At 68.3% G+C, this 57671-nt stretch carries 52 protein-coding genes and 1 pseudogene (1 of these 53 running past the window's edge); 30 read left to right on the top strand and 23 right to left on the bottom strand.

Going from position 1 to position 57671, the window contains the following annotated elements; genetic code table 11:
• Both ACFVJ3_RS39165 and ACFVJ3_RS39160 read right to left on the bottom strand, forming a co-directional pair.
• Positions 1-1150, bottom strand: partial view of an MMPL family transporter gene (locus ACFVJ3_RS39165; RefSeq protein WP_378457174.1) — the 5' portion only. The gene continues 1073 nt to the left of window position 1, outside the view; the window shows 1150 of its 2223 coding nt (coding positions 1-1150); its start codon is at positions 1148-1150; its stop codon lies off the left edge, out of view.
• Positions 1151-1234: 84 nt separating this feature from the next.
• The gene (locus ACFVJ3_RS39160; protein WP_378457177.1) at positions 1235-2770 is read right to left on the bottom strand and encodes a bifunctional 3'-5' exonuclease/DNA polymerase; all 1536 of its coding nucleotides are present in this window, start codon (positions 2768-2770) and stop codon (positions 1235-1237) included.
• 122 nt (positions 2771-2892) lie between these two features.
• Between ACFVJ3_RS39160 and ACFVJ3_RS39155 the strand changes: the two genes are divergently transcribed.
• Positions 2893-3102, top strand: coding sequence for a hypothetical protein (locus ACFVJ3_RS39155; RefSeq protein ID WP_011595096.1), 210 nt, complete (start codon positions 2893-2895; stop codon positions 3100-3102).
• A gap of 1 nt (position 3103) precedes the next feature.
• Here ACFVJ3_RS39155 and ACFVJ3_RS39150 read toward each other — a convergent pair whose 3' ends face one another.
• Entirely contained in the window at positions 3104-4447 is a 1344-nt protein-coding gene (locus tag ACFVJ3_RS39150; protein WP_378457173.1) for a YhgE/Pip domain-containing protein, read from the bottom strand.
• A gap of 80 nt (positions 4448-4527) precedes the next feature.
• Positions 4528-4776 carry a phosphopantetheine-binding protein gene (locus ACFVJ3_RS39145; RefSeq protein ID WP_037205604.1) on the bottom strand — a complete coding sequence of 83 codons (249 nt, stop codon included), beginning with the start codon at positions 4774-4776 and terminating at the stop codon, positions 4528-4530.
• Positions 4777-4922: 146 nt separating this feature from the next.
• Between ACFVJ3_RS39145 and entS the strand changes: the two genes are divergently transcribed.
• On the top strand, positions 4923-6188 hold the full coding sequence (gene entS, locus ACFVJ3_RS39140) for an enterobactin transporter EntS (protein WP_378457172.1): 1266 nt from the start codon (positions 4923-4925) through the stop codon (positions 6186-6188).
• Between the two features lie 16 nt (positions 6189-6204).
• Here the strand turns inward: entS and ACFVJ3_RS39135 are convergent, their stop codons facing one another.
• The 3 genes from ACFVJ3_RS39135 to ACFVJ3_RS39125 all read right to left on the bottom strand — a co-directional run bounded on the left by ACFVJ3_RS39135 (position 6205) and on the right by ACFVJ3_RS39125 (position 15117).
• Complete coding sequence (locus tag ACFVJ3_RS39135) at positions 6205-7269, bottom strand: iron-siderophore ABC transporter substrate-binding protein (RefSeq protein ID WP_378457171.1); 1065 nt, start codon at positions 7267-7269, stop codon at positions 6205-6207.
• A complete protein-coding gene (locus tag ACFVJ3_RS39130) occupies positions 7266-14372 on the bottom strand; it encodes an amino acid adenylation domain-containing protein (RefSeq protein ID WP_378457170.1) in 7107 nt (2368 codons plus the stop codon). Before ACFVJ3_RS39130 ends, ACFVJ3_RS39135 begins: the two co-directional genes overlap by 4 nt.
• 97 nt (positions 14373-14469) lie before the next feature.
• Positions 14470-15117 (bottom strand): isochorismatase family protein, encoded by a 648-nt coding sequence (locus ACFVJ3_RS39125; protein ID WP_378457169.1) that lies wholly within the window; start codon positions 15115-15117, stop codon positions 14470-14472.
• Positions 15118-15344: 227 nt separating this feature from the next.
• Here ACFVJ3_RS39125 and ACFVJ3_RS39120 point away from each other — a divergent pair, with 227 nt between their 5' ends.
• From ACFVJ3_RS39120 to ACFVJ3_RS39060, 13 genes are all read left to right on the top strand, one after another.
• Complete coding sequence (locus tag ACFVJ3_RS39120) at positions 15345-15938, top strand: DUF4178 domain-containing protein (protein ID WP_378457168.1); 594 nt, start codon at positions 15345-15347, stop codon at positions 15936-15938.
• Positions 15935-16441, top strand: coding sequence for a DUF2617 family protein (locus ACFVJ3_RS39115; RefSeq protein WP_378457167.1), 507 nt, complete (start codon positions 15935-15937; stop codon positions 16439-16441). Before ACFVJ3_RS39120 ends, ACFVJ3_RS39115 begins: the two co-directional genes overlap by 4 nt.
• Positions 16429-16851, top strand: coding sequence for a DUF4247 domain-containing protein (locus tag ACFVJ3_RS39110; RefSeq protein ID WP_378457166.1), 423 nt, complete (start codon positions 16429-16431; stop codon positions 16849-16851). Before ACFVJ3_RS39115 ends, ACFVJ3_RS39110 begins: the two co-directional genes overlap by 13 nt.
• 28 nt (positions 16852-16879) lie before the next feature.
• A complete protein-coding gene (locus ACFVJ3_RS39105; RefSeq protein WP_378457165.1) occupies positions 16880-17350 on the top strand; it encodes a DUF350 domain-containing protein in 471 nt (156 codons plus the stop codon).
• Positions 17351-17354: 4 nt separating this feature from the next.
• Entirely contained in the window at positions 17355-18926 is a 1572-nt protein-coding gene (locus ACFVJ3_RS39100) for a polyamine aminopropyltransferase (protein ID WP_378457164.1), read from the top strand.
• A gap of 94 nt (positions 18927-19020) precedes the next feature.
• The gene (locus ACFVJ3_RS39095; protein WP_378457176.1) at positions 19021-19605 is read left to right on the top strand and encodes an MFS transporter; all 585 of its coding nucleotides are present in this window, start codon (positions 19021-19023) and stop codon (positions 19603-19605) included.
• A gap of 62 nt (positions 19606-19667) precedes the next feature.
• Entirely contained in the window at positions 19668-20222 is a 555-nt protein-coding gene (locus ACFVJ3_RS39090) for a MarR family winged helix-turn-helix transcriptional regulator (protein WP_378457163.1), read from the top strand.
• Between the two features lie 98 nt (positions 20223-20320).
• Complete coding sequence (locus tag ACFVJ3_RS39085) at positions 20321-21520, top strand: homogentisate 1,2-dioxygenase (RefSeq protein ID WP_378457162.1); 1200 nt, start codon at positions 20321-20323, stop codon at positions 21518-21520.
• On the top strand, positions 21517-22374 hold the full coding sequence (locus ACFVJ3_RS39080) for a hypothetical protein (protein ID WP_378457175.1): 858 nt from the start codon (positions 21517-21519) through the stop codon (positions 22372-22374). The genes ACFVJ3_RS39085 and ACFVJ3_RS39080 overlap by 4 nt, the downstream gene beginning before the upstream one ends.
• Positions 22371-23552: a fumarylacetoacetase gene (gene fahA / locus ACFVJ3_RS39075; protein ID WP_378457161.1), complete on the top strand. Its 1182-nt coding sequence runs from the start codon at positions 22371-22373 to the stop codon at positions 23550-23552. Before ACFVJ3_RS39080 ends, fahA begins: the two co-directional genes overlap by 4 nt.
• A 43-nt stretch (positions 23553-23595) precedes the next feature.
• Positions 23596-24402: an enoyl-CoA hydratase gene (locus ACFVJ3_RS39070; protein WP_378457160.1), complete on the top strand. Its 807-nt coding sequence runs from the start codon at positions 23596-23598 to the stop codon at positions 24400-24402.
• Between the two features lie 162 nt (positions 24403-24564).
• The gene (locus tag ACFVJ3_RS39065) at positions 24565-25173 is read left to right on the top strand and encodes a hypothetical protein (protein ID WP_378457159.1); all 609 of its coding nucleotides are present in this window, start codon (positions 24565-24567) and stop codon (positions 25171-25173) included.
• A gap of 46 nt (positions 25174-25219) precedes the next feature.
• Positions 25220-26743, top strand: a complete 1524-nt coding sequence (locus ACFVJ3_RS39060) for an acyl-CoA synthetase (RefSeq protein ID WP_378457158.1) — start codon at positions 25220-25222, stop codon at positions 26741-26743.
• On the opposite strand, the gene ACFVJ3_RS39055 is transcribed toward ACFVJ3_RS39060, so the two are convergent.
• A complete protein-coding gene (locus ACFVJ3_RS39055; protein WP_378457157.1) occupies positions 26744-27778 on the bottom strand; it encodes a LacI family DNA-binding transcriptional regulator in 1035 nt (344 codons plus the stop codon).
• Between the two features lie 147 nt (positions 27779-27925).
• On the opposite strand from ACFVJ3_RS39055, the gene ACFVJ3_RS39050 reads away from it, so the two are divergent.
• The 6 genes from ACFVJ3_RS39050 to ACFVJ3_RS39025 all read left to right on the top strand — a co-directional run bounded on the left by ACFVJ3_RS39050 (position 27926) and on the right by ACFVJ3_RS39025 (position 34770).
• Positions 27926-29098, top strand: a complete 1173-nt coding sequence (locus ACFVJ3_RS39050; RefSeq protein ID WP_378457156.1) for an acyl-CoA dehydrogenase family protein — start codon at positions 27926-27928, stop codon at positions 29096-29098.
• On the top strand, positions 29095-30228 hold the full coding sequence (locus tag ACFVJ3_RS39045; RefSeq protein ID WP_378457155.1) for a CaiB/BaiF CoA transferase family protein: 1134 nt from the start codon (positions 29095-29097) through the stop codon (positions 30226-30228). The genes ACFVJ3_RS39050 and ACFVJ3_RS39045 overlap by 4 nt, the downstream gene beginning before the upstream one ends.
• Before the next feature lie 138 nt (positions 30229-30366).
• Positions 30367-31734 carry an MFS transporter gene (locus ACFVJ3_RS39040; protein WP_378457154.1) on the top strand — a complete coding sequence of 456 codons (1368 nt, stop codon included), beginning with the start codon at positions 30367-30369 and terminating at the stop codon, positions 31732-31734.
• Between the two features lie 15 nt (positions 31735-31749).
• On the top strand, positions 31750-32409 hold the full coding sequence (locus ACFVJ3_RS39035) for a response regulator transcription factor (RefSeq protein ID WP_378457153.1): 660 nt from the start codon (positions 31750-31752) through the stop codon (positions 32407-32409).
• Between the two features lies 1 nt (position 32410).
• Positions 32411-33832 carry a sensor histidine kinase gene (locus ACFVJ3_RS39030; RefSeq protein WP_378457152.1) on the top strand — a complete coding sequence of 474 codons (1422 nt, stop codon included), beginning with the start codon at positions 32411-32413 and terminating at the stop codon, positions 33830-33832.
• Positions 33829-34770 (top strand): TAXI family TRAP transporter solute-binding subunit, encoded by a 942-nt coding sequence (locus tag ACFVJ3_RS39025; protein WP_378457151.1) that lies wholly within the window; start codon positions 33829-33831, stop codon positions 34768-34770. The genes ACFVJ3_RS39030 and ACFVJ3_RS39025 overlap by 4 nt, the downstream gene beginning before the upstream one ends.
• A gap of 43 nt (positions 34771-34813) precedes the next feature.
• Here ACFVJ3_RS39025 and ACFVJ3_RS39020 read toward each other — a convergent pair whose 3' ends face one another.
• The 3 genes from ACFVJ3_RS39020 to ACFVJ3_RS39010 are packed head-to-tail and all read right to left on the bottom strand — an operon-like array spanning position 34814 to position 37996.
• The gene (locus tag ACFVJ3_RS39020; protein WP_378457150.1) at positions 34814-35578 is read right to left on the bottom strand and encodes a trans-aconitate 2-methyltransferase; all 765 of its coding nucleotides are present in this window, start codon (positions 35576-35578) and stop codon (positions 34814-34816) included.
• A gap of 49 nt (positions 35579-35627) precedes the next feature.
• Positions 35628-36785, bottom strand: a complete 1158-nt coding sequence (locus tag ACFVJ3_RS39015) for an acyl-CoA dehydrogenase family protein (RefSeq protein WP_378457149.1) — start codon at positions 36783-36785, stop codon at positions 35628-35630.
• 17 nt (positions 36786-36802) lie between these two features.
• A complete protein-coding gene (locus ACFVJ3_RS39010; protein WP_378457148.1) occupies positions 36803-37996 on the bottom strand; it encodes an acyl-CoA dehydrogenase family protein in 1194 nt (397 codons plus the stop codon).
• A 218-nt stretch (positions 37997-38214) separates the two neighbouring features.
• Here ACFVJ3_RS39010 and ACFVJ3_RS39005 point away from each other — a divergent pair, with 218 nt between their 5' ends.
• The 6 genes from ACFVJ3_RS39005 to ACFVJ3_RS38980 all read left to right on the top strand — a co-directional run bounded on the left by ACFVJ3_RS39005 (position 38215) and on the right by ACFVJ3_RS38980 (position 44319).
• A complete protein-coding gene (locus ACFVJ3_RS39005; RefSeq protein WP_378457147.1) occupies positions 38215-39543 on the top strand; it encodes an MFS transporter in 1329 nt (442 codons plus the stop codon).
• Between the two features lie 84 nt (positions 39544-39627).
• Positions 39628-40761 carry a thiolase family protein gene (locus ACFVJ3_RS39000; protein WP_378457146.1) on the top strand — a complete coding sequence of 378 codons (1134 nt, stop codon included), beginning with the start codon at positions 39628-39630 and terminating at the stop codon, positions 40759-40761.
• A 34-nt stretch (positions 40762-40795) separates the two neighbouring features.
• Positions 40796-41560, top strand: a complete 765-nt coding sequence (locus ACFVJ3_RS38995; protein WP_378457145.1) for an SDR family NAD(P)-dependent oxidoreductase — start codon at positions 40796-40798, stop codon at positions 41558-41560.
• A gap of 17 nt (positions 41561-41577) precedes the next feature.
• Positions 41578-43227 (top strand): class I adenylate-forming enzyme family protein, encoded by a 1650-nt coding sequence (locus tag ACFVJ3_RS38990; protein WP_378457144.1) that lies wholly within the window; start codon positions 41578-41580, stop codon positions 43225-43227.
• An 86-nt stretch (positions 43228-43313) separates the two neighbouring features.
• Positions 43314-43667 carry a hypothetical protein gene (locus ACFVJ3_RS38985; RefSeq protein WP_378457143.1) on the top strand — a complete coding sequence of 118 codons (354 nt, stop codon included), beginning with the start codon at positions 43314-43316 and terminating at the stop codon, positions 43665-43667.
• Positions 43660-44319: a Dabb family protein gene (locus ACFVJ3_RS38980; protein WP_378457142.1), complete on the top strand. Its 660-nt coding sequence runs from the start codon at positions 43660-43662 to the stop codon at positions 44317-44319. Before ACFVJ3_RS38985 ends, ACFVJ3_RS38980 begins: the two co-directional genes overlap by 8 nt.
• Here the strand turns inward: ACFVJ3_RS38980 and ACFVJ3_RS38975 are convergent.
• Positions 44288-45112 carry an enoyl-CoA hydratase/isomerase family protein gene (locus ACFVJ3_RS38975; RefSeq protein ID WP_378457141.1) on the bottom strand — a complete coding sequence of 275 codons (825 nt, stop codon included), beginning with the start codon at positions 45110-45112 and terminating at the stop codon, positions 44288-44290. The two genes, ACFVJ3_RS38980 and ACFVJ3_RS38975, sit on opposite strands and share 32 nt — an antisense overlap.
• 270 nt (positions 45113-45382) lie before the next feature.
• Here ACFVJ3_RS38975 and ACFVJ3_RS38970 point away from each other — a divergent pair.
• A pseudogene (locus tag ACFVJ3_RS38970) lies at positions 45383-45987 on the top strand (NAD(P)H-dependent flavin oxidoreductase); the annotation flags it as partial.
• A gap of 147 nt (positions 45988-46134) precedes the next feature.
• On the opposite strand, the gene ACFVJ3_RS38965 reads toward ACFVJ3_RS38970, so the two are convergent.
• Genes ACFVJ3_RS38965 through ACFVJ3_RS38945 form a run of 5 tightly spaced genes read right to left on the bottom strand, consistent with a single transcriptional unit; the run spans position 46135 to position 51341 of the window.
• Entirely contained in the window at positions 46135-47019 is an 885-nt protein-coding gene (locus ACFVJ3_RS38965) for a LysR family transcriptional regulator (RefSeq protein WP_378457140.1), read from the bottom strand.
• Between the two features lie 12 nt (positions 47020-47031).
• Positions 47032-47910: a LysR family transcriptional regulator gene (locus ACFVJ3_RS38960; protein ID WP_378457139.1), complete on the bottom strand. Its 879-nt coding sequence runs from the start codon at positions 47908-47910 to the stop codon at positions 47032-47034.
• Positions 47911-47957: 47 nt separating this feature from the next.
• Positions 47958-48719: a crotonase/enoyl-CoA hydratase family protein gene (locus ACFVJ3_RS38955; protein ID WP_378457138.1), complete on the bottom strand. Its 762-nt coding sequence runs from the start codon at positions 48717-48719 to the stop codon at positions 47958-47960.
• Between the two features lie 13 nt (positions 48720-48732).
• The gene (locus ACFVJ3_RS38950; protein ID WP_378457137.1) at positions 48733-49776 is read right to left on the bottom strand and encodes an MBL fold metallo-hydrolase; all 1044 of its coding nucleotides are present in this window, start codon (positions 49774-49776) and stop codon (positions 48733-48735) included.
• Complete coding sequence (locus ACFVJ3_RS38945; protein WP_378457136.1) at positions 49773-51341, bottom strand: long-chain-fatty-acid--CoA ligase; 1569 nt, start codon at positions 51339-51341, stop codon at positions 49773-49775. The genes ACFVJ3_RS38950 and ACFVJ3_RS38945 overlap by 4 nt, the downstream gene beginning before the upstream one ends.
• Positions 51342-51509: 168 nt before the next feature.
• Between ACFVJ3_RS38945 and ACFVJ3_RS38940 the strand changes: the two genes are divergently transcribed.
• Positions 51510-51875, top strand: a complete 366-nt coding sequence (locus tag ACFVJ3_RS38940) for a helix-turn-helix transcriptional regulator (protein WP_005251569.1) — start codon at positions 51510-51512, stop codon at positions 51873-51875.
• Entirely contained in the window at positions 51872-53080 is a 1209-nt protein-coding gene (locus tag ACFVJ3_RS38935; protein WP_378457135.1) for a CaiB/BaiF CoA transferase family protein, read from the top strand. Before ACFVJ3_RS38940 ends, ACFVJ3_RS38935 begins: the two co-directional genes overlap by 4 nt.
• A 54-nt stretch (positions 53081-53134) precedes the next feature.
• Here the strand turns inward: ACFVJ3_RS38935 and ACFVJ3_RS38930 are convergent, their stop codons facing one another.
• From ACFVJ3_RS38930 to ACFVJ3_RS38905, 6 genes are all read right to left on the bottom strand, one after another.
• The gene (locus ACFVJ3_RS38930) at positions 53135-53563 is read right to left on the bottom strand and encodes a hypothetical protein (protein WP_378457134.1); all 429 of its coding nucleotides are present in this window, start codon (positions 53561-53563) and stop codon (positions 53135-53137) included.
• A 191-nt stretch (positions 53564-53754) separates the two neighbouring features.
• Positions 53755-54357, bottom strand: a complete 603-nt coding sequence (locus tag ACFVJ3_RS38925; protein ID WP_378457133.1) for a hypothetical protein — start codon at positions 54355-54357, stop codon at positions 53755-53757.
• A 182-nt stretch (positions 54358-54539) separates the two neighbouring features.
• Positions 54540-55610: a class I SAM-dependent methyltransferase gene (locus ACFVJ3_RS38920; protein ID WP_378457132.1), complete on the bottom strand. Its 1071-nt coding sequence runs from the start codon at positions 55608-55610 to the stop codon at positions 54540-54542.
• A 51-nt stretch (positions 55611-55661) separates the two neighbouring features.
• Positions 55662-56456 (bottom strand): energy-coupling factor ABC transporter ATP-binding protein, encoded by a 795-nt coding sequence (locus tag ACFVJ3_RS38915; RefSeq protein ID WP_378457131.1) that lies wholly within the window; start codon positions 56454-56456, stop codon positions 55662-55664.
• Positions 56453-57217 (bottom strand): cobalt ECF transporter T component CbiQ, encoded by a 765-nt coding sequence (gene cbiQ / locus ACFVJ3_RS38910; protein WP_378457130.1) that lies wholly within the window; start codon positions 57215-57217, stop codon positions 56453-56455. Before cbiQ ends, ACFVJ3_RS38915 begins: the two co-directional genes overlap by 4 nt.
• Positions 57218-57219: 2 nt before the next feature.
• The gene (locus tag ACFVJ3_RS38905) at positions 57220-57582 is read right to left on the bottom strand and encodes a PDGLE domain-containing protein (protein WP_378457129.1); all 363 of its coding nucleotides are present in this window, start codon (positions 57580-57582) and stop codon (positions 57220-57222) included.
• Positions 57583-57671: the final 89 nt, after the last annotated feature.

Raw genomic sequence — 57671 nt, 5'->3', positions numbered from 1 at the left:
GGTCCTTGCTTCCGACCTGGGCGGCGATCTTGCCCCACAGACCGTGTGTGGTGAGGTCGGCGGCCTCGTCCACCTTCGGTTTCCGCGGCCAGAACACCCACCGCCCCGCCGCGGACAGCGCCACGGGAAGGAACGTCATCATCACGAGATACGTGCACGCGATGCCGATCGCGGCGACCGGACCGAGGCTCTTGTTGGAGTTCAGTTCGGAGAACGTCAGGCACAGCAGGCCGAGGATGACGGTGACCGCCGACGCGGTGATGGCGGGGGCGGATTCCTTCCACGCCTTGACCATGGCGTCGAACCGGCTGGGGTAGAAGTGCAATTCTTCCCGATATCGGGAGATCAGGAGGAGCGCGTAATCGGTGCCGGCACCGATCACGAGGACGAACAGGATGCCCTGACTCTGTCCGGTGAGCGTGAGCACCTCGGCCTTGGCGAGGAAGTAGATGACCATCGATGCCAGGCCGAGCGCGAGAAGTGCCGAGAAGAGCGGGAAGAACCACAGCACCGGGGAGCGGTAGACGACCAGCAGGATCAGGACGACCACGAGCAGTGCGGCGCCCAGCAGTGCACCGTCGAGCCCGGCGAACGCGTCGATGAACGCCACCAGGAGACCACCGGGACCGGCAGGAAGGACCTCGAGCCCGGCCGCCGCGTTCTTCGCGGCCGTGAGGACATTCTCCTCGGTCGCGGCGAGCACATCGCCGGCGACCGCCGTGCCGTCCTCCTTCGCGACGAGGGGAACGAAGATCGATGCCGTGGTGCCGTCCTGGGAGAACTGGGTCTGGGCCATGCCTTCGGCGTCGACGCCGTCGACTGTCGCGATCGCGTCACGCGCCCGGGCGACGGCGGTCTTGTCCTGCTCGGTGAGTGGGGAGTCGCTGTGGAACAGCACGAAACCGGGGATGGTTTCGACGGTGAGGAACTTGGACGATTCGTTGGTGACGATCGTCGATTCGGCGGAACTCGACAGGTAGGCGGCGTTGTCGTTCTTCTGGACTTCGGTGAGCTTGCCCTGGAAGGAACCCCCGAATCCGCCGGCGAAGAAAGCGATGATCGCGATGGCCACGATGGTGAACGCAGGCCAGCGGAATCGGCGCGGCGTCTCGCCGCTGGTGCTCGAGTCCGTCGAATCCAACTTCGTCATGGGTTCTCCTTCGCCGCCCCCGGCCAGCAGTGCGTCCCAGTACACCATGTCGAGCGCACCCGCGACACCGGAAATCCGCGCGTGTCAGGCCTCGTCGGAGGTTTCGGCGTAGCAGTCCCGCACCGCCACATCCATCGGGAACCGCACCCGCGTCTCACCGAACAGCAACCGGGTGGCTACCTCGACCGCGCCCAGAACGTGCCGCGTCGCCGACTCGGGGTCCCGGGTATGCACCATCACCTCGTCGTGCTGGAAGAAGACGAGTTCACTGTCCGGGTCGTCGGCCAGCCGGCGCCGCAGGTCCGCGAGCACGCACAGCGCCCACTCGGATGCCGTGGCCTGTACCACGAAGTTTCGGGTGAATCGGCCGCGCGACCGTGCATCGCCATGTGACCAGAAATCGGCGGATGGTGGTGGGCACGCCCGGCCGAGCCACGAGTGCACGACCTCGCCGCGTTCACCGGCGCGGGCCGCCCTTTCCACATATTCGACGGCGACGGGAAAGCGGGTGCGCAGCAGGGTGAGCAGGGAACGGGCCTCACCCGCGGTGGCGCCGTACAGAACACCGAGGATCGCGACCTTGGCCTTGCCTCGATCGCCGTCGAAGGTCTCCGCCGCGACCGGTGCGTACAGGTCGTCGGCGCCCGCGGCGGCGACCATGCGGGCGTCCCCCGACATGGCGGCCAGGATGCGGGGTTCGAGTTGGCCGGCGTCGGCGATGACGAACGTGTGACCGGGGTCGGCGATCACGCTCGACCGCAGCGGTTTCGGAATCTGCAGTGCGCCGCCGCCGCGGCTCGCCCAGCGGCCGGACACCACACCGCCGGGAACGTAGACGGGCCGGAACCGGTCGTCGCGGACCCAACTGTCCAGCCACTGCCAGCCGTTCGTGCTGAACAGCTTGGACAGATCCCGGTGGCGTAGGAGTAGCGGCACCGCGGGGTGATCGACCTCGCGCAGCAGGTGCTTTCGGGTCGACGCGAGTTCGATGCCCTCCCGGCGAAACGCGTCGACGACCTCGACGTGGGACGCCGGGTTGATGCGACGGCCGAACGCCGCCCCGATCTCCACGGTCACGTCCTGGATGCGCTGCGGCAGGTCGTACCCGGCCGGTCGCGGCCCGAGCGTCGCCTCGAGGAATGCTCGATGGGCGCTGGTGGAGAACGGCAGGCCGTCGACACTCATCTCCGCGGCGGCCAGCGCACCCGCGGACTCGGCGGCCACCAGCAGGTCGAGCCGTGCATCGTCACCGATCGTCTTCCGCTGCTCCGCGAAGTCCGCTACCACCTGCACCGGATCCGTGGTGGGTGCGGTCTCGAACAGGCCGGGACGTTCGTCGACGGGTTCGTCCGGCGGTGGCGCGGGAACACCGTCGCGCATGCTGAGGATGGCATGGGTGAGCGCGAGGTCCTGGCAGCGCCGCACCCGCACCCCGGCCCGCAGCAGTGCCGGGTAGACGGCCGCGGTACTCGTCCAGACCCAGCGGGGGTGCTCGGTGGCCTCGATGTCGCGGACCGCGGCCGCGACGTCGGAGTGAGGACGTGGCGACTCGATCGGAACTCCCGCGGGATCGGTGCGAACGGTCGTCGCGCCACCGTCGGCGTCGGGAACCAGGACCATTCTCACGGGCTCAGTCTGCTCCGCGTCACCGACAGTCGATAATCCGCCGTCGGGCGGGGGTAAACCCGCAGGTCGGCACTACACTGAACGCAGACGCTTCTCGCCGGAAGGAGGGGCATCCGATGGCAACCATCGAAGAGTTCGAGCAGACGGTGACCGACAAGGTGATCGCCGGACTGCACGACAAATTTGCGGACTACGAGCGCCGGGGAGTCGGACTCGCCGAACTCGGCGACCCCGATCGGTTCGTCGAACGGATCCTGGCGGCGGTGCCCGCCCCGCATCCCTGGTACGAACAGTTCGGCACGGCCTGGTCGTCCACGCCCGCGTGACTTACGTCCCGGCTGCGTCCACCGGTTCGGGTTCGCTCTGCGCCTTGTGGCGGCGATGCAGACCCTTGCGGTCGTAGAACCGGGTGATGACGGCACCGAAGACGAGGCCGATGAGGAGTCCGGCGAGGGTCATCCACACCGCATGGATGAGCCCTGCATCGCCCGCGGCGCCGAAGAACATGATGGCGCGCACCCCGATATAGATCTGGTGCATCGGTTCGAACTCACCGAGCCAGGTGTACAGGCGCGGCGCCGCCTCGAGCGGGATCGTGCCGCCCGACGAGGGCAGCGCCAGGACGACGAACACCAGCAGGTTGATGAGCAGGCCCAGGTTGCCGAACGCGGCCATCACGGACATCGCCGTGATCCCCACCGCGGCGATCGCGAACGCGCCGTACTCCCACAGTGCGAGCGGATCGGTGATCGGCAGGCCGAGGGCGGAGCTGATCCACAGGTACAGACCCGACACGATCATCGCGAGCAGAACCATCACCGCCCACTTGATCAGCAGGGTGTTGAAACGTGAGATCGGGACCGCATCGTTGTGCAGGTACAGCGGCCCGACCTCGGTCGGAGTGAACCCGAGCATGCCGTCGATGAGGGTGCTCGCGATGGTCGCACCGGTGAAACCGGCCAAGACGATCAGGAGCGCGTAGTAGAACGCCGCCAAGCCGAAACCGGTGCCGTCGGGCAGCGGGTTGTGGGCCACGACCCGCACGTCGATGGGGTCGTCGAGCACGAGCCGGCTGGCCCCCGACAACTGGAGGTCGGGTGCCGTCGCCTGGAGTTGCTGCGTCACCTGGGTGGTGAGCTGCTCGCCCATCGTCTGGTTGGCCTTGTCCATCGCCATCTCACCGATGTTCTGGACGAGGTTCGCGCTGATCGTGCCGGCGCGGGGGTTCGTGTAGATCGTGATCACGGGACGCTCGACGTCTCCGGGAATCACGCTCGCCTGCGCGAGGATGAACGTGCGCTTGGTGAAGTCGCTCGGGATGACAATGGCGCCGTAGATTTCCCCGTTGTCCAGTGCGGACTGGGCCTGCGCGATCCCGATCTGCTGAAGTTCGACCTTGTCCGGATCGACACCTTCGACGAGCCCGGCGGCGATCTGGTCACCGAAATTCTGCTGCTGCGGCGGATTGGAATTGGGCATGGTGTCGCCCTCGTCCTGATTGACGAGGGCGATGGGGAAGTGGTTGAGGTGCTTGGGGGGATTGAGCATTCCCCCCATGTACAGCGCGGCGAGCAGGGACATGACGACGGAGACGAGGAGCAGGGGCGCGATCCAGAAGCGCGGTGTCCGGAGCACACTCATCTCGTCTGCACCGCTGGTTTCGTGCGCCATGTCCCCTCGCATCCTGCCGTGTGGTCACCGGGCCGACCCGCGGATCGACCAGCCGGATCAAGAGTAGGCGGTGGGACCGCTCAGCGCGCTGCCGTCACCTCGAACCAGGCGTCGAGTGTCGGCTCGCCGACGAGGTCCACGAGATCCACCTGCACGCCGTCCGCCCGCCACCGTTCGACCAGCGCCATGACGCGTACGGAGTCCATTCCCTCGTCGAGGAGGTTCGCGGAATCGTCGATCTCGGCGACCGGGACGTCGAGCACGTCGGCTACGTCGGCGCGGATTCGGTCGCGGGTCGGAACTGTGCTGGGAGCGGAACTCACTATCATCCTCCGGTGCGTCGTGCGAACCACGGCCCGTTGAGCCGATTCGACGACATGGGGTAGGTTGCTGGGTTAGTGAAGCCTAAGCATAGTTGCTCTCCACGCAAACGGCGAAACGGAGAGCTGTTGCAACCGAATGTGAATGGATGGCAATGGCCGGATTATCGCGATATGCAATCGACTTGACCCCTCTACGGACGAGTCGCGAGTTCCGATACATCTTCATTGCCCGCACGATTTCCATCTTCGGTCTGGGCCTGCTGCTGGTGGCGGTGCCGCTGCAGGTGTACGACATGACGAATTCCACACTGGCAGTGGGCGCGGCGAGCATCGTCGTGGGCTCCTCGGTGTTCATCGGCACCCTGTTCGGCGGCGTGATCGCCGACCGGTACGACCGCAGACCGGTCATCTCCCTCGCCCGTGCCGCGGCGGGCGTGGCGTTCGCGATCCTCGCGGTCAATGCGTTCCTCCCCACACCCCAGTTGTGGATCATCTACCTGTGTGGCGTGATCGAGGGCCTGGCGGGCGGTATCTCCGCGACCGCGCTGATGGCGGTGATCCCGTCGCTGCTCCCCAAGGACAAGATGGCCGCCGCCGGTGCCCTGATGACCGTGATGGCCGACCTCGGCACGGTCGCATCGCCTGCCATCGGTGGTGTGATCATCGCGGCGACATCTGTGGGCACCAACTACGTTCTGGCCGCGGTGTCCTCGGGAATCACCGCATACTGCATCGCCCGGCTGCCATCGCTGCCGCCACCGGTCAAGAACACCGAGAGTCCGCTGCGGTCGATCGCCAGCGGATTCACCTATGCCGCCAAGGACTCCGTGGTCGGCGGGACGCTCCTGGTCGGATTCTGCGCCATGATGCTGACCGGCTGGAACGTGCTGCTGCCCGCCTACGCGAGCCAGGTCCTCCACGCCGGACCGGCGGCCACCGGACTGCTCTACAGCGCCCCCGCCGTCGGCGCCCTCACCGGATCACTCACGAGCGGCTGGACGGGAACGGCTCGTCGCGGTGGCCTGGTCGTGTTCCTCGCGGCCATGATCGCGTCGGCCGGGCTGATCGGCGTCGGCGCCGTCCCGATGATCGCGGTCACGTTCCTTGGACTCGCCGCGCACGGCTTCGGCCGCGTGCTCGGCGACATCCTCCGGTATGCGGTCATCCAGACCGAGACCCCCGAGGAGTACCGCGGACGCGTCGCCGGCGTGTGGGGTGCCCAGATCTCCACGGGCTCGGCCGCCGGAGCGCTCGTCGCCGGCGCCGTCGGCGCCGCCGTGGGGCCGCGTGAGGCGTTCCTCCTCTACGGTGCGGGCGGCATCGTGGTGCTGGCGGTGCTCGCGCTGACGTTGAAGGGGTTGCGCACCTACAGCAGTGCCGCTGCCGAAGAGGACGACCTCTCGGCAGCGGCACAGTGACGCGGTCAGTTGGGAACTAGCTGGCCTGAGCGTTGTTCGCGGCCTGCGACAGCTGCGGGAGCAGCTTGTCCAGCAGCCACGGCACGCTGAGCACGTTCGGCGAACTCGACGCGAACACCAGCGGCGGATCGGTCAGACCGACGTAGGCGTTGTCGCGCACGGCCTTGACCCCGGCGAACAGCGGGTTCGACTGCACCTCGTTCTGCAACTCGGGCGACAGGTACCAGGCGAGCAGCACGTCCGGCTTGTACGTCGGCAGCAGTTCCAGGCTGACGGGAGCCGCGAACTTGGTCTGGTCACTGCTCTCCCGCAGCTGCTGGGCGAGCGGATCGACCGTGAAACCGAGGCTTGCCAGCATCTTCAGGCGAGGATCGGTGTCGAAGTAGAAGTTGTACGATCCCGGCTCGGTGCCGCTACCGAATGCCACCGTCTTCCCGGCGAACTCGGGGTGCTGCGACTTCGCCTGCGCGAGGGTGTCCTGCGTCTGGGTCACCAGTGCCTCGGCCTGTGCCGACCGGCCGAGGGCCTTGCCGACGGTCGTGATCTGGTCTTCCCAGCTGGTCGCCCAGCGACGCTCCGGGTACGCCACGGTGGGGGCGATCGCCGACAGCTTGTCGAACTGCTCCTGGTTCACGCCCGAGTGCACGGCCAGGATCACGTCGGGGTCGAGTGCCGCGATCTGCTCGTACGGCATCTCCTTGCTCGACGCCGTCAGCAACGTGGGTTCCGCGTTCGGGTCGAGCTCTTCGAGCTTCGCCCGCGACCACGGCAGCAGGCCGTCGTCGGTTCCCGTGTCCGACTTCATGTTCTGCACGGCGACGGGCACGACGCCGAGCGACAGTGCCGCGTCCTCGCTGCCCCAGCCGAGCGTGACGACTCGCTGCGGAGCCTCCGTGATCTCGGCGGTGCCGAGCGCCGACGGAATCGACACGGGGAAGGCCGAGGCGTCGGCCTGTCCGGTGGCGGATCCCGCCGCGTCGGTCGAGTCGGAATTCGACTCGCTGCAGGCACCCGCGAACAACGCGGTTGCCGCCATCATCACGATTCCGGCTCTACGCCAGTATCTTCCGGACGTTTTCATCGATCTCCCTGTTCTCTGTTGATGGGGTTCATGCGCGAGCCGAACGAGACGAGAGCCTCGTTCACGACGGAGCCGACTTCGCCGATCCAGCGCGGCTGAGTCATGTCCTTGTGCTTGCAGTCGAGGTCGTGGTTGACGATGGTGCCGTTCAGGAATGGCTGCCACAAGTCGTACGTCGCCGCGGTGGCAGGATTCCTGGCCGCAGTGAAGAAGAGCATGTCGGAGTCCACGACGATCTGTGAGGGTTCGGATTCGAGGCGCACGGCGTTCGCGAAGTTGTCGATCATCGCGGCTGGTGTGTGCTCGTTGATCCCGGCGAGGGCGCTGCCCTCGCCGCGCAGGATGTCGATTACCTGCTGCCGGTCGAGGCCACCGCCGCGGTGCGGCTCGGTGTTGGAGGCGAGGAGCGGTTCCGGGTCGTAGCCGACCATGTAGAGCAGCGCGGCGAGCGCGTCCTGCTCTGTCGGCATCGAGGCCCACGCGTCGGACGGGAAGGAGTCGAGCAGGACGAGCATGCCCAGTTCCTCACCCTGGTTCTGCAGGGCACCGGCGATGGCGTGCGCGACGACGCCGCCCAGCGACCACCCGAGGAGGTGGTACGGGCCCTCTGGCTGCACAGTCCGCATGTGCTCGATGTATTCGGCGGCCATGTCCTCGAGCGTTTCCGGCGGCCGCTTGGACGTCGACAGGTTGGAGGCCTGCACGCCGTACAGCGGGTAGTCGTCGTCGATGTGCCGCAGCAGGCCCGAATAGCCCCAGCTGATTCCGCCGGCCGGGTGGAAGCAGAACACCGGTGGCTTCGACCCCTCGGTGCGGAACGGCAACAGGACGGCCAGCGCGTCGGCGTCGTGATCGTCGTCGAGCCGGCCGGCCAGCTGGGCCACGGTCGGCGCCGCGAACAGCGAGGCCACCGTCGCGGTCACGGACAACCGCTTCGAGATCGCGCTCATCAGCCCGGCCGCCATCAGCGAGTGGCCACCGAGGTCGAAGAAGCTGTCGTCGATGCCGACCCGCTCGATACCGAGCGCCTCCGCGAACAGCTGGCACAGCACCTCTTCGCGCGCCGTGCGGGGCCCGCGCTCGGACACCTGCAGCGAGAGGTGCGGCACGGGAAGCGACGACTGGTCGAGCTTGCCGTTGGGAAGGGTGGGGAACTCGTCGACGGCGATGAACGCGGCCGGGATCATGTAGTCCGGCAACCGACTTGCGGCACGGCGGTGCAACTGGTCGGGGTCGATCCGCCCGCCCGGCACCGACGTGGCGTACGCGACCAGCCGCTGATCGCCCGGGCGGTCCTCGCGGACCACGACGACGATGTGCTCGACGTCCGGATCGCCGGACAGCACGGCCTCGATCTCGTTGAGTTCGATGCGGAATCCGCGCACCTTGACCTGCGAGTCGGCGCGGCCGGTGAAGTAGATCTGACCGTCCCGGCCCCACCACACCACATCCGACGTCCGGTACATGCGACCGCCCGACTCGGCGAATGGGTCGGCGATGAAGCGTTCCGCCGTCTTGGGGCTCTGGTTGCGGTATCCCCGGGTGACGCTGTCGCCAGCGAGATACAGCTCGCCGGACACGCCCGGTGGCACCGGCCGCAGCGCGTGGTCCAGGACGTAGGCGTGCTTGCCCGGATCGACGACGCCGATGGGGACGGGACCTTCGTGTCCCGGTTCGACGAGGGCCAGGGTGGCGTTGACCGTGCACTCGGTGGGTCCGTACGCGTTGAACAGCCGGCGTCCGGGTGCGTACCGCTCGATCAGCTGAGGTGTGAGCTTCTCGGCGCCGAGCATCAGGTCGACGCCGTCCGGGATGGGATGCTCCGGCGGGAACGCGGCGGCGAAAGACGGTGGCACGCCGACGAAGTTCACGTCGTGTTCGTTGATGACGCGGGCGAGCGGTTCACCGGGGACACGGTCGGCGTCCGTCGCGACCACCAGCGTTCCGCCCGAGAGCACACCCCACATGATCTGCCAGAACGCGAGGTCGAAGCTGATGGACGAGAAGTGGAGCGCACGGGTGCTGTGGTCCATGCCGATCACGTCCGACTGCAGCGACAACAGGTCCGCGATGCCCCGGTGGGGGACGACGACGCCCTTGGGCACGCCCGTCGAACCGGACGTGTAGATGAGATACGCGGCGTCGTCGAGTTGCAGCGGCCTGCTCCGGTCGGCGTCCGTGGGAGCCGTGACCGGCTGGGCGTCGAGCAGGGCCTGCAGGTCCGGATCGTCCAGGTCGAGGAGCGGCACGTCGGTGCCCAGCGGGGTGCGGTCGGGCACACCGAGGGAGGAGGTGAGAATCGCGACCGGTGCGCCGTCGGCGAGCATGTGCGCGATCCGGTCGACCGGGTACGTCGGGTCGACCGGAAGGTACGCGGCACCGCTCTTCAGCACCGCGAGAACACTGACGATCAGTTCGGCGGAACGGTCGAGGGCGATCGCGACCACGTCGCCGGGGCCGGCGCCACGCGAGATCAGCAGGTGGGCAATCCGGTTCGCTCGCTCGTCGAGCTGCCGGTAGGTGAGGGAGACCGCGGGCCGCACACTCGCGCCGACGGCGAGGGCCTCGGCGTCGGGTGTCTCCGCTACCTGCGCCGAGAAGTACTCGTCGAAGGTGCGGGCCGGGATGGAGTGCTCCGCGTGGGACCATTCGCCGAGTACCCGGCCCCGCTCCTGCGGGGTCAGGATGTCGAGCCGGGCGATCCGCTGCTCGTGGTGCTCGACGAGGCGCTCGATCACCACGGCGAGGCGGTCGGCGAGGGATTCGACGGTCGCGGCATCGAAGAGTTCGGTGGAGTACTCGAACGTCACGTCGACCCCGCCGCTGTCCGGACGTTCCTGGAAGCGCAGCGCAAGATCGAATTTCGCGGACGTCGCGTCGAGCATCCGCACGGCGGCGGTGGTCCCGTCGAATCGCTCCGCCGCGCCGCCCTGCTTCCAGTGCGACAGCATCACCTGGAACAGGGGGTGGCGGGCCGATGAGCGTGGGGGATTGACGAGTTCGACGATGCGGTTGAACGGCACGTCGGCGTGGTCGACGGCGTCGAGGTCGACGGCCCTGACCCGGTCCAGCAGTTCGTCGAACGTCGGGTCGCCCGACACGTCGGTCCGCAGGACCACCGTGTTGATGAAGCAACCCACCATGGCGTCGAGGTCGGGATGACTGCGACCCGCGACGGGCACGCCGAGGGCGATGTCCTCGCCGGCGCCCAGCCTTTCGAGCAGCACGGCCACGGCGGCGTGCACGATCATGAAGAAGCTCGCGCGCCGCTCGGCGGCGAGCGACTCGACGGCCGCGTGCAGCGCCGGCGACAGCGTGCGGTGGACGCTCGCACCGCGGTTGGTGGGCAGGGCCGGTCGGGGGCGGTCGGTGCGCCAGCCCAGTTCGAGCGGCAGACCGGCGAGTTGCTCACGCCAGTAGTCGAGTTGGCCGGTCAGCAACCGGGTCGCGTCGTCCGGGCCCGCGCCGATGCGCTCGCGTTGCCACACGGCGACGTCGGGGTACTGCAACGGCAGCGGCGTGAACCCCGGTTCCCGGCCGGCGCGTCGCGCGTTGTAGGCGAACGCGAGATCGTCGAGGAGCTTCGACTGCGACCATTCGTCGCCGATGATGTGGTGCATCAACAACACCAGCGTGTGCTGCGGTTCGTACAGCACCGCCCGCAGCGGCGGCTGATCGGTGAGTCCGAGACCCACCGTGGTCATCGCCGCGATGTGTCCCTCGATGTTGCCGACGTTGTCGACACGTTCGAGCCGGACCTTCGCATCGGCGGCGGGCAGCACGACCTGGTGCGGCATCGAGTCGACGAGGGGGAACACCGTCCGCAGCGACTGGTGCCGGGTCACGACGTCCGCGAGCGCCGCGGACAGGGCGTCGGGTTCGATGCCCTCCCCGAAGTCGACGGCCAACGCCAGCAGGTACGTTCCGCCACCGGCCGCGCTGTCGAGGAACCACAGGCGTTCCTGCGCCGGTGACAACGGCACCGGCGTTCCCTCGGGGAGGTCCCGCGGGGACGGCCTGCTGGCCGCCACCCGCTCTCCGGCGTCCTCCAACTGGGCGGCCACAGCGGCCACGGTCGGATTCTCGAAGATCGTCGTGACCCGCAGCGAGACACCCAGTTCCGCGGTGATCGCCGACACGAGGGCGGCGGCGAGGAGCGAGTTGCCGCCGAGTGCGAAGAAGTCGTCGTGGACGCCGACCTGCTCGGCGCCGAGCACCGAGGTGAACAGCGGAAGGATCCGGGCTTCGGTGTCGGTCCGCGGTGTGTCGCCGACTTGTCCGAGCCAACGGGGGGCGGGCAGCGCGTCCTTGTCGACCTTGCCGTTGTGGGTCAACGGCAACCGGTCGAGCGTCACCAGTGCGGACGGCGTCATGTACCCGGGAAGGGACCGGACGAGGTGCGCGCGCACCTGCTCCTCGACGGCGTCGTGCTCGGCACCCGGCCGGGGCACGACGTACCCGACGATCCGCTGGTCGCCGCCGGCCTGCTCGTGCACCGTGGCCACCGCCGCCTGCACGTTGGGCACCGCAGTCATGGCGGCGGCGATCTCGCCGAGTTCGACACGGTAACCGCGCAATTGGATCTGGTCGTCGACGCGGCCGTGGTAGTGGAGAGCGCCGGTCGCGTCGTAGCGTGCGAGGTCGCCGGTCCGGTACATGCGCGTCCCGTCCGGTGCGAACGGGTCGGCGACGAACCGTCCCGACGTCAGGTCGGGACGCCCGAGGTAGCCCGGGGACAGTCCGGGACCGGACACGTAGATCTCGCCGGTGACGCCGGACGGCACTGGACGCAGTCCCGGTCCGAGGACGTACGTGCGGAGGTCGCCGAGCGGAACCCCGATGTCCACCACGTCGGCGGCGGTGACCTTCGTGGCGGTGACGTGCACGGTGGTCTCGGTGATCCCGTACATGTTGACCAGCTCGGTTCCCGCCTCCGGACCGGTCGCGGCGAACCAGGCTCGCAGGACGGCAGGATCGAGAGCCTCACCGCCGAACACGACGTACCGCAGTCGCAGCCGGTCGAACGAGTCCGCGCGGACGAGAGCGTCGACGAGATGCCCGAACGCGGACGGCGTCTGGTTCAGCACCGTGACACCCACGTCGACGAGAAGGGCGGCGAGGTCGGACGGTGACGTCAGGGTGGCCTCGTCGACCGTGACGAGGCGGCCGCCGTGCAGCAGCGCACCCCAGATCTCCCAGACGGAGAAGTCGAACGCATACGAGTGCAGAAGGGGCCAGCAGTCGTCCTCGGTGAACGTGAACCATTCGCGGGACACGTCGAACAGCCGCATCACGTTACGGTGCGGAATCGGCACGCCCTTGGGCACACCGGTGGATCCGGACGTGTAGATGATGTACGCGATGTCGTCCGCGCGCACCGAATTCTCGAGGTCGGTGACGACCGACGGTTCCGCGTCCTCCTCGACTCGGGGGAGGTCGCCGAGCAGATCGGCGGATCCGATTCCCAGCGACGGCTGCGCATCCCGCAGGATGAACCGGGCGCGCTCGGCCGGGGACGACGGATCGATCGGCAGGTAGGTCGCGCCACTGCGGAGAATCGCGAGGATGGCGACGATCAGATCGGTGCCGCGGGGCAGGCTCACGGCCACGACCGCGCCGCGCCCGGCGCCGGCCGACCTCAGCTGCCGGGCCAGGGCGGCGCTGCGGTTCGAGAGTTCCCGATACGGCAGATCGTTCACCGCGACGCGGTCCGGGTGGGTGCACACCTGGGCGAGGAAGGCTGTGACGATGCTGTCCGGAAGCACCGCTGCCGTGCCGGGGGTCCGGTCGAGGCCGGCGGCGGACCGCCACAGGTGCAGTTCGTCGGGAGCGCAGACGTCCACTACGGAGACGGGTTCTGCTGCCACGGAGATGGTTCGGAGGTAGTGCGCGAATCGGATTGCGTGCTCCCGGATCTCGTCGTCCGTATAGACCTCGGGATTTCCGGCCCATTCGAGCGTGAGCTCGTCCCCGGCGCCCGAGACGGAGATCACCACGTCCTCCACCGGACCGGTGGCAAGCTGATGCACCGCCCCGAACGTGGGACCGAAAGCGATTCTGGCGGCGAACGGTTTGACGTTCACCACCGCTCCGCCGGTGGCGCGGCTACCGGCGTCCCGGACGCGGTGGAACGGTCGCGTCTCGGACAGCGCGGTGGCCACCCGGCCGATCACGTCGCCGAACGTCGGTCGTGCGTCGAGCGGAATCCGGAGCGGCACAATGTTCGTGGCCGTCACGGGCGACGCCAGCTCGATGCCCTGACGTGCCAGAACCGGAACGCGGAGCTGAATGTTTTCGGCCCCCGTGTGGGCGCCCAGGTATGCGGCAGCGGCCGCATAGACCGCTTCCGCCCACGTGGTCGCCTGCGCGGTGGCGGCCTCGCGCAGAGTCTTCGCCACTCCGGGTTCGATCGGGATCGTGTGCCGATGGGGGTCGGGGGCGGCCCGGCGCACCGTGTCGCTGAAGCCGACCGGACGCGAGGCGGACTGCGGCGCGCCGGTGTCCGGGGCCGCCGCATCGAATTCCCGTGCGGCCCGGACGTGCGCCCGCAACGGCGGGAACTTGGCCGGCCGGGGTTCGGTGCCCGCGAGCCGGGCCGCGTACAGCGCCGCCACGCGGCGGGTGAGCAGCGAATACCCGTACGCGTCGAGCAACACGTGCGGGGCGCGGAGATACCAGAGCACACCGGATTCGGTCGTGATCAGTGCCGTGCGCACGAGGGGAGCGGAGTCGAAGTCGAGTGGTCGGCGCACGTCCTCGCGCATCCACTCCACGGCAGCAGCCCGGTCGAGTTGGAGACGTTCGAGTTCGGGTGCGTGGCGACGGTCGTGCACCTGGACGACGTCGGCCGAATCGGCACCGGGTTCGGCCTCGAAGCGGACCGAGAGCACCTCGGCTTCCTCGGTCACCGTGCGTACTGCCGCGGCGAGAGCTTCGATGTCGACGGGGGCGGCGACCTCCACGTATTCGGCCGTGCTGAAGGCCGACCGGGTCGGGTCGAGATGGTGCCCGGCCCACAGCTCGCGCTGGGCAGCGGTCAAGCAGGCGTCGGCCGTGTCCTCGCCGGTGGCCGCGGCGGACGGTGACGAAATCGAAAGGGACATCTAACAAGCGCTCCTGATGCTGTCGTCGTGCGGGCGTGCTCGGGCATGCAGCTACTCGACGTGTCAGGTTAGCCTAACCACATACCCAGTGGTGGGGTCAGCCGACTTCGAGCGGGGAGAGCGCGGAGACCAGCGCATCCGTGGTGGTCACCGAACCGCAGCGCTTCGCCGCGTAGGTGAGCGCCATGAGATGCTCGTCGCGGCTGAAATCCGCAGTCGCGTCGGAGACCAGGAACGGCTGAACGTCCGACATGAACGCCTCGGCGGCGCTCAGCATGCAGCCCATGTGCGTGTAGACGCCCGTCACGATCAGCTGGTCACGACCGTGGTGGCCGAGCAACTGCCGGAGGTCGGTGCGCTGGAAGGCCGAGTACCGCCACTTGGTCACCTGTATGTCGCCCTCGCGGGGGGCGAGCGGTTCGACCACTTCGGTGTCGCGACCCGAAGTCAGTCCGGGGCCCCAGAAGTCGGCGAGGATGCCGCGACGCGACGGATGCTGGTCGCCCGGCTGCATCGTGTAGATCACGGGAATCCCGGCGTCAGTGCAGAGTTCGCGGATCCGGACCATGTTTGCCATCGCGGTCGACATCGGCTCCGACTGCACGTCGTATGCGTCGATGAAGTAATTCTGCATGTCGTGGACCAGCAGTGCGGAACGTCGTGGGTCGAGGCGCCAGGTCACCTTCGATTCGGGGACCTCGTGGATCTCCGGGATCGAGTAGGTCGAAATGGACGGGATGGCCATATGGTTCCTCACTGTCGGTCTTGTCGACGCCTGGACGTGTGCCGCACGGATCTCGGTGAACGACAGCGTTCCGCGTCCCCCAGCTCTCGCGCATTCGGTTAGGCTAGCCTTTGCTACCTGCGTCTGCAATCGCCAGGTGTGCGGGTCTGCGGCGCACAGTAAGGTGACTGACTGGTGGGGGCCAGGTGCCGGTCTCCCGTGCCGGAGCCGCTGACCAGGAGAGACTGTTGACCACGCTGCTAGTGCTGCTGCTGATCGTCGTCGTGATCGTGGGCATCGTTCTGATCCTGCGGAATCGGGGCGGGAAGAACTCCGCTCGTGCTGCCAGGGTCGATCCGCTCGCCGACTACCCGGAGGTCTATGACCCGTACAAGATCGGGGTCGGCGACATCATCACGTACGCGGGAATCGACCACGTCGTGCGCGGAACCATCACCCTCGAAGAGGGGTACATCTGGCACGAACACCTCCTCGACGGGTCGACCGGTCAGCGATGGCTGACCGTCGAGAACGACGAGGGCAACCTCGAGATGACGCTGTGGATGCGCCGCGAGGGCACGGGGCTCGAACCGAACGGTGATGTGATCCTCGACGACAGGGTGCACCGGCAGATCGAGCGCGGCACCGCCTCGTTCACCGCCGAAGGAACCACCGGAACCGCACCCCAGGGCGTCGTCGACTACGCCGACTACGAGACGGCCGACAAGACCGGCCTGCTGTCCTTCGAGCGCTGGGCGCGGACGCAGTCGTGGGAGGTCTCCACGGGGCGCGCCGTCACGCGCGGTGAACTCACCGTGATCCATTCCGGTCCGTCGCAGTGACACTGCACGTTCTCGACATCGAGTCGCGCGATGTGTCTGCCGAGGCGCTCGGTCTCGTCGTGAACGCCGAAACACCCCTTCCGCTTGCCGAACTCACCATCACGCACGGTGACGACCGAGTGACACTCGCAGTTCTCGGGGCATCGCATGCGGTGACGGCATCCGCTGCGGGCAGCCGGATCACCGAACAGGTGTCGTGCGACGCGGTCCGGGCCGGCGGCAGGCCACTGCCGGTATCCGACAGCGCGAGCGGGTACCGGTTCGACTCGACCACCGACACCGTCGACCGCATCCACCTGGAGCAGACCGCCGACTGGCTGCGGCGCCAGGCCACCGAAGTGGTCGGGTGGATCTGCGGGGCGTTCCCCGGCGACCACACCGCACTGACAGCGCTCACGGCAACGCGTGAGGATACGGGCGGATGGGCCTGGCAGACCTGGCATCTGTACCCGGGAGACAAGGGTGGGGTGATCGTGAAAACTCGAAGCAGGTGGCAGCCGTGACCCCGTTCAGTGCGCGCGTGCGGCTCGCCCCGATGCTGCTCCTCGTTTTTGTCGCGACCGCGTGCGGCGGCGGCGTCCGCGACTACATCGCCGACACCTACGCCCTGCAGAACACCGCAGGCGACGCGAAGACGTACACGTCCACCGATCCAGTGGGGACGACCGTCTCGAACATCGTAGCCGAGGAGGAACCGGCGGCGCGGAAGGCCGACGGCGGCAGCGAATACCTACGCTACGACGACGACATCGTCACGGTCAGCGCCGGACCGGGTGGCGGCAGCCTCGTCCGCGTCGAAGACATCGACGGACGCTACCGAAGCGGCGGGTTCGCCTATCTGGGGCCCGGTTTCAACCCCGGTTCACCGGCGGGCGGCGCCAGCGGCAGCGGCGGATCCGGGAGCGCGAAATGACAGAGAACACTCGACTCGGGAGAAGCGCGTGAACACCACCTACACGGCGGCAGCAACGGAAATCGGCAGCGTCGACGTCGGAATGCTCGCCGTCGGCATGCTCGGCACCCTGGCGTATTTCGTCATCGGCATTGCCGTCCTCGGAGTCGGCTTCGCGGTACTCGACCTCGCCACCCCCGGAAATCTCCGGCACCAGGTGTACGTCGACAAGAACCCCAACGCGGCAATCCTGCTGGCGTCGAACCATCTCGCCCTCGCCGTCGTCGTGGTCACTGCGATCCTCACCAGCTCCGACGGATTCGCGCAGGGACTCGCCGACTCCGCGGTCTACGGCCTCTTCGGTGTACTGCTGCAGGTCATCGCGCTGCGGCTCATGAATGTGCTGCTTCCCGGGCAACTCGTCGGCCTGGTCGGGAACCCGCAGATGTGCGGTGCCGCATGGGCGGTCGGTGCGAGCCTCTTCGCCATCGGCCTCGTGAACGCCGCCGCACTCACCTGATCTCGTGACGACCACAGCGGCAGAGCCGAATACCTCCACCACCCGAGCGCTCGGCGGGCGGGCCAGGGCGTTCCTGCTCGCCGCGGTGGCCGCGTGTGCTGCGTGCGGGCTGATCTACGAACTGGCCCTGCTGACACTGTCGGTCAGTCTGACCGGCGGCGGGATCACCCAGACGTCGCTGATCGTCGCGGGGTTCGTGGCCGCACTCGGGGTGGGTGCCCTCGCCGCCAAGCCGCTGCTCTCCACCGCGGCCGCGTCGTTCGTGGTCGTCGAGATCGTCCTCGGACTCGTCGGCGGGTTCAGTGCGGTGACGCTGTACGTGACGTTCACGTTCTTCGGTTCCAGCGCAATCGTTCTGGTGCTCGCCACCGCACTGATCGGTGTGCTGGTGGGCGCCGAGGTGCCGTTGCTGATGACGCTGCTGCAATCGGGCCGCAGCGACACCGACGCCGAGAGCACCGGAAAGGTCCTGGCAAACCTCAACGCCGCCGACTACGCAGGCGCCCTGGTCGGGGGCCTGCTCTGGCCGTTCGTCCTGCTGCCGATCGCCGGAATGATCCGCGGCGCCGCAATCACCGGCATCGTCAATCTCGTTGCCGCCGCGGTCGTGGCGCTGATCCTGCTGCGGTGGCAGCTGAGTCTGCGCACCCGATTGCTCGCCGTCGTGGCGCTACTCGTCGCCGCCGCGTGCATCGCGGTGCTCCTGGTGCGCGCCGACGGCATCGAGACCACGTCGCGGCAACGTCTCTACACCGATCCGGTGATTGCCGCGGAAAGGTCGCAGTACCAGGAGATCGTGGTCACCGAGCGTGGGGGAGACGTGCGGCTCTTCCTCGACGGCGACCTCCAGTTCTCCAGCGTCGACGAACATCGGTACACCGAATCGCTGGTGTACCCAGCGATGGCGGACGACCCGAAGCGGGTACTCATCCTCGGCGGAGGCGACGGCCTCGCCGCACGAGAGGTCCTGCGACTTCCCGGGGTCCAGGAGATCGTGCAGGTGGAACTCGATCCAGCGGTCATCGAACTCGCGAACACCCGGCTGTCGAGGCTGAATCAGGGAGCATTGCAGGACCCGCGCGTGCACGTAGTCCTCGACGACGCGTTCCGGTGGCTACGCGACGCACCCGAATCCGGATTCGACGCCGTCATCGTGGACCTCCCCGACCCGGACACCCCGGCGCTCGGGCGCCTGTACTCCACCGAGTTCTACGGTCTCGCCGCCGCCGCACTGAACCCCGGCGGACTGATGGTGGTGCAGTCGGGAAGCCCCTATTCGACGCCGGACGCGTACTGGCGCACCACGTCGACGGTCGCGTCCGCGGGTCTGGCCGTCACCCCGTATCACGTGCTGGTGCCGAGCTTCGGGGACTGGGGTTACGTCCTCGCCCGGCGCGGACCCGAACCACCGGCCCTGCGCCTACCCCGTGACGTCCCCGAACTGCGCTTCCTCGACGAGCCGACCCTCGCCGCGTCCGCGATCTTCCCGCGCGACCGTCCCCGCCGCGAACTCGAGCCCTCGTCCCTCGACCGCCCGCGCATCGTCGACGACATGCGGAAGGGCTACGAGCGCTGACGCGCCCGTGAGTACTTATTAACCGCCGGGCGTTAATAAGTACTCACGGGTCAGCGCAGCAGATTGCCGAGCGCGCGGGCGGCGTCGACGACCGCTGAACGCCGTCGCGAACCTGTTCGCAGCATGCGGGCTGTACGGTTTCACGTTCTTCCTGCCGCAGATCGTCAAGCAGATGGATCCGAGCTACTCTGCCACCAACATCGGATTCCTCGGCGCGATCCCGTTCGTGGTCGGTGCTGCCGGAATGCTGCTGATCAGCCGTTACTCGGATCGAACGGGCGAGCGGAAGCTCGTCGTCATCGGGCTGATGATCCTGGCCGCTGTCGGGTTGTTCGGTACCATCCTCTTCCGGCACTCGCCGGTGCTGGCGTTGACGTCGCTGTCGATGGTGGCGGTCGGTGTGCTCGGATACATGGCGCCGTACTGGGCGATGGCGGCGCAGGTGCTCACCCGGGCGGAGACGGCCGTCGGTCTCGCGGCCATCAACACGATCGCCGCGATGGGCGGATTCTTCGGCCCGTACGTCATCGGAAAGAACGCCACCGCCGACAACGTCACCATCGTCCTGTACTTCCCGATCGGGTGCCTGCTGATCTGTGCCGTCATGCTCGCGTTCCTGAAGATCCCGAAGAAGGAACCGGTCGAACTGGAAGAAGCAACTGCATCATCTAGTTCATAGATATACTAAAAGCGGAGGTGGCGGGCGCTGGGCCCGCCGCCCGCTGGCGATAGGGTTCCTCCATGACCGATGACGCAGTGCCGGCGCCCGTCGAGGTGCCCGACAGCCTCGACTTCTGGTCGTTCATCGAACTGGCGAACAGGCGCCTGAGCACGGAATACGGCTCGACGCACGAACTCGCCACCCAGGTCCTCCTGACGTTGAACCGCGCGTCGAACGTGGTGACATACGACCTGGAATCGTCGATCCACCGTCCGCGTGGCCTGTCGTGGTCGGCGTTCCGGCTGATGTTCGTGACGTGGCTGGCCGGACCCGTCGAGTCGAAGACTGCGGCCAGGCTCACCGGTATGAGCAGGGCTGCCGTCTCGAATCTGACGAAGACGCTGGTCGGTGGTGGTCTGATGGAACGGACCCCGGACGAGCGGGACGGCCGGTCCGTCCAGTTGTCGCTCACCGAGAAGGGCCGGAGTGAGATCAGTGAGATCTACCGTGAGCAGAACGAGCGGGAACATGCCTGGGCGAGTGTTCTCACCGAACCGGAGCAGCGCATTCTCGTCATGCTGCTCGACAAGCTGATCACCAATCGCAGCCAGTTCGACGTGCGCGGGCGTAACTGACCCTGCTGTGCCTCCCTGAAAATCTGTGCTTGCCATCACGCCTACAATTTAGTTAATGTGTTTACTACTACGAACACGCACTTCTAGGGAGGCCGGTCATGGCGTTCTATCGGCACGTGGGCAACATCCCGCCCAAGCGGCACACCCAGCACCGTGACGACAACGGTCAGCTCTACTTCGAGGAATTGATGGGAGAAGAGGGCTTCTCCTCCGATTCCTCACTGCTCTACCACCGCCACATCCCGTCGGCGATCGTCGATGCCACCGTGTGGGAGGTGCCCGACCAGAGCACGACTCCCAATCATCCGCTCAAGCCGCGGCACCTGAAGTTGCACGAGCTGTTCCCGGACACGGTCTGGGCCGACGCCGACGTGGTCACCGGACGCCGGTTGATCCTCGGCAACGCGGACGTCCGCATCTCCTACGTGGTCGCCGCCAAGGAGTCGCCGCTGTATCGCAACGCGATCGGCGACGAGATGGTGTACGTCGAATCCGGTGCCGCCACCGTCGAAACCGTGTTCGGCGCGCTCGAGGCGAAGCAGGGCGACTACGTCCTGATCCCGATGTCGACGACCCACCGCTGGATCCCGCAGGGCCCGGAACCGTTGCGCGCCTACGCGATGGAGGCCAACAGCCACATCGTCCCGCCGAAGCGCTACCTGTCCCGGTTCGGTCAGTTGCTCGAGAACGCGCCCTACTGCGAGCGCGACCTGCACGGGCCGTCCGACGCGCTCCAGGTCGAGGGCACGGACGTCGTGGTGCTCGTCAAACACCGAACGTCGCACGGGATCGTCGGCACGCGAATGGTGTACCCGCAGCATCCCTTCGACGTCGTGGGCTGGGACGGGTGCCTCTACCCCTACACGTTCAACATCTCCGACTACGAGCCCATCACCGGGCGTGTGCACCAGCCGCCGCCGGCGCATCAGGCGTTCGAGGGCAACAACTTCGTCATCTGCAACTTCGTGCCCCGCAAGGTCGACTACCACCCGCTGTCGATTCCGGTGCCGTATTACCACTCGAACGTCGACTCCGACGAGATCATGTTCTACGTCGGCGGAGACTACGAGGCGCGCAAGGGTTCCGGCATCGGCCAGGGTTCGATCTCGATTCATCCCGGCGGCCATGCACACGGTCCGCAGCCGGGCGCGTACGAACGCAGCATCGGGGCCGAGTTCTTCGACGAACTCGCCGTCATGGTCGACACGTTCCGTCCGCTCGAACTCGGCGAGGGCGCAGTGGCCTGCGAGGACTCGGGCTACGCGTGGACGTGGGCAGGGCGGGGGCCGAAGCAGTGATCCCCGCCCTGTTCGCCGGCCTCTGCGACGACGCCGCCGTATTCCCGCCCGGGAACGCAGCCCTGCCCGACGCGCTCCCCGCGCACGCCAGGCACCGGTCGGCGCCGTACGCGGACCTGGTCGGTCCCTTCGTCTTTCCGGTCGCCCGGCTGGGCGAACTGACACCCGGTGCGCTCGAGCTGAGCCTGACGCTGCCCGGCGGCCCGGCCACGCTCGAACCCGCACTCGACCGCCTCGCACAGATCGACGGTGCCACCGCGGTGGCACTCGAGATCGCGGTGCCCGCCGAACAGACGGCCGCGGAGTTCTTCGCCGCGATGGACGCCGTCGAGACGCTGACCGCCGGACTCGACGTGTTCGTCGAGGTGCCGCGCGGCGAGCGCCGGCCCGACTTCCTCGCCTCACTCGTCGGTAGCCCGTTCGCGGCCAAATTCCGCACGGGAGGCGTTGCCGCCGAGGCCTACCCGGACGAGACCGAACTCGCGTCCGCCCTGGTCACCGTCGTCGCGTCGGGCGTTCCGTTCAAGGCCACGGCCGGACTGCACCACGCCGTCCGCAACACCGATCCGCACACGGGATTCGAACAGCACGGTTTCCTCAACGTGCTGCTCGCCACCCGGCACGCACTCGGCGGCGCCGGCGCCGACCGAGTGGCCGCCACTCTCGCCCAACGTGACGGCGCACTGCTCGCCCGCGAACTGGGGGACCTCCCGGTCGACGTCGTCGGCGCCGTTCGCACCGCCTTCCGATCCTTCGGCACGTGCAGCATCATCGAGCCGCTCGAGGATCTCGTCGCACTGCACCTTGTGCCGTCTTCCGCCCTCGCCTCCGCAGATCAAGGAGCCCACGCATGACCGCCCTCGACATCCCCGCCGATTCCCTCTTCGGGATCGAGAACCTGCCGTACGGCGTGTTCTCGACCGCCGACTCGGCCCCACGGGTCGGAGTGCGGGTGGGAGATTCCGTCGTGGATCTCGCCGCCACACTGGGTGACGACGTCTTCGCGCAGCCCACCCTCAACGCGTTCATGGCGCAGGGCCGGGCCCGCTGGACCGAGGTCCGCAGTCAGATCACCGAACTCGTGCAGGGCGACGTCGCCGACACCGCGGTGTTCGCGGTCGACGACGTCACGATGCACCTGCCGGTGGCCGTCGCCGACTACGTCGACTTCTACGCGTCCGAGAATCACGCCACCAACCTCGGACGACTGTTCCGCCCCGACTCCGAGCCGCTCATGCCCAACTGGAAGCACCTGCCGGTCGGATACCACGGGCGGTCGAGCACCGTCATCGTGTCGGGCACCGACGTCATCCGGCCGTGCGGGCAGCGCAAGACCCCGGCTCAGGACGCCCCCGACTTCGGGCCGTCCCGCCGCCTCGACATCGAGGCCGAGATGGGCTTCCTCGTCGGCGTCCCGACGAAGCTGGGGGAGACCATCACCCCGGATCAGTTCGCGGAGCATGTGTTCGGTGCGGTCGTCGTGAACGACTGGTCCGCCCGCGACATCCAGGCCTGGGAGTACGTACCGCTCGGCCCGTTCCTCGGGAAGAGCTTCGCCACGTCCATTTCTCCGTGGGTGGTTCCCCTCGACGCTCTCCAGGCGGCCCGCATCGACACCCCGATGCAGGATCCGCAGCCGCTGCCGTACCTGCGCGGCGAGGAGAAGTGGGGCCTGGACATCGACCTGGCCGTCGAGTGGAACGGGCACGTCGTGTCGCGTCCGCCGTACGCGCAGATGTACTGGTCGCCGGCGCAGATGCTCGCGCACACCACGGTCAACGGCGCCGCCGCCAGCACGGGCGACCTGTTCGCGTCGGGCACCATCTCCGGACCCGAGAAGGACCAGCGCGGCGCGTTCATCGAACTGACGTGGGGTGGTCAGGAGCCCGTCGTCGTGGGGGACGAGAAGCGCACGTTCCTCGAGGACGGCGACGAGATCGCCATCTCCGCCACCGCACCGGGCCCGAACGGCACCCGCATCGGCTTCGGTGAGGTGCGGGCCCGCATTGCTCCGCCCGTGAGTACTTGTTAACCGCGGGCGGTTAACAAGTACTCACGGGTGGTAGGCAGTAGTCATGACCGAGAACTTAGTCGAGACCACTGCCGAGAACTTCGTCGAGATCACTGCCGAGCCGGACACCGGCGTCGCGTTCCTCACCCTGAACCGCCCCGAACAGCGCAATCCGCTGTCGTCCGAGGCCATGCGGGACGTCACCGCGGCGCTCCGGAAGCTGGGCGACGACGACACCACCCGCGTCGTCGTCATCAGGGCTGCAGGACCGGTCTTCTCCGCGGGCCACGACCTGAAGGAGATGATCGGCCGCACACTCGAGGACGAGCAGGCCATCTTCGACACCTGCGTCGAGATGATGCAGGCGGTGCAGGACATCCCCCAACCGGTCATCGCGTCCGTCCAGGGCGCGGCCGTCGCGGCGGGCTGTCAGCTCGCCGCCTCGTGCGACCTCGTCGTCGCGTCGTCGAACGCCGTGTTCGGGACGCCGGGGGTGAAGATCGGACTGTTCTGCTCCACCCCGATGGTGGCCCTCAGCCGCGCGATCGGACGTAAGCGCGCCCTGCAGATGCTGCTCACGGGGGAGACGATCGGGGCGGAGACCGCCGCGGACTGGGGGCTGGTGAACCTGGTCGTCGCGCCCGAGGAGCTCGATGCGCAGACCCGGGCGCTCGCCGCGAAGATCACGAAGGCCAGCCCGCTCACGGTGAAGATCGGCAAGCAGGCGTTCTACCGGCAGATCGAGCTCCCTCAGGACGAGGCCTACGCGGCGATGGCGGAGACGATGGCCACCAACGCGATCACGTGCGACGCCCAGGAGGGCATGCAGGCGTTCGTCGAGAAGCGCACTCCGCAATGGCAGGGAAAATAGCGCACGCTGTCTGCATTGCGCGGTCCAGCGAACCGGCGAAGGATCAAGTGTGCAGTGGCTGCGGCCGCGGGCCGTCGGTGCCCGCTGACGGTGGACCGCGACGGGTCGGTCACCGAGATCGTTCTCACTGCGGGGCGACCGTCCCGCGGGAGGTGACTATCGATGTTCATCCAGGTTATTCAAGGAAAGGTGTCCGACGAGGCCGGCCTACGCCGGTGCATGGACCGCTGGACGGAGGATGTGCGCCCGGGAGCGACGGGCTTCCTGGGCTGCACCCAGGGATTGTGCGACGACGGAACGTTCATCGCACTCGCGCGGTTCGAATCGGCCGAAGCCGCCCGGCGCAACAGCGAGCGTCCGGAGCAGGGCGCGTGGTGGGCGGAGACCGAGCGGTGCTTCGAGGGTGCCGTGTCGTTCATGGACTGCCCAGACGTGATGGAGTGGATGGGTGGCGGTTCGGACGACGCGACATTCGTTCAGGTCATGGAAGGGCACACCACCGACGCGAGTCGGATGCGGGAGCTGCTGGAACAGGCCGAACCCCAGCTTCATGAGCTGCGTCCGGAGATCCTCGGTGGAACGTTGTGCACGTACGGCGACGGCGGGTACGTCGAGGCGGTGTACTTCACGTCCGAGGCGGAGGCCCGTTCCCACGAGAAGTTGGAGGTGCCGGACGATCTGAGATCGCTGTTCGAGGAGGAGGGCCGGCTGACCGACGACGTGACGTACTACGACATGCATTCGCCGATGCTGGTGCCTGCAGGGCGGTAGCACGAAACCTCTGGCAAGGTACTTGGACGTCCTATAACCTTCGTGCATGAGTCTGGATGCGCGTACCGATACCGTCGACGGAGTGCTGCGGCGCTCGGCCGCCAAGTTCCCCGACCGCAGGGCGCTGACGTTCGAGGACCGCACGTGGACGTACCGTGAACTCGACGACGCGGTCAGCCGAGCGGCCGCCTACCTGCAGTCGCTCGGACTGTCGGCCGGTGAGCGCGTCGCCGCGTACGGCACCAACTCGGACGCGTACACGATCGGGTTTCTGGCCTGCGCGCGTGCGGGTCTCGTGCACGTCCCCGTCAACTATGCGCTCAAGGGCGACGAGCTGACCTATCTGGTGTCGCAGTCCGGAAGCGCGGCCGTGCTGGTCGACCCGGCGCTGAGGGGCACGCTCGACTCGGTCCGCGGCGCCCTCGACCTGCGTCACGTGGTTCCCCTGCGCGACGCCGAAGATTCGCTGCTCGCCCGCAGCGGCTCCGGCGACGTCCCCGTGCTCGCGGAGCCGGTCGCGTCCACCGATCTGGCTCAGTTGCTGTACACGTCCGGGACGACGTCGAAGCCGAAGGGCGCCATGATGACTCACGGCGGCCTCGTGCACGAGTACGTGTCTTCCGTGATCGCCCTCGCGCTGAGCGAGGGGGACAATCCGTTGATCTGCATGCCGCTCTACCACTCGGCCGGCATGCACGTGTTCATGATGCCGTACCTGTCGGTGGGCGCCTCGGTGAATCTGATGCAGACCCCGGACATTCCGGAGATCCTGCGGCGCATCGAGGCGGATCGCATCGGCTCGCTGTTCCTGGCGCCGACGGTGTGGGTGCCGCTCGCCGGGCACCCCGATCTCGAGACCCGCGACCTGTCGTCGTTGAAGAAGGCCCAGTACGGCGCGTCGATCATGCCGGTGACAGTGCTGAACAGGCTGCGCGAACGCTACCCCGACCTCGGCTTCTACAACTGCTTCGGGCAGTCCGAGATCGGTCCGCTCGCCACGGTGCTGCAGCCGGAGGAACACGAGGACCGGCCGTCGTCGTGCGGGAAGGCCGTGTTCTTCGTCGAGACGCGGGTGGTGGACCCCGACGGCAACGACGTTCCGGATGACACGCCCGGTGAGGTGCTCTACCGTTCGCCCCAGCTGTGTCTGGGGTACTGGGACAACCCCGACGCCACCGCGGAGGCGTTCCGTGACGGCTGGTTCCACTCGGGCGATCTGGTGACGCGGGACCCGGAGGGGTACATCACCGTCGTCGACCGCATCAAGGACGTCATCAACACCGGCGGCATCCTGGTGGCGTCGCGGGAGGTCGAGGACGCCGTCTACACGCATCCGGACGTGGCCGAGGTCGCGGTCATCGGGACGCCCGACGACAAGTGGATCGAGGCGATCACCGCGGTGGTGGTGCTGCGGGAGGACGCGGCCGGCGTGACACCGGACGGGTTGATCGCCCACGTCAAGGAGCGTATCGCGCCGTTCAAGGTGCCCAAGCAGGTGGTGTTCGTGGACGAGCTGCCCCGCAACCAGAGCGGGAAGCTGCTCAAACGGGAACTGCGGGCGACGCTCTGACTACTTCCGTGTCGATGCCCGCTCGATCAGCTCGACCGGGAGCTTCACCGATTCCACGTCGTTGCCCGCGATGATCGACAGGAGATGACGCACACCTGTCGCGCCGATCAGGCGCGCGGGTGACCGGACGGTCGTCAGCGGCACCGGCAGCTGGGCGACCACCGGAATGTCGTTGTACCCGACGAGCGCGAGATCTTCGGGGATCCGCAGTCCGAGGTCGCGGGCGACGCCGAGGACGCCGATCGCGATGGTGTCGCTGACGGTGAAGATCGCCTCGGGACGCGAATCCGACTCGAGGAGAACGGTGGCCGCGGCGACACCGCCGGACACGTCGAAGTCGGAGCGGACGACGCGATCCGGCCGGAGTTCGATGCCGTCCTCGGCCAGCGCGTCGCGGAATCCGGCGAGGCGGTCGCGGGAGGTGCTCGCATGGTCGGGGCCTGCGATGACGGCAACCTCGGTGAAGCCGCGGTCGAGGAGATGGCGTCCGGCGAGGTAACCGCCCCGGTGGTCGTCGCCGGACACGAACGGCAGACCCACGTCGGCGTGCCGGTTGAGCTGCAGCATCGGCAGCGCCCCCACCGACAGCGAGTCGACGAACTCGCGGCCGGGGCTGTGCAGGCTGCTCAGCAGCAGGCCGTCCACCTGCCTGCTGACCAGGAACTCGATGGCGCGGCGCTGGGCGTCGAGGTCGTCGGGTGGGCTCGACAGCAGCACCGAGTAGCCCGCCTGCGTGGCCGTCTCCTCGATGCCCTGGAACATGGTTGCGACCACCCCGTCGGTCAGTCGCGGCATGACGACGCCGAGGGTGGTGGTCTTGCGGGTCCGCAGGCTCGCAGCCCACAGGTTGGGTTGGTAGCCGAGTTCCACCGCCACCTCACGAACCCGCAGCGCGGCCTCGGACCAGCCGTCGGCGGGTTCGGGCTGGCGAAGCACTCGGGATGCCGTCGACACGTGGACGCCGGCGCGTTCGGCGATCTCGCGGAGGGTAGGCGGACGCCCGGAGGTGCGTGTCGGGCGATCCGGCAGGTTCACGGGCAATCCTCGCGCTCGGGGACGGGGGCCGGCGGGCGTCGTGGTTGACGGCCGCCGGAACGCGCCTTAGTCTACGTGACGAAATCGTTCGTGCAATCGTTCTCGCGAACGTTTGCACATCAGCCCCACCGGCCCCGTGGAGGAACAATGTCCGACCCGCAGACCCTGTCCCAGCTGTTCGCCCTCGACTCGCTGCTCGACACCGAGGAGATCGCGATCCGCGACACCGTGCGCCGATTCGCGGACGACAGGATCCGGCCCCACATCGGCGAATGGTTCGAAGCGGCGGCACTGCCGGTGCGTGAACTGGCGGAAGGTCTGGGCGAACTCGGCGTGCTCGGCATGCACCTCGAGGGATACGGCTGCGCCGGCATGAGCGCCACCGCGTACGGCCTGGCCTGTCTCGAACTCGAGGCCGTCGACTCCGGAATCCGCAGCCTCGTGTCCGTCCAGGGCTCGCTGGCCATGTACGCGATCCACCACTACGGCAGCGAAGATCAGAAGCAGGAATGGCTGCCCCGCATGGCGGCGGGCAAGGCGATCGGCTGCTTCGGCCTGACCGAGCCCGACTTCGGCTCCAACCCCGCAGGGATGCGCACCAACGCCAAGCGGGACGGTGACGACTGGATCCTCAACGGCACGAAGATGTGGATCACCAACGGGTCCGTCGCCGACGTCGCGGTCGTGTGGGCGCGCACCGACGACGGCATCCGCGGATTCGTCGTGCCCACCGACACCCCCGGCTTTTCGGCTCCCGAGATCAAGCACAAGATGTCGCTGCGGGCGTCCGTCACCTCGGAACTCGTGCTCGAGGACGTCCGGCTGCCCGAATCCGCGATGCTGCCGGAGGCCACGGGACTGTCCGGTCCGCTCGGCTGCCTCAACGAGGCCCGGTTCGGCATCATCTTCGGTGCGATGGGCGCCGCCCGCGACTGCCTCGAATCCGCCATCTCCTACGCGCAGGACCGTCAGGTCTTCGACAAGTCGCTCGCGGCCTACCAGATCACGCAGGTCAAGATCGCCGACATGGCCCTCGAGGTCGGCAAGGGCCACCTGCTGGCGTACCACCTCGGACGTCTCAAGGACCGCGGCGAGGCACGCCCCGAGCAGGTCAGCACGGGCAAGCTGAACAACGTCCGCGAGGCCATCGCCATCGCCCGCGAGTGCCGCACCATCCTCGGTGCCAACGGAATCACCCTGGAATACCCCGTGATCCGCCACGCCAACAACCTCGAGTCCGTGCTCACCTACGAGGGGACGTCCGAGGTGCACCAGCTCGTGATCGGCAAGGCGCTGACGGGCGAGGCAGCGTTCCGGTGAGAAGTGCATCCCTGGACGGCCTGCTGATCGCCGACTTCGGACGGGTGCTCGCCGGGCCGTACGCCACGATGCTGCTCGCCGATCTCGGTGCCGACGTCGTCAAGATCGAGCGCGCCGGCGTCGGGGACGACACCCGGCAGTGGGGGCCGCCGTGGGTGGGCGACGAGTCCACCTACTTCCAGTCCGTCAACCGCAACAAGCGGTCCTTCGCCTGGGATCTGCGCGACCCCGCCGACCTGCAGCAGGCGCGGGATCTGGTCGCCCGGGCCGACGTGGTGGTGGAGAACTTTCTTCCCGGCACGATGGACCGGCTCGGGCTCGGCTACGACGCCGTGCGGGAGATCAATCCCGACGTCGTCTACTGCTCCGTGACCGGGTTCGGCGGCGAGAACAACCTGCCCGGGTACGACCTGCTCATCCAGGCCGTCGGCGGGTTGATGAGCATCACCGGTCCCGAACCCGGCGTTCCGACGAAGGTCGGGGTGGCCGTCGTCGACATCATCACCGGACTGCACGCCGCGGTCGGGATCCTGGCTGCGCTGCGTCACCGCGACCGGAGTGGGGAGGGGCAGCGGGTCGAGGTGAACCTGCTGTCGTCGCTGCTGTCCGCCCTCGCGAACCAGACGTCGGGGTATGTGGGCGCCGGTGTCGTCCCGCAGGCCATGGGCAACCGGCACCCCAGCATCGCGCCGTACGAGGTCTTTCGGACCGGCGACCGTCCGCTGGTGCTGGCGGTGGGGAACAACCGTCAGTTCGCCTCTCTCGTCGAGGTTGTCGGTGTGCCCGAACTCGCCGACGACGAGCGGTACGCGACCAACACGCAACGGGTGGCGCATCGCGAGCAACTGGTCCGGGACATCACCGCGGCGCTGTCCGCGGGCTCGGCGGACGAGTGGTTCGAGAAGCTGACCGCGCAGGGTGTCCCGTGCGGTCCGCTCAACGACATCGCCGACGCCGTGGCGCTCGCCGAGCGGCTCGGGCTGCATCCGGTGGTCGAGATCGACGATCCCCGCAGGGACCGGCCCGTACGGCAGGTGGCGAACCCGATCCGGCTCAGCGCCACGCCGGCGAGCTATCGCAGCGCGCCGCCGCGGCTCGGCGAGGACACCCCAGCCGTGAGTACTTGTTAACCGCCCGCGGTTAACAAGTACTCACGGGGGCTCTTCCCTAAGGGAGTGTTAGGAAGCCCCCGCGACCCTTCCGTATCGATGTGACGTGACCCACTGTGGTGTGAACGCAGAGATCCAGGGCATCGAGAGGAGTCCCGCGTGAGCACGACATCGACGGGTGAGCGCCGAGTCATCGGCAATGTTTTGAAAGGTTCGGTCGGCAACCTGATCGAATGGTACGACTGGTACGTCTACGCGGCGTTCAGTGTGTACTTCGCGAAGGAGTTCTTCCCGGAGGGCGACACCACCGCCCAGCTGCTTTCCACGGCAGCCGTTTTCGCGGTCGGGTTCCTGATGCGGCCGATCGGCGGCTGGATCATGGGACGGTACGCCGACCGGCACGGGCGCCGATCGGCGCTCACCCTGTCGGTGACCGTGATGGCGGCGGGTTCCCTCGTCATCGCCGTCACGCCGTCCTACGCGAGCATCGGGATCGTGGCACCGGTACTTCTGGTGATCGCCCGGATGCTGCAGGGACTGTCGGTGGGCGGCGAGTACGCCACCAGCGCCACGTACCTGGCGGAGGTCGCGTCCCCGGGCCGGCGCGGGTTCTACTCGAGCTTCCAGTACGTCACGCTGGTCGCCGGGCAGCTGATCGCACTGGGTGTGCAGATCATCCTGCAGCTGACGCTGCCTGCGGAGGCCATGCAGTCGTGGGGCTGGCGGATCCCGTTCCTGATCGGCGCCGCCGGTGCCGTCGCGGTGATGTGGCTCCGTCGCACGATGGACGAGTCGGAGGCGTTCACCGACGAGGTGGAGGCGAAGCGGGACGCCGATACCTCGGACGGTGGGCCGGAGGAAGGTTCGCTCCGGATGCTGCTGCAGTACCCCCGCGAATGCCTGCTGGTGTGCGCTCTGACGCTCGGTGGTTGCGTGGCGTTCTACACGTACACCACGTACATGCAGAAGTACATGATCAACACGTCGGGCATCTCCAAGGACACGGTGGCGTGGATCAACTTCGCAGCCCTGCTGGTGTTCATCGTGTTGCAGCCGATCGGTGGCGCACTGTCCGACCGCATCGGCCGCCGGAAGCTGCTCATCTTCTTCGGGATCGGCGGAACAGTCCTCACCGTGCCCCTGATGACCGTGCTCGGGACCACGACGAACCCCATCGCCGCGTTCGCGCTGATGATGCTGGGACTGATCGTCGTCACCGGATACACGTCGGTGAACGCGATCGTGAAGACCGAGCTGTTCCCGACGAAGGTTCGCGCGCTCGGGGTCGGGCTGCCGTACGCCCTCACACTGGCGATCTTCGGCGGAACGGTCGAGACCGTCGCCCTCGCCCTGAAGCGGGCCGGCCACGAATCGCTATTCTTCTACTACGTGACCGGGTGTATCGCCATCTCGCTCGTCGTCTACTTCTTCATGCGTGAGACTTCGGACGGTTCGCCGCTCGACCGGACGACCAGCCGGGAGGACACCCCGGACGACGACGTCGAGCTGGTCGACTCGCGGAGCTGATCGAAGGGAAGAGAAGTGCAGATCGCGGTGGTCGAGGACGACGACGGAGTCGGCGACGCACTCGTGGAAGCACTGGCCACCCACGGCCACGAGGCGGTGCGCATGCGCCGCGGCTCCGATCTCCTTCTCGGCCATCGCGGTATGGACGCGGTGATCCTCGACCTCGGTCTCCCCGACGCGGACGGCCTGCAGGTGCTCCGGCAGCTGCGGGCCGTCAGCGACGTTCCGGTGGTGATCCTCACCGCCCGCGACGACGAACGGTCGGTGGTGCGGGGGCTACGCGGCGGCGCGGACGACTACCTCGTCAAGCCGGCGCGGCTCGCGGAATTGCTGGCGCGGCTCGACGTCGTGACCCAGCGTCGCCGCGCGACCGGACCCTCGGCCGCGCAGACGATCACCGAAGGTGACGTGGTGGTCGATCTGGCGGCACGCGAGGTGGAGGTCGGCGGCGCTCCGGTGGCGTTGACAGCCAAGGAGTTCGAGCTTCTCGAGGTACTGGTCATCCGTCCCGGCGCCGCCGTGAGTCGCCAGCAACTGATGGATGCGGTGTGGGGCGACGCGTACGTGGCCATCTCACGCACCCTCGACGTGCACATGACCGGGTTGCGCGCGAAACTGGGCCGCCCGGGACTCATCTCGACCATCCGCGGGTACGGCTACCGCTGGGGTACGTGACGTGCGCCGCCGTGTGCTCGCCGTTCTGCTCGTGTTCGCGGCCGTCGCGGTGGTGGCATTCGCCGTCCCCCTGGCGCTGGCCACCAGCGCCGGGAGAACCCAGGCTCTGCGGCTGAGCAGGGAGGCGGACGCGACGCATTTCGCCAGCCTCGCCGGGCAGACCCAGGCGCCCGGGAGTACCACCCTGCTGCGGGAGGAGGTGGCCCGTTACCACGAGTTGTACGGCGAGGGCGTCCTCATCGTCGACGCCCGGGGCAACCTCCGCGCGGGGGCCGGACTGTCGCCGGACGACTCCGACGTCGCCGCGGCGATCACGGCGGGACTGCGCAACCAGAAGCAGGGGATCAGCGGTTCGCTGACCCCGTGGTCGGCGGACCGTGTTCTGTCGGCGGTGCCCGTCGGCACGGGAGCGCAGGTGGACGGTGCCGTCGTCCTGGACGTGTCCACCCGCGCCGCACGTGCGTCCATCCGGACGTCGTGGCTGGTGATCGTCACGGGGGCGCTCGTCGCGCTGGCGGCGGTCACCGCGGTCGCGATCGCGCTGTCCCGGTGGACCGTTCGTCCGCTCGGCGCGCTCACCGCCAGGGTCGGTGCCCTCACCGACGCGGTCCCGTCGCCGCGTCCGCGGGTACGTCGCAGCACCGGGCGGCCGTCCGGCAGCTACAGCGGGCCGCCCGAGGTCCAGGAACTCGCGAAGGCGTTCGACACCATGTCGGGAGCAGTCCAGGCGTCCGGTCAGGCGCAGCGGCAGCTGATCGCCGACACCGCCCATCAGCTCCGAAACCCCCTCGCGGCCCTGCACATCCGGTTGGATTCCCTCGGCCCGCACGTCTCCGAGGCCGGGGCCGAAACGTACCGCCGCACGGGGATGGAGGTCGATCGGCTCGGCGGCATCCTCGACGGACTGCTGGCGCTGGCTGTCGCCGAATCGCCCGCGGAATCCGCCGACGACGAGACCGCGCACGGCGGATGCGACGTCGGTGCCGTCCTCGCGGATCGTGCCGACGCCTGGACGGAGGCCCTCGGGGAATCGGGGATGAACCTCGTGCTCCGGCAACCTGCCGAGCCGCTGGTCGCCGACTTCCGGTCCAGCCACCTGGCGCAGGTCCTGGACGTCCTGCTCAGCAACGCACACGCCTACGCCGGTCGCGGTTCGACGGTCCGGATCGACACGGGACGGTCCGCCGCGGGAATCGAGATCCGGGTGAGCGACGACGGCGTCGGGGTGAGCGAGGACGAGATCGGCAAACTGTCGGCACGCTTCTTCCGCGGATCCGGGGCGGCGCAGCAGGGCACCGGGCTCGGGCTGTCCATCGCGACCGCACTCGTCGAGGGCGGCGGTGGGGCGCTGACGATCGCCGCGGAGCAGCCACACGGGCTCCGGGTGACGCTGACGCTTCCGGAACCGGCGGTGTCGCCGTGATCACGCGACGTGCACTTCTGCGCGGCGTCGTCGCCGCGGGAGCGACCGCAGCCACGGGTTCGGTGCTCGCCGGGTGCTCGGACAGCGGCCGCGATCCGCTGCGACTCGCCGCCGGTGAGGAGGGCGGATTCTTCTGGGAGTTCGCCCAATTGACGGCCGAGGCCGCAGAGCGTGCCGCACTGCCGGTAAGCATCGTCCCCGTCCGCACCGCGGGGTCGATGGACAATCTGGCGGCGCTGGCGTCCGGAGACGCGGAACTGGCACTGAGCCTCGCCGACGCCGCTGTGTCGGCTCTGGAGGCCGGCGCCGAATTCACCGCCATCGGCAAGGTGTACGAGAACTACATGCAGCTCGCGGTGCGCGCCGACTCCGGGATCGCGGACACCTCGCAGCTGAGAGGCGCCCGAATCAGTCTTGGTGCCACAGGCTCCGGCGCGGAACTGACAGGCGAACGAATCCTCGAGGTGCTGGGTCTGGCGGGTCCGGGCGACGTGACGCGTCTGCACCTGTCGATGACCGATGCGGGGCAGGCACTGCGTGACGGCACCGTCGACGCGGTTCTGTGGGCCGGCGGGGTGCCCACCCCGTCGTTCGCGAATCTCGGGATCCCGCTGCGACTACTCGACCTGTCGGCCGAACTGGAGTTGCTGCGGGAGCGGTTCGGCCCGCGCTACGAGCCGGTGCTGATTCCGCCCGGCACGTACGGACAGCAGACGTCGGTCGCGACGATCGGTCTCGCGAACCTGCTGCTCGCCGATCCCACCGTCTCGGACAGTGCCGCCGGCGCCATCGTCGAGGTGCTCATCGACCACGCTGCGGAACTGGTGCCGGATCAGGCGACGGGCAGCCAGTTCCTGGACCGGCAGTCGCTGATCGTCACCGCGGGGGTGCCGCTGCACCCCGGAGCGGCCGCGGCGTACCGGAGGCACCACGGCTGAGCCGGTCGATCACTGCACCCGGTCGATCACTGCACCCGGTCGATCACTGCACCTGGGCGACGACGAAGATGCGCCGGAACGGGAAGAACGTGCTGCCGTCCGGTCGCCGGGGGTACGCCTCGTCGAGGAGCGGGACGAGCTCTTCGCGGAACCGGTCCCACTCCGGCGCCGAGAGGGCGTCCTTGACCGGGCGGAGCGCAGTTCCGGTGATCCACTCCAGAACCGGGTTCTCCCCGGTCAGCTGCTGCACGTACGTGGTCTCCCACGCGTCGACGGCGCACCCGGCGTCGGCGAGCAGACCCGCGTAGCCGGTGGGATCGTCGACGACCTTGCTCTCGCGGAACGGCACGTCCGGCAGCGACCGCGACCACCGCTCGCTCCCGGCGAGGTCCCGGACGATCGCATGTGAGGGTGCGTCGAAGTTGCCGGGAACCTGCACCGCGATCCACGCCCCGGACGGCAGCCGAGTCGGCCAGCGACGTAGCAACTCCCGGTGTTCGGGCACCCACTGAAGAGCGGCGTTGGAGACGACGACGTCCGTGTCGGGCTTCGGCGTCCAGTCGCGCACGTCCTGCCGGCTGGCGTCGAGGCCGCGTTCACGCGCGGCCTCGACCATCTCGGGTGAGCTGTCGGAGGCCTCGAGGACGGCGTCCGGCCATCGCTCGGCCAGGCTGACGGTCAGGTTTCCCGGGCCGCAGCCGAGGTCGACGACGCGGCGCGGTGACCGCGCGTCGACTCGCGACAGCAACTCGTAGAACGGGCGCCCGCGATGGTCCGCGAAGGCGAGGTACTTGTCCGGATCCCACATGTAATCCTCCTCGCCTGAAACAGTACGCCCATACTGTTGGTGGGTGGGGTCAGAGGCCGAGATCCTTCGCGATGATCGTCTTCATGACCTCGCTCGTGCCGCCGTAGATGCGGGAGACGCGGGTGTCCGCGTACAGCCGCGCGATGGGGTACTCGAGGATGTAGCCGTACCCGCCGTGCAGTTGCAGGCACTTGTCGATGACCCGGCCCGCGGCCTCGGTGCAGAACAGCTTCGCCTTCGCGGCATCGGCGACCGTGAGTTCGCCGGCGTCGTGCAGTTCGAGCGCGCGGTCGGCCATCAGCTGGATCGCCTCGACCTCGGTGGCGCACTCGGCGAGCACGAACTTGGTGTTCTGGAATGCGGCGACGGGCTTGCCGAACACCTTGCGCTCCTTGACGTACGCGATCGCGTGCTGCAGCGCGGCGGCCGCGGTGGCCGACCCGCCGAGCCCGATGGAGAGGCGTTCCTGGGCGAGGTTGTGGGTGAGGTAGCTGAAACCGGCACCCTCGTCGCCGAGGCGGTCCGCCACGGGTACCTGCACGTCGGTGAACGACAGTTCGGCGGTGTCCGAGGCCTTCAAGCCGATCTTCTCGATCTTGCGACCCACCGCGAAACCCTCGGACGTGGTGTCGACGACCAGAATGGTGAGCCCGGCCCGGCGGTCCTCGGGGGTGCTGGGCGCGGTGCGGCACACCACGAGGATCCGGTCGGCGAGCGCGCCACCGGTGATGAACGTCTTCGCGCCGTTCAGGACGTAGTGCGACCCGTCCTCGGACAGCTTGGCCGACGTCGCGATGTTCGCGAGGTCCGAACCGGTGCCCGGCTCGGTCATCGCGATGGCGAACATGATGTCACCGGATGCGAACCCGGGGAGCCACCGCTGCTTCTGCTCGTCGTTCGCGTACTCGAGCAGGTACGGCAGGATCAGGTTGGTGTGGACGGAATAGCTGCCGAACGTGACTCCGGCGGCCGCCGTCTCCTCGCCGACCACCGCGGCGAACTTGAAACTCTTCTCACCGCCGCCGCCGAACTCCTCCGGCACCTGGATGCCGAGCACGCCGAGCTCCCCGAGACGGCGGTAGAAGTCGCGCGGGGGATGGCCTTCGCCCTCCCACTCGTGGTGGACGGGCGCGACTTCCTTGGCGATGAAGTCGCGGATCGTCTTCCGGAACGCGTCGTGATCTTCGTTGAACACCGTACGCTGCACGGGTTTTCTCCTTCGAATTACAGTGCGTAACTGCGTAGTACGCCCTTGCTGATGATCATCTTCTGAATCTCGCTGGTGCCCTCGCCGATGAGGAGGAACGGCGCCTCGCGCATCAGGCGCTCGATCTCGTACTCCTTCGAGTAGCCGTAGCCGCCGTGGATGCGGAAACTGGCCTGCGTCACCTCGGAGCAGTACTCGCTGGTGAGGTACTTGGCCATGCCCGCGGCCACATCGTTGCGTTCACCGGAGTCCTTGAGTCGGGCCGCGTTGACCATCATCAGGTGCGCGGCTTCCACTTTCGTCGCCATCTCGGCGAGGCTGAACGCGACCGCCTGGTGTTCGGCGATCGGCTTGCCGAACGTGCTGCGTTGCTGCGCGTATCGGGCGGCCAGCTCGAACGCCCGGATCGCCACACCGCACGCGCGGGCGGAGACGTTGACCCGACCGACCTCGACGCCGTCCATCATCTGGGAGAACCCGCGACCGGGGGTTCCGCCGAGGACGTCACCGGCGGCCGCTCGATAGTTGTCGAACAGGAGCTCGGTGGTGTCGATGCCCTTGTAGCCCATCTTGTCGATCTTCCCCGGGATGGTCAGGCCGGGGAGGACCTCACCGAAACCGGCGGGTTTCTCGATCAGGAAGGTGGTCAGGTTGTCGTGCGGCTTGGCGGCGCCCTCCTCGGTGCGCACCAGTGCGGCGACGAGCGTCGAGCTGCCGCCGTTGGTGAGCCACATCTTCTGCCCGTCGATCACGTAGTCGCCGTCGGCGTCGCGCTTGGCCTTGGTGCGGATCGCGGCGACGTCGGACCCGAGCTCGGGCTCGGACATCGAGAATGCGCCGCGCACCTCACCGGTCGCCATCCGCGGCAGGTAGTGGGTCTTCTGGGCGTCGGTGCCGTGCTGACGGATCATGTACGCGACGATGAAGTGGGTGTTGATCACACCCGACACACTCATCCAGCCGCGGGCGAGTTCCTCGACGCACAGCGCGTACGTGAGCAGGGATTCCCCGAGGCCGCCGTACTCCTCGGGGATCATCAGCCCGAACAGTCCCATGTCGCGCATCTTGTCGACGATGGCCTGCGGGTAGGTGTCGGAGTGTTCGAGTTCCTGTGCGGCCGGGATTATTTCGCGGTCGACGAAGGTGCGCACGGTGTCGACGATCTCGGTCTGGAACTCGGTCAGATCGAGAGTCTGGGCGAGGCGGCTCATGGGATGAGAATGCCCGATTCCCGGGGGCCCGGCTAGGGGCCTTCGGCTATTGGTCGGATAGCGGACTCCAATGCACGCGAGGCTCCTCGATACTGTCGACTCATAGGCAGACGTAGCCGGTGTCTTCGCCGAGTGCGTATTGCTCGCGGGCATCCCGGTCCGTTGAATGAATCGTGACACTGTGACCCACGCCACCACGCTTCCGAAGGGATCACCACGTGACCCGCTCCACTGCCATCCTCGACCGGACCGTCGCCATCGGTTCCGAGTCCCGCAGCCGCGCTTGGGGCCTGACCGCGCTCCTCGTGCTGCTCTACGTCGTCAACTACGCCGACAAGGCCGTCCTCGGCATCATCGCCCAACCCCTTGCCCACGAGCTGGGACTGAGCGCCTCGCAGATCGGGCTGGTGGGGAGCCTCTTCTTCCTGACCTTCACCGTCGGCGGGTTCTTCGCCGGCGCGCTGAACCGCTGGATGTCGCTGCGGTGGGCGCTGCTGCTGCTCGCGATCGCCTGGTCCGTCGCGATACTCCCGCTCGTGGTCGTCGCGTCTTTCGCGGTGCTGCTGGTCAGCCGCTTGCTGCTCGGGCTCGCGGAGGGTCCGAGTTCCGCGTTGCTCCACACGGCGGCGTACTCGTGGCACGCACCCGCCAAACGTGGACTGCCGAGCGCCCTGCTCGCCGGCGCCGCGTCCATCGCCAAGATCGCGGTCGCGCCCGCTCTCGCATTCGTGTCGGTCACGTTCGGGTGGCGCTACGCGCTGGTCGCCCTGTCCGTCATCGGAGTGCTGTGGTGCGTCGTGTGGCTGACCGTCTGGAGCGAGGGCCCGTACATTCGCAGCGGCAAGGGCGCCGATTCCGCGGCCGCCGGCGATGCGGGGGAACCGGCGGTGCCGTGGGGTCGCATCTTCCGGACCCGGACGTTCATCAGCGGCGCGCTTCTCGTGATGAGCGTGTACGCGCTGGTCGCCGTGGTTCTGACCTGGCTGCCCTCGTACTTCGAGGTGGGCCTCGGCTACAGCCGTCTGCAGGCGGGCTCCATGTTCGCGTTCCCGAGCATCGCCGGGCTGATCCTGATGCTCCTCTCGTCCGTGATCGGTGACCGCCTGCTCGCACGCGGCTCGACCTCTCGCGTCGTCCGCGTCATCGTCCCCGCCGTCGGGGTGCTGATCTGCGGAGCGATCCTGCTGGCACTCCCGTCCATCACCGCACCCGCTCTCGCCGTCCTCGTCGTCTCCGTCGGCTACGGCTTCGCCGCGTCGGTGTTCCCGCTGCTCAACGCGGCGATCTCGGAGATCTGCCCGCCCCGCCAGACCGCGGGCACCCTGGGCGTCTTCCTCGCCGTCATGGCGATCGGCGGCCTCATCGCCCCCTACGCGACGGGTCTGATCGTCGACGCGGCGGCCTCGCCCGCCGAGGGTTACGCCACCGCGTTCCAGGCGCTCGGACTCGTCGCCGCCGTGTGCGCCGTCGGCGCGCTGGTCTTCGCGAACCCCGAACGCGACAAGAAACTCGTCCGGGGCGACGCTGCGGACATAGGCACGAACTAACCCTGTGATCGGCCGAAAGTCGTTGTGCTGACGACATCGCCCGTGATTGATTCGAGTGACCCCCTCAGATCGAAGGAACACATCATGCGCGATGCAGTGATCGTCGACGCCGTCCGCACGCCCATCGGGCGGCGTGGCGGTTCCCTGTCCGGAATCCACCCCGCAAATCTGTCGGCGCACGTCCTCGAGGCCCTCGGGGCGCGTACCGGTCTCTCCCCGGAGGAGATCGGCGACGTCGTCTGGGGCTGTGTCAGTCAGGTGGGGGAGCAGGCAGGCAACGTCGCCCGCACCGCCGTGCTCGCCGCCGGCTGGCCGGAGACGGTTCCCGGCACCACGCTCACCCGGGCGTGCGGATCGAGCCAGCAGGCCGTGAGCTTCGCCGCCGCCGCCGTCATCGCCGGCCACGAGGACGTCGTCGTCGCCGGTGGTGTGGAGTCCATGAGCCGGATTCCCATGGGCAGTGCGAGCAAGAACGGCGAGCACTTCCCGGCGGCCGTCCTCGACCGGTACGGCGTCGACGGGTTCAGCCAGGGCACCGGCGCCGAGATGATGGCCGCGAAGTGGGGGCTCTCCCGTCAGGTGCTGGACGAGTACTCGCTGCGATCCCACGAACTCGCGGCGCACGCCGCGGACCGGGGCGCGTTCGACGGGCAACTCGCACCGCTCTCCGACGTCCTCGCCGGCGACGAGGGGATCCGCCGCGGCGGCACGCTCGAGTCTCTCGGCAAGCTGAAGACCGTGTTCAAGGAGGACGGCGTGATCCATGCCGGCAACTCCTCGCAGATCTCCGACGGCGCCGGTGCGCTGCTCGTCACGACGAGCGAGAAGGCCGCGCAACTGGGTCTGACCCCGATGGCCCGCATCCACACCTGCGCCGTCGCCGGCGACGACCCGGTGATCATGCTGACCGGACCCATCGCCGCGACGGAGAAGGCACTGACCCGGTCGGGGCTGAAAATCGACGACATCGGCGCGTTCGAGGTGAACGAGGCCTTCGCTCCCGTCCCGCTGGCGTGGCAGGCGGAGACCGGCGCCGCGACGGACCGGCTGAACCCGCTCGGCGGCGCCATCGCAGTCGGTCACCCGCTCGGCGGTTCCGGCGCGATCCTCATGACCCGACTCGTCCACCACATGCGGGACAACGGCATTCGATACGGACTGCAGACCATGTGCGAGGCGGGCGGCCTCGCCAACGCCACCATTCTCGAACTTCTCTGATTCGACAACACTTTTCGAAGGGAACACCCGCACGATGGAACTCAAGGGAATCTCGACCGCGGTCACCGGCGGCGCGTCCGGTCTCGGTCTCGCGACGGCACGCCGTCTCGTCGACGCAGGCGCTCAGGTCACGCTCATCGACCTCCCGAACTCCGACGGTGAGGCGGCGGCGAAGGAACTGGGCAGCGCCGCCCGGTTCGCTCCCGCCGACGTCACCGATTCCGAGCAGTTCGCGGCCGCCCTCGACGTCGCCGACGACCGCGGCGGCCTGCGCGGCATCGTGCACTGCGCCGGGGCGGGACGCCGGATGCGCATCCTCGACTCCGACGGCAAGGCCGGTTCGGTCGAGGACTTCGAGTTCGTGATCCGGCTCAACCTCGTCGGCTCGTTCAACGCCCTGCGCCTCGGGGCGGAACGGATCGCGCGGCAGGAGGAGATCGACGGCGAGCGCGGCGCAGTCGTGCTGACGGCGTCCGTCGCCGCATTCGAGGGCCAGATCGGCCAGATCAACTACACCGCGTCGAAGGCCGGCATCGTGGGCATGACGGTCACCGCGGCCCGCGACCTCGCCAGCCGCAACATCCGGGTGTGTACCATCGCCCCGGGGATCATGGACACCCCGCTCCTCGCCCGGCTGCGCGAGGACGTGCGCGCGTCGCTGGAGAAGTCCGTGCCCAACCCGTCGCGTCTGGGCAAGCCCAGCGAGTTCGGGCAGCTGGCCTGCCAGATCCTCGAGAACGGCTACCTCAACGGCGAGACCATCCGCCTGGACGGTGCCATCCGCATGGCACCTCGCTGACGAGTAAGGGACCGAACGTGAATTCTGCTGCACCGGTACTGCATTACCCCGACCTGACGTTGGCGGCGTTCCCGTCCGGCATGGCGGTCCTGTACGGAGACAAGGCCGCGGTGGTCGACGGAGACACGGTGTGCACCTACCGCGAGCTCGACCAGCGGTCGGGCGCGTTCGCCGCCGCGCTGCGGGACGCGGGGGTGACCGAACGCGACGTGGTGCTCCTGCACCTCGGCAACTGCATCGAATTCGTCGTGGCCTACTACGGTGCACTGCGGGCCGGCGCGACCGTCACCCTGGTCAACCCGCTACAACCCGGCCCCGGCCTCCGCTCGCAGATCGTCGACACGGCGGCGGTCGCCGCCGTCACCCAGCCCGGACAGCTGGACACCCTCACCGAGGCGGCGAGCGGCACCACCGTCCGCACGATCGTGGTGGCCGGACTCCCCGCGGGCGTCGGTCGCGGCCAGTTCGGGTTCGAGGAGTTCGTCCGCGGGTACGCCGCCGCACCGTTCGCCCCGAAGGTGTCCGGTGACGACGTGGCCCACCTCGCCTACACGGGCGGCACCACCGGCTTGTCGAAGGGTGTGCGGGTGCTGCACCGCAACGTCCTCGCCAACGTGACCCAGATGATCGCCTGGCGGGCGGGCCACGAGGTGCGCGCCGCCCACGGCGGCGGAATCGAATTGCGGCCCGTCGAAAGTCTCGGCGACCGCGGTGTGGTTCCCGGCGTCGGAGCGACCGTCGTCGTGTCGCCGCTGTTCCACGCCCACGCGCTGATCAACATGTCGTTCCTCCTGCTGTGCGGGGCGACGCAGGTGTTCGCCGGACGATTCGAGCCCGGCCGCATGCTGGAGTTGATCGAGACGCACCGCGCCACATACATCACCGGCAGTCCGGCGATGTGGCATGCCGTCGCCACCCACCCCGACGCCGCAGTTCGCGACACCGACTCGGTGCGGGTCGTGTCGTCGGGTGCCGCGCCGATCGATCACGTGACACTCGAGGCGCTGGGCCGGGCCTTCCCGTCGGCGAGCGTGGTCGAGGGGTACGGGCTGACCGAGGGCACCTGCCTGGTCGCCTCCGCACCATTGACCGGCTCCGTCGCGTACAGGCTCGGCAGCGTGGGGCTGCCGGTGTTCGACACCGAGGTGCAGATCCGTGCCCAGGACGACTCCAGTGCCGTACTGGAGGCCGGCACCCGCGGCAAGTTGTGGGTCCGGGGCCCGCAGGTCACGGACGGCTACTTGAACCATCCGGAGATCACGGCGCAGCAGTACGTCGACGGCTGGCTCGACACCGGCGACATCGCCTACCTGGACGAGGACGGGTACCTGTTCATCTGCGACCGCACCAAGGACATGCTGATCTACAAGGGCTACAACGTGTATCCGCGTGAGCTCGAGGAGATTCTGGTCTCGCACCCGGACGTGTCCTCGGCCGCCGTCGTCGGGAGGGAGGCCGGCAGCGTCGGTCAGGAGCCGGTGGCGTTCGTCGTGCCGATGCCGGACGTGACGATCGATCCGGATGTGGTGTCCGCGTTCGTCGCCGAGCGGGTGCTGCCGTACAAGAAGGTGCGCGACGTCGTGGTGGTCGAGCAGCTGCCGACGTCGGCGGCCGGGAAAATCCTCAAGACGAAGCTGCGGGAGCAACTCGCCGCCGCGACGACCTAGCGTCTTCCTCCCGCTGGGTGGACGCAACTCTGTGAGGCGCGTCTTCTTCCCCCTACCGTCCTGGTCGGGGGAAGAAGGGAGCGCTGATGGCATCGGCCGAGTCGATCGTATACATCGTCGACGAGATGGTGGTCGAGTCCGGGCGGGCTCGCGCGTTTCTCGCCGACTATCTGGAGCGCTATGTGCCCGGCGCGAGTGCGCGTGGCCTGACGCTGGACCGCGTGCTCGTCTCCCCGCCGGTATGGCTGGAGGACCAGTCGAACACCCTGACCGTCAGCTGGACGCTGCGGGGTGCCGGCGCGTGGTGGCGACAGAGCCTTCTCGCACGCCACGATGCGGAGGTGCTTTGCTGGTGGGCCGACGCCGACGAGGTTCTCCTCAGTCGGCGACGCACCATCTCCCGCTCGCCCGCGGATGTGGTGGCGATGACCGATGTTTAAGGTGACCACGCTCGTTCACCTCGTCGCCGACTCGGATGCCACCACCGGTGCGGTGTTGGCCGGCAGGCTGCACGAGGTCGCTGCTCCCCGGGCTCGGCGCGTTCTCGTGACACCGACCCTGCCCGGAGGAATCAACGGGGGCGACGTGATCGCGCACCTCCACTTCGACGACGAATCCCACTGGCGCGCCGTCGAACCCGACATTACCGCACAGCTGCGTATCGCCGAGATCGGGCACATCGACAGCGTCTGCTACACGGGGGTGCCCACTCCCGCCCGCCGTCATTTCGAGCCGACCGTCTACCGGACGCTACTTGTCTCAGTGGATGATTCGGTCGACCCGGCGGTGGTGGAGCGGTTCGAATCCGAGACGCGGGCGATGCCGAACCATATCCGCACGATCGGGACCTCGCAGCTGAGCCGGGTGCACGAATCGGCCGGTTCCGCGCGGTGGACCCATGTCTGGGAGCAGGAGTACGCGAACCTGGACGGGCTGCTCGGGCCGTATATGACACATCCCTATCACTGGGCGCACATCGACCGGTGGTTCGATCCCGAACGCGGGCCGCGGATCGTCACCCGGCTGTGCCACAGCTTCTGTGCGATCGACGGCCCGACCATCACGGTTGCTGCACCTGCCACTCCCCGGTGAACGCAGGGGGACGCTTCTCGATGAATGAGCGAAGCGCGGCCGGAGCGTCGGTTGCAAAATTGACCGCTTGCGAACGCGCCTCGTTCTCGAGTGCGTCCCGCAGCGACGACGTCGTGCTCTCCTCGATCAGTCGCGTCGACTGCATGACGGCCACCGTCGGCGCCGCCGCGAGACGGGTGGCGAACCGGGCGACTGTGGCGTCCAGTTCGTCCGGCTCGACGAGCTCGCTGACCAGTCCCAGCGCATCCGCCTGCTCGGCGTCGATCATCTCGGCGAGCATGACCAGACGTTTCGCGCGGTGTAGTCCCACCATGCGCGGCAGGAGCCACGAGCCGCCGAAATCCACCGACAGGCCGCGCTTGGCGAAGATCTGGCTGAACTGCGCGTCGCGCGAGGCGATGAGCAGGTCGCACAGCAGCGCCAGGTTCCAGCCGGCTCCCACGGCGTAGCCGCGAACCTTCGCTATCAGCGGCTTGGGGAACTCGGCGACTGCCAGTGCCGTCGCATTGATCTGACGCATGCGGTTCAGCGGGTGCATGGGTGTGCGTTTGTCGAGGTCTGCTCCGGTGCAGAAGTCGTTGCCTGCGCCGGTGAGCACCACGACGCGGGTGGCGTCGTCGAGGGCGAGTTCGCCGAGCGCCTCGCGCAACGCGATCCACGAGTCGAGGGTCATGGCGTTGCGCCGTGCGGGCCGGTTCAGGGTGATCGTCGCGACCGCGCCGTCCCGGCTGACCAGAACGTCGTGTTCGGGGGATTCGGTGTCCGTGGTCGAGGTGACGGTTTCGATGCTCATACGCGGCTCCAGACGTCGGCGCGGTTCTCGGCGCACGCCGGAGTGGTCGACGCCGTGCCGCCCAGTCAGTCGATCACCGGGGACGTTCCGCCGCAATGTCGTTCTGGGATACACCGGATGAGGTGAAACCTATGGTTACCGCCGAGAATCATAGGCTCCGATTAACCGGACCATCAGCCATGTGTCTTTGTCCCCGCCTGGACTGCGTGCTGAACTGGTCGGTACCTGAAAGTGCTTGCATCAGAAGACTCCCCCTCATCAGGAGAACCGATGTCTCTACCCTCCGTGCTGTCCGATCGCCTGCGCCTGCCGGCTGTCGCCTCCCCGATGTTCATCGTCTCGGGTCCAGAGTTGGTGATCGCCCAGTCGACGTCGGAATCGTCGGATCGCTCCCCTCCCTGAACGCCCGCCCGCAGCCGGTGTTGCGCGAATGGCTCACCCGCATCACCGAAGCCCTCGCCAAGCACGACGCCAACAACCCCGAGACACCCTCCGCCCCGTACGCGGTCAACCTGATCATCCACAAGAGCAACGACCGTCTCGACGAGGACCTCGCCACCATCGTCGAGTTCCAGGTCCCGATCGTCATCACGTCCCTCGGCGCCCGCGCCGACGTCAATGAGGCCATTCACAGCTACGGCGGCATGGTCCTGCACGACGTCATCAACAACACGTTCGCGAAGAAGGCCGTGGAGAAGGGCGCCGACGGTCTCATCGCCGTCGCGGCCGGCGCCGGCGGACACGCGGGCACCCTGTCACCGTTCGCGTTGATCCAGGAGATCCGCGAGTGGTTCGACGGGCCGGTCCTGCTGTCGGGCTCCATCGCCCACGGCCGCTCGGTCCTCGCCGCGCAGGCCGCAGGAGCCGACCTCGCCCAATCCGACCATCCGCCATGAGCTTCCGCGACGGAACCGCCAAAACGAAGGAATGGCACCACATCTGGGGATCGGCACCGTGCGCTCCGTGCAACCGACGGCGGAACTCGTCGACCGGCTTGTCTCCGAGTACGCCGCGGCCAAGAACTACCTGCTCGCGCTGTAACCTTCCGCCCGCACGAGTTCGACGAACGCGTGGCCGACGGGGGAGAGCATGTCGGGATCGAATGCGATCCCGAAGGTGCGGGCAATCGTCGGCTCCGCGCGGCGGACCACCGCGCGGTCCTGGGCCGCCTCCGCGATCGACCGTTCGAGGAGGGTTCCGCCGATTCCCGCGAGTACCAGGGGAAGTCGCGCCTCGCGGTGATCGGACAGCGCCGCGATAGTTGGGCGTGCCCCGGCGTGACGGATCGACTCCTCGATCTCGTTGGCGACGGAGTGGCCGCGGGGGACGAAGACCATCGGGATGTCGGGGAGGTCGGCGAGCGGAACGGGCCCTTCCGGCAGGTCGGTGCCCGGCGGATATACGAGCCAGTACTCCTGCTCGCCGAGTTCGACGACGTCCAGGTGGGCGTCGTCGAGCGGGAGGTGCGCCACCACGAATTCGCAGTGGCCGTCCTCGATCAGCGACCCGGCCTGCGCCTCGTCTTTCAATTCACTCAACCGGACCATCACATTCGGGTGGGCCCGCCGGAATTCGGTGACGAGGTCGACGAGGGGCCCGATCGCCAACGCCGGAAAGGCCATGATGTCCAGTCGGCCGGCGAGTGCCCCGTCGGAGGTGGCGAGGAGGTCCTCGACGGCGGTGACGTCGCGCAGGATCTGCCTGCTCGGCCCGACCATGCTGCGCCCGGCGGCGCTGAGCACCATGCCCCGGCCGATGCGGTGGAACAGCTGCACGCCCAGTTCCCGCTCGAGCCCGCGCAATGCCTGCGAGATGGTGGGCTGTGCGACGCCGAGCGACGCGGCGGCTCCGTTGATGCCTTCGTGTTCCACGACGGCGAGAAAGTACTCGACCTGACGCAACTCCATGTGCTCAGTTCCTCACTCGGGTGCCGGTGTTCGGGTGGCCTGCGCGATCGCGACGAACGCCGAGGCCGCCGGCGATCCCGGCCCGGACCGCTGGACGAGGCCGACGGGGCGGGTCAGCTTCGGCGTCATCGACCGGATCGAGACCCCGCGCAACTGTTCCTCGGCGACCTGGCGGGGGAGGACGGTGGCCCCCGCGCCACGCATCACCAGCTCCCACGTGGCGCCCGGATGTGCGCAGTCGATGACCACGTTCGCGGGCTCGCCGACGAGATCGGTGATCAGCGCCGCGTCGCTCTTGTCCCCGAGATCCTGGACGAGCGGAATGTCGCGGACGGCCGAGCGGGGCACCGGATCGGGCAGGGTCTCGGCGAGTGCGTCGGGCAGGGCGAGCACCAGCTCCTGGTCGCCGATGGGGACCGAGCTCAGCGCGCTGTGGTCCACGGACAGGTCGATCACCCCCAGTTCGGCCTCGCCGCGGCGCAGGGCGCCGAGAACGCCGGTGGGGCCGTCGGCGTCGATGATGCGGACCGTGACGCGGGGGTACTGCTCCCGGAACCGGCGCACCAGGTCGACGATCGGATCGATCGAGAACGCCGCGTAGGTGACGACGTCGACGCGGCCGGACACGAGCTCGCGCACGGCGGCGACCTTGGCCTTGGCCCGCTCGACGTCGGCGAGGATGCGCCGAGCGGCGACGTCGAGGGTGCGGCCGTCCTCGGTCAGCTCGAGACGCCGCCCGGTGCGGTCGAACAGGGTGACACCGAGGCGGCGTTCGAGTGTGCGGATCGCCTGCGAAAGCGACGGTTGCGAGATGTAGAGGGACTGCGCGGCCCTGGTGATCCCGCCGTGATCGACTACCGCGACGAAGTAGGTGACGAGATGCAGGTCCACGCGGTCATCGTACGGAAGCCGTGATGCGGGCTGTGCCGATCATGCGGCTAGCGGCCACGCCACACCGGCGGGCGCTTCTCCGCGAAGGCGCGCGCACCCTCCTGGGCGTCGTCGGAAGCGAACACGGGATCGAGGAAGCGGCGTTGCCCGGCGAACGCGTCGGGGTCGGTGTAGTTGGCGGACATCGCGACGACCTGCTTGGTGGCGCGCACGGCGAGGGGACCGTTGGCGGCGACCCGTGCCGCTAGTTCGCGGGCGGCGCCGAGGGCCTGTCCGGGCTCGGTGAGCCGGTTGACGAGTCCGTGCGCGTGCGCCACCTCGGCGGTGAGGGGATCGCCGGTGATCGCCATCTCCATCGCGATCGGGTACGGCAGCACCTTCGGCAGTCGCAGCAGACCGCCTGCTGCGGCGGCGAGCCCCCGCTTGACCTCGGGGATGCCGAACTTGGCGTCGCGGGCGGCGACGATCAGATCGGCGGACAGTGCCAATTCGCAGCCGCCGGCCAGCGCCCAGCCCTCGACCGCGGCGATGAGCGGCTTCGTCGGCGGGGCCTCCGTGATCCCGCCGAAGCCGCGGCCGGGCAGCGACGGCCGCTCCCCGCGGGTGAACGCCTTCAGATCCATGCCCGCGCAGAACGTTCCCCCGGCGCCGGTGAGGATCGCGATCGTCAGGTCGGGCCGCGCCTCGAACTCGTCGATCGCGGCGGCGAGCGCCTTGGCGACCTCGAGGTCGACGGCGTTCTTCGCCTCCGGCCGGTTCAGGGTGATGACGGCGACGCCGTCGGAGAATTCGGTGAGAACCACGCTCATGGGGGTGTCTTCCTTACGGTGTCGGGGTCCAGCGTTCGGGGCGGCCGCCGAGTGAGTGGATGCTCCCGCGGTCGGCCAGAACGAGCAGGTGGGCATGGGTTTCGCGGACCGCGAGGCGGAGCAGGCGGTCGGACATGGATTCGAACGGACGCGACCACGAGATGTGTTGGGAGATCTCCCACGCCGTCGATTCGGGGCGCACGCCCAGAGCTTCGACGATCTCGGCGAAGCGTTCCTCGTGATGACCCATCAGCTGCCGGGCCCGGTCGGCGATCCCCCGGAAGCGGTACTCGTGGGCCGGCAGCACCTCACCGTCGGGCATCGACGTGGTGGCGTGCAGCGACAGCAGGTAGCGGTGCAGCGGGTTCTCCAGCTCGCCCGGGACCGTGGAGATATTGGGACTGATGCGGGGCAGCATGTGGTCGCCGCTGAACATCAGCCCGTGGGTGTCGTCGACGAAGGTCAGATGACCGGGAGTGTGCCCCGGGGTCCAGACCGCCCGCAGATCCCAGCCGGGCAGGTCCAGGGGAGTGCCGTCACCGAGCACGACGTCCATGGACTCGCCCGCCCCCAACCGAACGAGGTCGACGCGGGCGGCCGCGAGGATGTCGGTGGGGGCCCCGAGTTGGGCGAGCTGGGTGTTCCACAGTTGTTCGTCGTCGGCGGCGTCCTCCGGCGAATGGTGTCCGAGCAGTGCGGCATCCGCGCCGTGCATCGCGAGCGCGGCCCCGCTGACCTCCCGCAGTCGGGGCGCGAGACCGAAGTGGTCGGGATGGAGATGGGTGACGGCGGCGTACCGGACGTCGGTGACGTGGTGCCCGGTCTCGGCGATGCCGTCGACGAGGGCCCGCCACGACTCCTCGGAATCCCAGCCGACGTCGATCAGGGCGAGGCCGTCGGGCAGCGCGAGCGCGTAGATCAGGACGTAGCGCAACGGGTTTCGCGGCATCGGCACCGGGATCGACCACAGTCCGGGGCGCACCTGTTCGACCGGTGGCAGGACGCCGCGGGCCCACGCCTCGCGCTGGACGGTACCGACGTCTTCGGTGACGATCACGACGACACCGCCGTGGCTCTGAGACCTTCGCGCAGGGTGCGTTTGAGGATCTTGCCGCTCGCTCCGCGCGGAAGCTCGGCGACGTAGACGATCTCCCGCGGCTTCTTGTACGACGCGAGCCGGGCGGCGGTGAACGCGATCAGGTCCTGCTCGTCCGGCTGGTTCGACGGATCGACGAGCCGGACGACCGCCGTCACGGACTCACCCCACGTCCGGTGCGGCACGCCGACCACCGCCACCTCGGCCACCGCCGGATGCTCGGCGAGCACCGATTCGACCTCGATCGGGTACACGTTCTCGCCTCCGGTGATGATCATGTCCTTCACCCGGTCGGTGACGAACAGATAGCCCTCCTCGTCGATGTGCCCGGCGTCACCGGTGCGCAGGAAACCGTCGTGGGTGAGGAGTTGCGCGGTCTCATCCGGCCGTCGCCAGTAGCCCGCGACGTTGTTGCGTGAGCGGCACACGATCTCCCCGGACTCGCCCACCGGGAGCCGGGCACCGGTCACCACGTCCCGGATCTCGACCTCCACACCCGGCATGGGTTTCCCGGCGGAACGCAGCAGGTGAGCGCGGTGCCCGGACGGGTCGTGGTCCTCGACGGCGAGCGCGGTGACCGAGCCCGTCGTCTCCGTCATTCCGTAGCGCTGCACGAATCCGCAGCCGAGGCGATCGATCGCTCGCCGGAGCAGAGTGGTGGTGATCGGCGCCGAACCGTACGCGACCAGTTCGAGGCTCGACACGTCGTAGCGGTCGAGGTCGGGCACGTCGAGGAGCATTTGAATGGTCGACGGAACCAGGAAGGCATGGGTGATCCGGTGCCGTTCGACGAGTTCGGCGACCTGCCCGGCGTCGAACGCGCCGAGCAGCACCACGTGGACGCCGGCCGACAGACCGGTGCTCAACCAGCCGGCCCCCGCGATGTGGAACAGCGGCATGGCATCGAGGGCCACCGAGCCCGGCTTCCAACGGTAGATCAGCAGGCCCTCCGGCTCGTTGTGCAGGTTGCGATGCGTCGCCACCATGCCCTTCGGGAAGCCTGTCGTGCCCGATGTGTAGAGCTGCAGCACCTCGGCGTCGGGGTCGTCCCCGAGACCCGGATCGGTGGCGGTGCCCGACGTGACCAGCCGGTCCCACGTCCAGGTCCCAGGCGGAAGAACGTCGCCGCCGGCAGCGTCGACGACCACCACGACCACACTCGGGAGCGCGTCGCGGACGGCGTCCGCGGCGGCAGCGAATTCGGATTCGACGATCAGCACCTGGAGCTCGGCATCGACCGCGATCGCGGCGGCCTCGGCGGCGGGGAGGCGCCAGTTGAGCGGGACGAACACCAGCCCCGATTTGGCGGCGGCCACGAACGTCTCGACACCCTCGGTGCGCATCCGGAGCAGTGCCCCGACCCGGCCGCCGTCGGATGTCAACGCCGACAGCGCGGTTGCGATCCGGTTGGTCCGCCAGTCGAGCTCCGCGTACGTCAGCGTGGTGTCACCACACGTCACTGCCGGTGCTCCGGGCCGTTCTACGGCATGGTGCCGTACGCGCTGGGGAAGATGCAGACCGCTCACATCACGCTCCTCGATGACTCGTCGACGCCGCCGGGGAACCGGGTGACGCGTGCTGCCAGTCGACCACCCGCGTGAGTCGGGAAACAAAGTCACAGAGCCGAACGGACAGTGAGGAATCGCCTATGGATGCCAGGCCGGGCGGCCTCGCGGCGTTTGTAGACTGGCGTGATGGCCGCCACCCCCGCCCTGAACCCCGAGGACGTTCAGCGTGCTGCGGCGGCACTGCACACCCCCGACATCGACGGCTGGGCCAACCGGTTCGAACTGCTGTCGGACGGTAACCGCCTGCGCCTGCTGCTGTGCCTGCATCATGCCCCCGACATCTGCGTCGGCGACCTGGCGGCGGCACTCGACATGACCGGCACCGCCGTCTCGCACGCGCTGCGACTGCTCCGCAACCAGGGGTGGGTGTCGGCGACGCGGGACGGTCGCTCGATGCGGTACCGGCTCACCGACGACACCGTGCACGAATTGCTGCACACGATCGGGGCCACTCACTATCACAATCACACGGGAGCCGAAGAAGAAAGGTGAATCCCGACATGGAGAACGACCCCGGACTGCTGCCGCTCGACGGCATCACCGTCGTGGCACTCGAGCAGGCCGTGGCCGCTCCGCTCGCCACCCGCCATCTGGCGGACATGGGTGCGCGGGTAATCAAGATCGAGCGCGTCGGCGAGGGCGACTTCGCCCGCAACTACGACGACGCGGTGTTCGGGCAGGCCTCGCATTTCGTGTGGCTGAACCGGTCGAAGGAGTCGCTCGGCGTCGACCTGAAGTCCGAGGTGGGTCGGGACACCGTCGCGAAGCTGATCGCGAAGGCCGACGTCTTCATCCAGAATCTCGCCCCCGACGCCGCCGATCGCCTGGGGTTCGGCGCCGACGAGTTGCGCGCCGACCACGAGGAACTGATCGTCGTGAACATGTCCGGCTACGGGTCGGCGGGGCCACGGCGCGAACGCAAGGCGTACGACATGCTGGTCCAGGCCGAAACGGGGATGATCTCGGTGACCGGCACCCCCGACACCGCGACCAAGACGGGTGTCCCGGTCTCCGACATCGCGGCGGGAATGTACGCGATGACGTCCGTCCTCGGGGCCCTCTTCCGGCGGTCACGAACCGGGGTGGGGGCGCGGATCGACGTGTCGATGTTCGACGCGACCGCGGAGTGGCTGGGCCATCCGATGTACATGAAGATGTACGCCGACAAGCAGATCCCGCGCGTCGGGCTCGGTCATGCGGCGATCGTCCCGTACGACTCGTACCCCACCCTCGACGGGCAGATCCTCATCGGTGTCCAGAACGACCGCGGGTGGCGGCAACTGGTGACCGACGTGTTCAAACGACCCGAACTCGCCGACCATCCCCGGTTCGCGACCAACATGCTGCGCGTGCAGCACCGGGCCGAGGTGGACGCACTCGTCGCCGAGGAGACTCAACGTTTCACGAGCGCGGCTCTCGACCAGGCGCTCGCGGACTCCGGAATCCCGGCGGCGGAACTCAACGACATGGGCGGGCTGATCGAGCATCCGCAGCTGAGTCAGCGCGACCGCTGGCGTGACATCGGAACCGAGGCCGGGCCGATCAGGGCGATGCTGCCCCCGATGACGTTCTCCGACGTAGAGATGCGGATGGGCGACGTGCCCGCACTCGGCGCGCACACCGATCGGATCCTCGGTGAACTGGGCTGGTCGGCGGAAGATGTCGCGACGATGCGAAGCCAGGGCGTCGTCGGCTGACGACGCGCCGCAGCCCCGGCCCGAGTGAGGCCGGGGCTACAGCTCGCTCTTCGCTCAGGGTGTGGCGAAGAACTGCTCTACGGCCGGCTGTGCGTTGGGATTACCCACACCGATGCCGATGACTGCGCCGGCGATGGTGCCGACCACTGCGCCGACGATGCAGCCGGCGATGAAGTTGGGGAAGATCGACACGCACCCGATGGCCATGCCCACGTTGGAACCGATCGCCATGCCCTGCAGGCCAGCGTTGTTCCAGCCGGTATTGATCTCGTTGGTCATCTTGTCGAAGGCGTCCTGCTTCACATCGTTCTCCGGGAAGAACTGTTCGGCCACCTGGCTGCTGCCGCCGTCGGCTGCCGGCGTCATCAGCGGCTGCGACCAGTCGATTCCCTGAGGTGCGGGATCGGCATACGCAGTGCCCGCCCCGACGGCCATCGCGGAGACGACGAATATGGACAATGCCAGAGTTTTCAAGAGTTTCATGGAAATTCCCACCATGTCGTAGGACGAACACGGCCCCCACCTGCGTGCACCGAACATCGTTGTGCGTGGACCATATTCGCTGGAAAACCGGAACGGCTACATGCATATGTGGGTGCGCGGTGATGCTCCCCGTGTGCGAACTAACCCATAGCCCTCCCGAAATCGTCTTCGGAGTCGGACGGAAAGCCCCGCTACGGGGTTCCGAGGAATTCGTAAACCGCTGGTGGCGCAGCGGGGTTCGCGTTGCTGATACCCGTGACGGCGCCGATCGCTGCGCCTACCGCGGCACCGGGGAGGCACCCGCCGAGGATGAGGAAGATGCAGCCGGCGACGAATCCGATACCTGCGCCGATCGCGGTCGCGGTCCCGCCGCCGTTGTCCCAGCCGATCTGCAGCTGTTCGACCATGTTGTTGTATGCCGAATCCCTGTCGACCGGGGTGAGGGCGAGTGTTCCCGCGACGGGTGTCGTCGTGGGTGTCAGGTTCAGGAACCGGCCGCCGTCGGTGATGAGCGGATCGATCGCGAACACCACACCGGCGATCGAGTAGCGCAGTGGGATCGTGCCCACCGGGGTTCCCGAATCGTTGACGATGTCCACGGCGGCGGCCGTCCTCGACAGCGTGAAGAGTCCCGCGTCGAGCGCGGTGCCGACCGACCGGCCGTCGGGGCTCAGGCTGGTGTGTGAGATGACGGCCTGGTCGGCGGGAGTGGGGGCGGCGTACGCGGTACCCATTCCGACACACAGGGTGGCGATCAGCAGCGCTGCCGGTGCTGTCACTCTATGCAGTTTCATGGTGTTTCCCATGCGTAGTAGCGGATGACAAACGACAAATCTGGTTCGACCTGGCGCTTCACAGTTGCCCCGACCGGCGAAAGCGTCCGTAACCTGCCTACTGCAGACATCTTCCCCCTTCGGATGCCTCAGTTTTCGGCCTTTCCGCAAAATACGTGCGTATCGGGGTGCCGGTGCTGGGATTACACCGTGAGCCGGTAGAACCGGAAGAACCCGAAATCCTCGATGGGCAGGACGTCCATGGTGCCGAAACCGGCCGCCTCGGCGTAGCCGCGCAATGTGCTCGGGCGCATGACCGTTCCGGTGCCCGCACTGGGCGTGTGGTTCATGCCGTCGGGAAGGCACACGGTGAGACTGAATCCGTACATCAGACGCTCGATGTCGCTTCCCGGCGCGGAGAACTCGTCGTCGACCGCCTCGTCCATCACGATCATCGCGCCACCGGGGACCAGAGCCTTGCGAACCGCGGACAGCACGTCGACGGGCGCGGGCATGTCGTGGATGCATTCGAACGCGAACGCCGCGGTGTAGCTGCCCTCGGGAATCCCTGCCGCATCCGAGTCGGTGATCGTGATCCGATCGGCCACATCCGGGTGCTCCCGCACATTGGACCTCGCGAGTTCGACGGTCGCGGTGTCGATGTCGTAGCCGTGGAGCCTGGCGTCCGGGTAGGCGCGCGCGAGCGCGATCGTGGACCAGGCGCCGCCGCATCCGACGTCGGCGATGGCGGCACCGGGCGTCCGCAGCAGTGCGTCCACCTCGGGAACCGACGCCAACGCACCGGGGAGAACCTGCTCGTACCACGGCCGATTCATATCGGCCTGCGACTCACGGGCATCCGCGCCGTACTGCGCCCATCCCACACCGCCGCCCGTGCGGTACGCCTCCAGCAACGCGGGCATCTGCGTGGTCGCGGCGACGAAGATCCGCGCCATCGGTGCAAGATAGTTGAGACTCTGCTCGTCGGTGAGCACTTCGGCGGCGCCGGCCGGAAGCGTGAACTTCCGCGGCTCCGAATCGTCGACCGTGAGAAGTCCCGACACGGCCTGCTGTTCGAGCCACTCCCGCGCGTATCGCGGGTGGGTCGAGGTGCGTTCCGCCAGTTGGTCCGCGGTCGCCGGACCGTCCGACGCGAGACTGCGGTACCAGCCGAGGCGGTCGCCCAGATGGACGGCGAGGAGGTCGATCGCCCCGAGCGATGCGTCGAAAATGCGCTGCGACACGGCCCCGGCGTCGGCTTCGGGTATGGACATCGCGGACCTCCGGTGGGAGTGCGGGGCGAAGCTTCGTCTCCCCATCGTGAGCTACCTGATCGGCGGTGTCACGGATCGTTCGCCGGGCGAATGAGGGTCGGTCGCGGGAAGCCGGAAGCCCCAGGGCAACTCGAGGCGATGCTCGGCGAGCAGCGCGGGGTCGCCGAGCAGTTCCAGGATCGGACCGTCGGCCACCAGGTGTCCCTCGTCGAGGATCACGGCGCGCGTGCACAACTGGGCGGCGTACGGCAGGTCGTGCGTGACGAGCAGTTGCGTGGTGTCGATGTCCAGGAGGACGTCGGCCAGTTCGCGTCGGGCGACGGGGTCGAGATTGCTCGACGGCTCGTCCAGCACGAGGACGTCCGGCGCGCACGCGAGGACCGTCGCCAGCGCCACGCGCCGGCGCTGCCCCACCGAGAGGTGCGCGGGATTGCGATCGGAATGTGCCGTCATGTCCACGGCCGCGAGCGCGTCGTGCACCCGCTCGTCGAGCGCGGTCCCGGTGACCCCGAAGTTGACCGGACCGAACGCGACGTCCTGCGCGACGGTGGGCATGAACAACTGGTCGTCGGGGTCCTGGAAGACGATGCCGACGCGGCGCCGGACGTCGCGCAACGTGTCCCGGGACGCCCCCCGCGACAGCGTCAGCCCGCCCACGGTGACACTGCCCTCGGTGGCCGTCAGAATGCCGTTGAGGTGCAACATCAGTGTGGTCTTCCCGGCGCCGTTCGGACCGAGGACGGCCACCCGCTCGCCGGGTTCCACCGTGAGGTCGATGCGGTGGAGCGCTGCCCTGCCGTCCGGATACGCGAACGAGACGCGCTCGAGATGCACGGCCGCGGTCATCGGAGCACCCACGCCGTGACACAGATTCCCACCGCGCATACGGCGGGCACGAGCCCCGCCCGCCACATCGCAGCGGTCGCCGGGGGCGCCCCGATCGTGGGAACCGAACCCGTGAATCCCCGCGACAGCATGGCCAGGTGGACGCGCTCGCCGCGCTCGTAGGAACGCACGAACAATCCGCCGACGCCCTTGGCGGTGGCGCCCATCTGCCGGAACGTCCGGGGGTCGTCGCCGCGGGAGAGCCGGGCGGTGCGCATCCGCTCGACCTCGGCGGTGAGCAGGTCGAGGTAGCGCAGCATCAGGACCACGATCGTCGTGAGCATCGCGGGCACGCGCAGCCGCGCCAGACCCAGCGGCAGGTCCCGGGCCGGCGTCGTCGCGGCGAGCGTCAGCGAGACCAGGACACCGAGAGTGCCCTTCACGAGAATGCCCCAGGCCGCATAGAGGCCCGCGACCGACAGCGACAGTCCGAGGACGGTGACACGGGCGCCGCCTTCGGCGAACGGCAGGAGAAGCGCGAGCGTCACGAACGGCAACTCGATCAGCATCCGCGGTCCGATCCACGTGAGTGCGATGCCGGCGATCCGCCAGATCACGATCAGGATCGCGAGGTACCCGGCGAACGCCCAGAACGCCTCGCGTGGTGTCGCGACGACCGCGAAGACGAAGACGACGGCGCAGACGATCTCGACCTCGGCGGGCAGCCGGTGCAGGGGGGACGTGCCGTCGAGGTACAGCGGATGGGCGTGACCGGCTCCCACGGTCAGGGGCTCGTTCGGTTCCGCCGCGCGCGTGCGAGGACCCAGAACAGGCCACCCGCGACGACGAATGTCGCGATCGCGCCGATCACGCCGGCGACCCCGGTGAGATGCGACCGGCCGCCCACCGTGTAGTCGGCGAGCGGCGAGTCCGACAACGGATGGGCGGACGCGTGCTGGGCGATGCAGTCACCCACGAGCGTCTCCCCGGTATCGGTTTCCACGGTCTCGCACCCGCGCGTCGTCGCGGCATCCAGCCCGTCCGGACTCGAGCTGGCGAGGTAGGAGACCGCGCCGGCGACGAGCAGCGCCACCAGCGCGAAGCCGAGGAGGAATCGGCGAAGCGAGACCGGCGACGAGGTGCTCACTGGTGCACCATCCTTGTGTCGGTGGTTTCAGATGGACTGCCGATGCACCCGAGGTGCCGCCGGGTCACTGCCCTGCTCGCTTGACACGA

The organism is Rhodococcus sp. NPDC127593 (assembly GCF_042671975.1).
GTDB lineage: Bacteria > Actinomycetota > Actinomycetes > Mycobacteriales > Mycobacteriaceae > Rhodococcus_F.
This window is presented reverse-complemented; position numbering and strand designations above follow the sequence as displayed.

What these genes read in the sequence shown, in the direction of transcription:
- ACFVJ3_RS39135 (WP_378457171.1), bottom strand. Translation starts at nt 7,269, where the DNA reads ATGAAAACGTCCGGAAGATACTGGCGTAGAGCCGGAATCGTGATGATG.
- ACFVJ3_RS39085 (WP_378457162.1), top strand. Translation starts at nt 20,321, where the DNA reads ATGGCGTTCTATCGGCACGTGGGCAACATCCCGCCCAAGCGGCACACC.
- ACFVJ3_RS39070 (WP_378457160.1), top strand. Translation starts at nt 23,596, where the DNA reads ATGACCGAGAACTTAGTCGAGACCACTGCCGAGAACTTCGTCGAGATC.
- ACFVJ3_RS39145 (WP_037205604.1), bottom strand. Translation starts at nt 4,776, where the DNA reads ATGATAGTGAGTTCCGCTCCCAGCACAGTTCCGACCCGCGACCGAATC.
- ACFVJ3_RS39125 (WP_378457169.1), bottom strand. Translation starts at nt 15,117, where the DNA reads ATGGCCATCCCGTCCATTTCGACCTACTCGATCCCGGAGATCCACGAG.
- entS (WP_378457172.1), top strand. Translation starts at nt 4,923, where the DNA reads ATGGCCGGATTATCGCGATATGCAATCGACTTGACCCCTCTACGGACG.
- ACFVJ3_RS39065 (WP_378457159.1), top strand. Translation starts at nt 24,565, where the DNA reads ATGTTCATCCAGGTTATTCAAGGAAAGGTGTCCGACGAGGCCGGCCTA.
- ACFVJ3_RS38980 (WP_378457142.1), top strand. Translation starts at nt 43,660, where the DNA reads ATGTTTAAGGTGACCACGCTCGTTCACCTCGTCGCCGACTCGGATGCC.
- ACFVJ3_RS39010 (WP_378457148.1), bottom strand. Translation starts at nt 37,996, where the DNA reads ATGAGCCGCCTCGCCCAGACTCTCGATCTGACCGAGTTCCAGACCGAG.
- ACFVJ3_RS38920 (WP_378457132.1), bottom strand. Translation starts at nt 55,610, where the DNA reads ATGTCCATACCCGAAGCCGACGCCGGGGCCGTGTCGCAGCGCATTTTC.
- ACFVJ3_RS39020 (WP_378457150.1), bottom strand. Translation starts at nt 35,578, where the DNA reads ATGTGGGATCCGGACAAGTACCTCGCCTTCGCGGACCATCGCGGGCGC.
- ACFVJ3_RS38965 (WP_378457140.1), bottom strand. Translation starts at nt 47,019, where the DNA reads ATGGAGTTGCGTCAGGTCGAGTACTTTCTCGCCGTCGTGGAACACGAA.
- ACFVJ3_RS39000 (WP_378457146.1), top strand. Translation starts at nt 39,628, where the DNA reads ATGCGCGATGCAGTGATCGTCGACGCCGTCCGCACGCCCATCGGGCGG.
- ACFVJ3_RS39160 (WP_378457177.1), bottom strand. Translation starts at nt 2,770, where the DNA reads ATGGTCCTGGTTCCCGACGCCGACGGTGGCGCGACGACCGTTCGCACC.
- ACFVJ3_RS38955 (WP_378457138.1), bottom strand. Translation starts at nt 48,719, where the DNA reads ATGAGCGTGGTTCTCACCGAATTCTCCGACGGCGTCGCCGTCATCACC.
- ACFVJ3_RS38940 (WP_005251569.1), top strand. Translation starts at nt 51,510, where the DNA reads ATGGCCGCCACCCCCGCCCTGAACCCCGAGGACGTTCAGCGTGCTGCG.
- ACFVJ3_RS39050 (WP_378457156.1), top strand. Translation starts at nt 27,926, where the DNA reads ATGTCCGACCCGCAGACCCTGTCCCAGCTGTTCGCCCTCGACTCGCTG.
- ACFVJ3_RS38985 (WP_378457143.1), top strand. Translation starts at nt 43,314, where the DNA reads ATGGCATCGGCCGAGTCGATCGTATACATCGTCGACGAGATGGTGGTC.
- ACFVJ3_RS39150 (WP_378457173.1), bottom strand. Translation starts at nt 4,447, where the DNA reads ATGGCGCACGAAACCAGCGGTGCAGACGAGATGAGTGTGCTCCGGACA.
- ACFVJ3_RS38975 (WP_378457141.1), bottom strand. Translation starts at nt 45,112, where the DNA reads ATGAGCATCGAAACCGTCACCTCGACCACGGACACCGAATCCCCCGAA.
- ACFVJ3_RS39090 (WP_378457163.1), top strand. Translation starts at nt 19,668, where the DNA reads ATGACCGATGACGCAGTGCCGGCGCCCGTCGAGGTGCCCGACAGCCTC.
- ACFVJ3_RS38930 (WP_378457134.1), bottom strand. Translation starts at nt 53,563, where the DNA reads ATGAAACTCTTGAAAACTCTGGCATTGTCCATATTCGTCGTCTCCGCG.
- ACFVJ3_RS39130 (WP_378457170.1), bottom strand. Translation starts at nt 14,372, where the DNA reads ATGTCCCTTTCGATTTCGTCACCGTCCGCCGCGGCCACCGGCGAGGAC.
- ACFVJ3_RS38995 (WP_378457145.1), top strand. Translation starts at nt 40,796, where the DNA reads ATGGAACTCAAGGGAATCTCGACCGCGGTCACCGGCGGCGCGTCCGGT.
- ACFVJ3_RS39155 (WP_011595096.1), top strand. Translation starts at nt 2,893, where the DNA reads ATGGCAACCATCGAAGAGTTCGAGCAGACGGTGACCGACAAGGTGATC.
- ACFVJ3_RS38915 (WP_378457131.1), bottom strand. Translation starts at nt 56,456, where the DNA reads ATGACCGCGGCCGTGCATCTCGAGCGCGTCTCGTTCGCGTATCCGGAC.
- ACFVJ3_RS38925 (WP_378457133.1), bottom strand. Translation starts at nt 54,357, where the DNA reads ATGAAACTGCATAGAGTGACAGCACCGGCAGCGCTGCTGATCGCCACC.
- ACFVJ3_RS39060 (WP_378457158.1), top strand. Translation starts at nt 25,220, where the DNA reads ATGAGTCTGGATGCGCGTACCGATACCGTCGACGGAGTGCTGCGGCGC.
- fahA (WP_378457161.1), top strand. Translation starts at nt 22,371, where the DNA reads ATGACCGCCCTCGACATCCCCGCCGATTCCCTCTTCGGGATCGAGAAC.